The 57,218-nt window shown below is 60.1% G+C and carries 53 protein-coding genes (2 of these 53 running past the window's edge); 42 read left to right on the forward strand and 11 right to left on the reverse strand.

The window, feature by feature from the left end:
* Window positions 1-87, forward strand: partial view of an aspartate aminotransferase family protein gene (locus tag QNH97_RS08640; RefSeq protein ID WP_283556449.1) — the 3' portion only. 1,326 nt of this gene lie to the left of the window's left edge; the window shows 87 of its 1,413 coding nt (coding positions 1,327-1,413); its start codon lies off the left edge, out of view; it ends in the stop codon at window positions 85-87.
* 84 nt (window positions 88-171) lie between these two features.
* On the forward strand, window positions 172-399 hold the full coding sequence (locus QNH97_RS08645; protein WP_283556450.1) for an MbtH family protein: 228 nt from the start codon (window positions 172-174) through the stop codon (window positions 397-399).
* A gap of 172 nt (window positions 400-571) precedes the next feature.
* Here QNH97_RS08645 and ppsR read toward each other — a convergent pair whose 3' ends face one another.
* Window positions 572-1,390, reverse strand: coding sequence for a posphoenolpyruvate synthetase regulatory kinase/phosphorylase PpsR (ppsR, locus tag QNH97_RS08650; protein WP_230149764.1), 819 nt, complete (start codon window positions 1,388-1,390; stop codon window positions 572-574).
* A gap of 183 nt (window positions 1,391-1,573) precedes the next feature.
* On the opposite strand from ppsR, the gene ppsA reads away from it, so the two are divergent.
* The 8 genes from ppsA to QNH97_RS08690 all read left to right on the forward strand — a co-directional run bounded on the left by ppsA (window position 1,574) and on the right by QNH97_RS08690 (window position 9,695).
* A complete protein-coding gene (gene ppsA / locus QNH97_RS08655; RefSeq protein ID WP_283556451.1) occupies window positions 1,574-3,949 on the forward strand; it encodes a phosphoenolpyruvate synthase in 2,376 nt (791 codons plus the stop codon).
* Between the two features lie 157 nt (window positions 3,950-4,106).
* Entirely contained in the window at window positions 4,107-5,096 is a 990-nt protein-coding gene (locus QNH97_RS08660; RefSeq protein WP_283556452.1) for an alpha/beta fold hydrolase, read from the forward strand.
* Between the two features lie 126 nt (window positions 5,097-5,222).
* Window positions 5,223-5,714: a ribonuclease E activity regulator RraA gene (rraA, locus tag QNH97_RS08665; RefSeq protein WP_283556453.1), complete on the forward strand. Its 492-nt coding sequence runs from the start codon at window positions 5,223-5,225 to the stop codon at window positions 5,712-5,714.
* Between the two features lie 25 nt (window positions 5,715-5,739).
* Complete coding sequence (gene cmaX / locus QNH97_RS08670; protein WP_283556454.1) at window positions 5,740-6,735, forward strand: divalent cation transporter CmaX; 996 nt, start codon at window positions 5,740-5,742, stop codon at window positions 6,733-6,735.
* A gap of 63 nt (window positions 6,736-6,798) precedes the next feature.
* A complete protein-coding gene (locus tag QNH97_RS08675) occupies window positions 6,799-7,044 on the forward strand; it encodes a hypothetical protein (RefSeq protein ID WP_014337331.1) in 246 nt (81 codons plus the stop codon).
* A 2-nt stretch (window positions 7,045-7,046) separates the two neighbouring features.
* A complete protein-coding gene (locus tag QNH97_RS08680) occupies window positions 7,047-7,871 on the forward strand; it encodes a mechanosensitive ion channel family protein (RefSeq protein ID WP_025212680.1) in 825 nt (274 codons plus the stop codon).
* Between the two features lie 91 nt (window positions 7,872-7,962).
* A complete protein-coding gene (gene sigX, locus QNH97_RS08685; protein ID WP_283556455.1) occupies window positions 7,963-8,553 on the forward strand; it encodes an RNA polymerase sigma factor SigX in 591 nt (196 codons plus the stop codon).
* 107 nt (window positions 8,554-8,660) lie between these two features.
* Window positions 8,661-9,695, forward strand: coding sequence for an OmpA family protein (locus QNH97_RS08690; protein ID WP_283556456.1), 1,035 nt, complete (start codon window positions 8,661-8,663; stop codon window positions 9,693-9,695).
* Window positions 9,696-9,892: 197 nt separating this feature from the next.
* Here the strand turns inward: QNH97_RS08690 and cobA are convergent, their stop codons facing one another.
* The 8 genes from cobA to QNH97_RS08730 all read right to left on the reverse strand — a co-directional run bounded on the left by cobA (window position 9,893) and on the right by QNH97_RS08730 (window position 21,701).
* On the reverse strand, window positions 9,893-10,648 hold the full coding sequence (gene cobA, locus QNH97_RS08695; RefSeq protein ID WP_283556457.1) for a uroporphyrinogen-III C-methyltransferase: 756 nt from the start codon (window positions 10,646-10,648) through the stop codon (window positions 9,893-9,895).
* 11 nt (window positions 10,649-10,659) lie between these two features.
* Window positions 10,660-13,377, reverse strand: coding sequence for a nitrate reductase (locus QNH97_RS08700; protein WP_283556458.1), 2,718 nt, complete (start codon window positions 13,375-13,377; stop codon window positions 10,660-10,662).
* The gene (nirD, locus tag QNH97_RS08705; protein ID WP_283556459.1) at window positions 13,377-13,694 is read right to left on the reverse strand and encodes a nitrite reductase small subunit NirD; all 318 of its coding nucleotides are present in this window, start codon (window positions 13,692-13,694) and stop codon (window positions 13,377-13,379) included. The genes QNH97_RS08700 and nirD overlap by 1 nt, the downstream gene beginning before the upstream one ends.
* Window positions 13,691-16,144, reverse strand: coding sequence for a nitrite reductase large subunit NirB (gene nirB, locus QNH97_RS08710; protein WP_283556460.1), 2,454 nt, complete (start codon window positions 16,142-16,144; stop codon window positions 13,691-13,693). The genes nirD and nirB overlap by 4 nt, the downstream gene beginning before the upstream one ends.
* A gap of 418 nt (window positions 16,145-16,562) precedes the next feature.
* Window positions 16,563-18,233, reverse strand: a complete 1,671-nt coding sequence (locus QNH97_RS08715) for a bifunctional protein-serine/threonine kinase/phosphatase (protein WP_283556461.1) — start codon at window positions 18,231-18,233, stop codon at window positions 16,563-16,565.
* Between the two features lie 9 nt (window positions 18,234-18,242).
* A complete protein-coding gene (locus QNH97_RS08720) occupies window positions 18,243-19,454 on the reverse strand; it encodes a nitrate/nitrite transporter (protein WP_283556462.1) in 1,212 nt (403 codons plus the stop codon).
* A gap of 445 nt (window positions 19,455-19,899) precedes the next feature.
* Complete coding sequence (locus QNH97_RS08725) at window positions 19,900-20,475, reverse strand: ANTAR domain-containing response regulator (protein ID WP_047737436.1); 576 nt, start codon at window positions 20,473-20,475, stop codon at window positions 19,900-19,902.
* Between the two features lie 14 nt (window positions 20,476-20,489).
* Window positions 20,490-21,701 (reverse strand): CmpA/NrtA family ABC transporter substrate-binding protein, encoded by a 1,212-nt coding sequence (locus QNH97_RS08730; protein WP_283556463.1) that lies wholly within the window; start codon window positions 21,699-21,701, stop codon window positions 20,490-20,492.
* A 239-nt stretch (window positions 21,702-21,940) separates the two neighbouring features.
* Between QNH97_RS08730 and QNH97_RS08735 the strand changes: the two genes are divergently transcribed.
* The 29 genes from QNH97_RS08735 to QNH97_RS08870 all read left to right on the forward strand — a co-directional run bounded on the left by QNH97_RS08735 (window position 21,941) and on the right by QNH97_RS08870 (window position 49,071).
* Complete coding sequence (locus tag QNH97_RS08735; RefSeq protein ID WP_283556464.1) at window positions 21,941-22,672, forward strand: helix-turn-helix domain-containing protein; 732 nt, start codon at window positions 21,941-21,943, stop codon at window positions 22,670-22,672.
* A 4-nt stretch (window positions 22,673-22,676) separates the two neighbouring features.
* Window positions 22,677-24,332: a type III secretion system outer membrane ring subunit SctC gene (sctC, locus tag QNH97_RS08740; RefSeq protein WP_283556465.1), complete on the forward strand. Its 1,656-nt coding sequence runs from the start codon at window positions 22,677-22,679 to the stop codon at window positions 24,330-24,332.
* Window positions 24,329-25,432, forward strand: a complete 1,104-nt coding sequence (sctW, locus tag QNH97_RS08745; RefSeq protein ID WP_283556466.1) for a type III secretion system gatekeeper subunit SctW — start codon at window positions 24,329-24,331, stop codon at window positions 25,430-25,432. Before sctC ends, sctW begins: the two co-directional genes overlap by 4 nt.
* A 2-nt stretch (window positions 25,433-25,434) precedes the next feature.
* Window positions 25,435-27,486, forward strand: a complete 2,052-nt coding sequence (locus QNH97_RS08750; RefSeq protein WP_283557447.1) for an EscV/YscV/HrcV family type III secretion system export apparatus protein — start codon at window positions 25,435-25,437, stop codon at window positions 27,484-27,486.
* Between the two features lie 37 nt (window positions 27,487-27,523).
* Entirely contained in the window at window positions 27,524-28,810 is a 1,287-nt protein-coding gene (sctN, locus tag QNH97_RS08755; protein ID WP_283557448.1) for a type III secretion system ATPase SctN, read from the forward strand.
* Entirely contained in the window at window positions 28,794-29,249 is a 456-nt protein-coding gene (locus tag QNH97_RS08760) for a SpaM family type III secretion system protein (RefSeq protein ID WP_283556467.1), read from the forward strand. Before sctN ends, QNH97_RS08760 begins: the two co-directional genes overlap by 17 nt.
* A complete protein-coding gene (locus tag QNH97_RS08765) occupies window positions 29,246-30,115 on the forward strand; it encodes a SpaN/EivJ family type III secretion system needle length determinant (protein WP_283556468.1) in 870 nt (289 codons plus the stop codon). Before QNH97_RS08760 ends, QNH97_RS08765 begins: the two co-directional genes overlap by 4 nt.
* Window positions 30,112-31,035 (forward strand): FliM/FliN family flagellar motor switch protein, encoded by a 924-nt coding sequence (locus QNH97_RS08770; protein ID WP_283556469.1) that lies wholly within the window; start codon window positions 30,112-30,114, stop codon window positions 31,033-31,035. The genes QNH97_RS08765 and QNH97_RS08770 overlap by 4 nt, the downstream gene beginning before the upstream one ends.
* Complete coding sequence (locus QNH97_RS08775; protein WP_283556470.1) at window positions 31,028-31,687, forward strand: EscR/YscR/HrcR family type III secretion system export apparatus protein; 660 nt, start codon at window positions 31,028-31,030, stop codon at window positions 31,685-31,687. Before QNH97_RS08770 ends, QNH97_RS08775 begins: the two co-directional genes overlap by 8 nt.
* An 8-nt stretch (window positions 31,688-31,695) precedes the next feature.
* Window positions 31,696-31,950 (forward strand): EscS/YscS/HrcS family type III secretion system export apparatus protein, encoded by a 255-nt coding sequence (locus QNH97_RS08780; RefSeq protein WP_003183579.1) that lies wholly within the window; start codon window positions 31,696-31,698, stop codon window positions 31,948-31,950.
* Window positions 31,951-31,954: 4 nt separating this feature from the next.
* A complete protein-coding gene (gene sctT, locus QNH97_RS08785) occupies window positions 31,955-32,761 on the forward strand; it encodes a type III secretion system export apparatus subunit SctT (RefSeq protein WP_283556471.1) in 807 nt (268 codons plus the stop codon).
* Entirely contained in the window at window positions 32,736-33,770 is a 1,035-nt protein-coding gene (locus tag QNH97_RS08790; RefSeq protein WP_283556472.1) for an EscU/YscU/HrcU family type III secretion system export apparatus switch protein, read from the forward strand. The genes sctT and QNH97_RS08790 overlap by 26 nt, the downstream gene beginning before the upstream one ends.
* A 271-nt stretch (window positions 33,771-34,041) precedes the next feature.
* Window positions 34,042-34,524, forward strand: a complete 483-nt coding sequence (sicA, locus tag QNH97_RS08795) for a type III secretion system translocator chaperone SicA (RefSeq protein ID WP_283556473.1) — start codon at window positions 34,042-34,044, stop codon at window positions 34,522-34,524.
* A 2-nt stretch (window positions 34,525-34,526) separates the two neighbouring features.
* Complete coding sequence (sctE, locus tag QNH97_RS08800) at window positions 34,527-36,293, forward strand: type III secretion system translocon subunit SseC family protein (protein WP_283556474.1); 1,767 nt, start codon at window positions 34,527-34,529, stop codon at window positions 36,291-36,293.
* 138 nt (window positions 36,294-36,431) lie between these two features.
* Window positions 36,432-37,667: an IpaC/SipC family type III secretion system effector gene (locus tag QNH97_RS29355; protein WP_350356198.1), complete on the forward strand. Its 1,236-nt coding sequence runs from the start codon at window positions 36,432-36,434 to the stop codon at window positions 37,665-37,667.
* 10 nt (window positions 37,668-37,677) lie between these two features.
* The gene (locus QNH97_RS08810) at window positions 37,678-38,778 is read left to right on the forward strand and encodes an IpaD/SipD/SspD family type III secretion system needle tip protein (RefSeq protein WP_283556475.1); all 1,101 of its coding nucleotides are present in this window, start codon (window positions 37,678-37,680) and stop codon (window positions 38,776-38,778) included.
* A 120-nt stretch (window positions 38,779-38,898) separates the two neighbouring features.
* Window positions 38,899-39,054, forward strand: coding sequence for an acyl carrier protein (locus tag QNH97_RS29360; protein WP_350356200.1), 156 nt, complete (start codon window positions 38,899-38,901; stop codon window positions 39,052-39,054).
* A gap of 371 nt (window positions 39,055-39,425) precedes the next feature.
* Window positions 39,426-39,857, forward strand: coding sequence for an InvB/SpaK family type III secretion system chaperone (locus QNH97_RS08815; RefSeq protein ID WP_283556476.1), 432 nt, complete (start codon window positions 39,426-39,428; stop codon window positions 39,855-39,857).
* A 185-nt stretch (window positions 39,858-40,042) separates the two neighbouring features.
* On the forward strand, window positions 40,043-41,176 hold the full coding sequence (locus QNH97_RS08820) for a hypothetical protein (RefSeq protein ID WP_283556477.1): 1,134 nt from the start codon (window positions 40,043-40,045) through the stop codon (window positions 41,174-41,176).
* A 110-nt stretch (window positions 41,177-41,286) separates the two neighbouring features.
* Window positions 41,287-42,477 carry a m7GpppX diphosphatase gene (locus QNH97_RS08825; RefSeq protein WP_283556478.1) on the forward strand — a complete coding sequence of 397 codons (1,191 nt, stop codon included), beginning with the start codon at window positions 41,287-41,289 and terminating at the stop codon, window positions 42,475-42,477.
* A 641-nt stretch (window positions 42,478-43,118) separates the two neighbouring features.
* Entirely contained in the window at window positions 43,119-44,300 is a 1,182-nt protein-coding gene (locus QNH97_RS08830; protein WP_283556479.1) for a winged helix-turn-helix domain-containing protein, read from the forward strand.
* Window positions 44,297-44,770, forward strand: a complete 474-nt coding sequence (locus QNH97_RS08835; RefSeq protein WP_283556480.1) for a transglycosylase SLT domain-containing protein — start codon at window positions 44,297-44,299, stop codon at window positions 44,768-44,770. Before QNH97_RS08830 ends, QNH97_RS08835 begins: the two co-directional genes overlap by 4 nt.
* 119 nt (window positions 44,771-44,889) lie before the next feature.
* Window positions 44,890-46,068: a PrgH/EprH family type III secretion apparatus protein gene (locus tag QNH97_RS08840; protein WP_283556481.1), complete on the forward strand. Its 1,179-nt coding sequence runs from the start codon at window positions 44,890-44,892 to the stop codon at window positions 46,066-46,068.
* Between the two features lie 3 nt (window positions 46,069-46,071).
* Window positions 46,072-46,335, forward strand: a complete 264-nt coding sequence (gene sctF / locus QNH97_RS08845) for a type III secretion system needle filament subunit SctF (RefSeq protein WP_283556482.1) — start codon at window positions 46,072-46,074, stop codon at window positions 46,333-46,335.
* A gap of 61 nt (window positions 46,336-46,396) precedes the next feature.
* Window positions 46,397-46,705, forward strand: a complete 309-nt coding sequence (sctI, locus tag QNH97_RS08850; RefSeq protein ID WP_283556483.1) for a type III secretion system inner rod subunit SctI — start codon at window positions 46,397-46,399, stop codon at window positions 46,703-46,705.
* Window positions 46,702-47,421 carry an EscJ/YscJ/HrcJ family type III secretion inner membrane ring protein gene (locus QNH97_RS08855; RefSeq protein WP_283556484.1) on the forward strand — a complete coding sequence of 240 codons (720 nt, stop codon included), beginning with the start codon at window positions 46,702-46,704 and terminating at the stop codon, window positions 47,419-47,421. The genes sctI and QNH97_RS08855 overlap by 4 nt, the downstream gene beginning before the upstream one ends.
* Window positions 47,408-47,971, forward strand: a complete 564-nt coding sequence (locus QNH97_RS08860; RefSeq protein WP_283556485.1) for an OrgA/MxiK family T3SS sorting platform protein — start codon at window positions 47,408-47,410, stop codon at window positions 47,969-47,971. The genes QNH97_RS08855 and QNH97_RS08860 overlap by 14 nt, the downstream gene beginning before the upstream one ends.
* Window positions 47,943-48,653: an oxygen-regulated invasion protein OrgB gene (locus tag QNH97_RS08865; RefSeq protein ID WP_283556486.1), complete on the forward strand. Its 711-nt coding sequence runs from the start codon at window positions 47,943-47,945 to the stop codon at window positions 48,651-48,653. Before QNH97_RS08860 ends, QNH97_RS08865 begins: the two co-directional genes overlap by 29 nt.
* Window positions 48,643-49,071 carry a hypothetical protein gene (locus QNH97_RS08870; protein ID WP_283556487.1) on the forward strand — a complete coding sequence of 143 codons (429 nt, stop codon included), beginning with the start codon at window positions 48,643-48,645 and terminating at the stop codon, window positions 49,069-49,071. Before QNH97_RS08865 ends, QNH97_RS08870 begins: the two co-directional genes overlap by 11 nt.
* A 206-nt stretch (window positions 49,072-49,277) precedes the next feature.
* Here QNH97_RS08870 and QNH97_RS08875 read toward each other — a convergent pair whose 3' ends face one another.
* Window positions 49,278-50,759, reverse strand: a complete 1,482-nt coding sequence (locus QNH97_RS08875) for a hypothetical protein (protein ID WP_283556488.1) — start codon at window positions 50,757-50,759, stop codon at window positions 49,278-49,280.
* A gap of 222 nt (window positions 50,760-50,981) precedes the next feature.
* Between QNH97_RS08875 and QNH97_RS08880 the strand changes: the two genes are divergently transcribed.
* Window positions 50,982-52,001 carry a quinone-dependent dihydroorotate dehydrogenase gene (locus QNH97_RS08880; RefSeq protein WP_283556489.1) on the forward strand — a complete coding sequence of 340 codons (1,020 nt, stop codon included), beginning with the start codon at window positions 50,982-50,984 and terminating at the stop codon, window positions 51,999-52,001.
* Window positions 52,002-52,310: 309 nt separating this feature from the next.
* Here the strand turns inward: QNH97_RS08880 and rmf are convergent, their stop codons facing one another.
* Window positions 52,311-52,526, reverse strand: coding sequence for a ribosome modulation factor (rmf, locus tag QNH97_RS08885; protein ID WP_003223300.1), 216 nt, complete (start codon window positions 52,524-52,526; stop codon window positions 52,311-52,313).
* 530 nt (window positions 52,527-53,056) lie between these two features.
* Between rmf and rlmKL the strand changes: the two genes are divergently transcribed.
* Window positions 53,057-55,327, forward strand: coding sequence for a bifunctional 23S rRNA (guanine(2069)-N(7))-methyltransferase RlmK/23S rRNA (guanine(2445)-N(2))-methyltransferase RlmL (gene rlmKL / locus QNH97_RS08890; RefSeq protein ID WP_283556490.1), 2,271 nt, complete (start codon window positions 53,057-53,059; stop codon window positions 55,325-55,327).
* 143 nt (window positions 55,328-55,470) lie between these two features.
* Window positions 55,471-57,218, forward strand: the 5' portion of a protein-coding gene (locus QNH97_RS08895) for a sensor domain-containing diguanylate cyclase (RefSeq protein ID WP_283556491.1). 637 nt of this gene lie beyond the right edge of the window; only the first 1,748 of its 2,385 coding nucleotides appear in the window; its start codon is at window positions 55,471-55,473; the stop codon falls past the right edge of the window.

Raw genomic sequence — 57,218 nt, forward strand, 5'->3', positions numbered from 1 at the left:
CCGCCGCTGATCATCACCGCGGCAGAAATCGACCGGGTCGCCGAGATTTTCGGACGAGCCTTGAAGGCGGCTGTGGCCGATACCTAATTTTCACCTGGCCCCGTACGTTCCTTTCATATCCTGGCTGCGCATGTGCCGCAGCAAACCTCGAGCAAAGATGGAGAGACACCCATGACTTCAGTATTCGACCGCGAGGACATCGTCTTTCAGGTCGTGGTCAACCACGAAGAGCAGTATTCGATCTGGCCAGACTACAAAGCGATTCCCGAAGGCTGGCGCACCGTCGGCAAAAGCGGGTTCAAGAAGGAATGCCTGGCCTACATCGAAGAAGTCTGGACTGACATGCGGCCACTGAGCTTGCGCAAGAAGATGGAGGAACAGGCAGCAGCGGCACTCTAAATGGATAAGACCGGCCCCCGTGGCGAGGGAGCTTGCTCCCGCTGGGCTGCGCAGCAGCCCTAAAGCCAGACGCCGCGGTATATCTGACAGCCTGCATCCAACCTGCCAGGGGCCGCTTCGCGCCCCAGCGGGAGCAAGCTCCCTCGCCACAGGGATTGTGTTACCTCATTACTTACTTGAACCGACGCTCCACCCCTTTCTCCACCAAAATCTTCGCCGAAATCTCTTCCACGGAAAAATGCGTGGAATTGATATGCGGAATGTTCTCCCGCCGGAACAGATTTTCCACCTCGCGCACTTCGAACTCGCACTGGGCATAGCTCGAGTAGCGGCTGTTGGGCTTGCGTTCGTTGCGGATCGCGGTGAGGCGATCCGGGTCGATGGTCAGGCCGAACAACTTATGCTGATGGGCGCGCAGGGCGCTGGGCAACTGCAGGCGTTCCATGTCGTCTTCGGTCAGCGGATAGTTGGCCGCGCGGATGCCGAACTGCATCGCCATGTACAGACACGTCGGCGTCTTACCACAGCGCGACACCCCCACTAGGATCAGATCGGCCTTGTCGTAATAATGCGTACGGGCGCCGTCATCGTTGTCCAGCGCGAAGTTGACCGCCTCGATCCGCTCCATGTAGTTGGAGTTGTGGCCAATGGAATGGGACTTGCCGACCGAGTAGGACGAATGTTCGCTCAGTTCCTGTTCCAGGGGCGCCAGGAAGGTGGAAAAAATGTCGATCATGAAACCATTGGACGTTGCGAGAATCTCACGGATGTCCTGATTGACGATGGTATCGAAGATAATCGGACGGAAACCGTCGGTTTCGGCGGCTTTATTGATTTGCTGTACCATGGCCCGCGCCTTGTCGACGTTGTCGATGTACGGACGTGTCAGCTTGGCGAAGGTAATGTTTTCGAACTGTGCCAACAGGCTTTGGCCTAGCGTTTCGGCCGTGATGCCGGTGCCGTCGGAGATAAAGAAAGCAGATCGTTTCATTTGCGCCTTGGGCCTTAGCTAGTGAGCTAGTGACGATTCTTGGATATGATAGGCGCGATTTGCCGGCCGCCAGTGGCCCGCATTCTCACTTATTTTCCAGGTCCAGGCCATATCGCCGGTATTTGCTCCCCTGGAGCCACCGGTGCCTTGAGCTTTTCCAACACAGTTAGTGGAGAGATCACCTTGGTAGAGTACGTAGTTTCCCTCGATAAGCTCGGCGTCCATGATGTAGAGCATGTGGGGGGCAAGAACGCATCCCTGGGCGAGATGATCAGTAACCTCGCCGGTGCTGGCGTATCAGTGCCAGGTGGCTTCGCCACGACCGCTCAGGCTTATCGTGATTTCCTGGAACTGAGTGGCCTGAACCAGCAGATCCACGATGCGCTCGACGCCCTGGACGTCGATGACGTCAATGCCCTGGCCAAGACCGGGGCCCAGATCCGCCAATGGATCATGGACGCCGAGTTCCCCGAGAAGCTGAACGCCGAAATCCGTACGGCCTTCGCCAAGCTGTCCGAAGGCAATCCCGACGTCGCCGTCGCCGTGCGTTCCTCGGCCACCGCCGAAGACCTGCCGGACGCCTCCTTCGCCGGCCAGCAGGAAACCTTCCTGAACATCCGCGGCGTGGAAAACGTCATCCGCGCGGCCAAGGAAGTCTTCGCCTCCCTCTTCAACGACCGTGCCATTTCCTACCGCGTTCACCAGGGCTTCGACCATAAACTGGTCGCCCTGTCCGCCGGTGTGCAGCGCATGGTCCGCTCCGAAACCGGCACCGCCGGCGTGATGTTCACCCTCGACACCGAGTCGGGTTTCCGTGACGTCGTGTTCATCACCGGCGCCTACGGCCTGGGTGAAACCGTGGTGCAGGGCGCGGTGAACCCGGATGAGTTCTACGTCCACAAGGGCACGCTGGAAGCCGGTCGCCCAGCGATCCTGCGTCGCAACCTGGGCAGCAAGGCCATCAAGATGATCTACGGCGACGAAGCCAAGGCCGGTCGTTCGGTGAAGACCGTCGACGTGGACAAGGCCGAGCGCGCACGTTTCTGCCTGAGCGACGCCGAGGTCAGCGAGCTGGCCAAGCAGGCGATGATCATCGAGAAGCACTACAAGTGCCCGATGGACATCGAATGGGCCAAGGACGGTGACGACGGCAAGCTGTACATCGTGCAGGCCCGTCCGGAAACCGTGAAGAGCCGCACCCAGGCCAACGTCATGGAGCGCTACCTGCTCAAGGAAACCGGCACCGTGCTGGTGGAAGGCCGTGCCATCGGCCAGCGCATCGGCGCCGGCAAGGTACGGATCATCAAGGACGTCTCGGAGATGGACAAGGTCCAGGCCGGTGACGTATTGGTTTCCGACATGACCGACCCGGACTGGGAGCCGGTGATGAAGCGCGCCAGCGCCATCGTCACCAACCGTGGCGGGCGCACTTGCCACGCGGCGATCATCGCCCGTGAACTGGGGATCCCGGCAGTGGTGGGTTGCGGCAACGCCACCCAACTGCTCAAGGACGGCCAGGGCGTGACTGTTTCCTGCGCCGAAGGCGATACCGGCTACATCTTCGAAGGTGAACTGGGCTTCGACATCAAGAAGAACTCCGTGGACGCCATGCCGGACCTGCCGTTCAAGATCATGATGAACGTCGGCAACCCGGACCGCGCCTTTGACTTCGCACAATTGCCGAACGCCGGTGTCGGCCTGGCCCGCCTGGAGTTCATCATCAACCGCATGATCGGCGTGCACCCCAAGGCGCTGCTGAACTACGACGGCCTGCCGCCGGAGATCAAGGACAGCGTCGACAAGCGCATCGCCGGTTATGACGACCCGGTCGGCTTCTACGTCGAGAAACTGGTGGAAGGCATCAGCACCCTGGCGGCGGCGTTCTGGCCGAAAAAGGTCATCGTGCGCCTGTCGGACTTCAAGTCCAACGAATACGCCAACCTGATCGGCGGCAAGCTCTACGAGCCAGAAGAAGAAAACCCGATGCTGGGTTTCCGTGGCGCCTCGCGCTACATCAGCGAAGCGTTCCGTGACTGCTTCGAGCTCGAGTGCCGCGCCCTCAAGCGTGTGCGCAACGAAATGGGCCTGACCAACGTCGAGATCATGGTGCCGTTCGTCCGTACCTTGGGCGAAGCGAGCCAGGTCGTCGACCTGCTGGCGGAAAACGGCCTGGCCCGTGGCGACAATGGCCTGCGCGTGATCATGATGTGCGAGCTGCCGTCCAACGCGATCCTGGCTGAAGAATTCCTCGAATTCTTCGACGGTTTCTCCATCGGTTCCAACGACCTGACCCAGTTGACCCTGGGCCTGGACCGTGACTCCGGGATCATCGCGCACCTGTTCGATGAGCGTAACCCGGCGGTCAAAAAACTGCTGGCCAATGCCATCGCCGCCTGCAACAAGGCAGGCAAGTACATCGGCATCTGCGGCCAGGGCCCTTCGGATCACCCGGACCTGGCCAAGTGGCTGATGGAACAGGGCATCGAAAGCGTTTCGTTGAACCCGGACTCCGTACTGGAAACCTGGTTCTTCCTGGCTGAGGGTCAGGCTGCGGTCTGATCGAGTGAAGCGGCCTCACCGGTAATGTAAGCCGGGTAACCTTTGTGGGAGCGAGCTTGCTCGCGATAGCGGAGTGTCAGCCAAGATTATTTTGCTGATCCACCGCAGTCGCGAGCAAGCTCGCTCCCACAGTCGTCTTTTTTTGTGCAAGAAGATTATGCAAAGCAGCAGCAACCTATTTCCTGTCGCCCTGATCAGCGCCGAGCGGCGCGGCGATCTGAGCGAAGATGTCTATCGCTTGAAACCCGGCAACAGCCCGGACTACAGCGTTGAACTGGCCGTCACCCGGCTGGGCATGGCCGACGCCACCGAAACCCGTGGCGTCCCTGTGATTCTGTTGCACGGCAGCTTTTCCAACCGGCGTTTCTGGTATTCGCCCAAGGGCCTGGGCCTGGGGGCGTACCTGACACGCCTGGGGTTTGATGTCTGGATCCCCGAGATGCGCGGCCACGGGCTGTCCCAGCGCAACCAGGGCTACCGCAACAATCGCGTGGCCGACTACGCCCGTTACGACTTGCCGGCCATCGGTGCCTTCGTGCGGGAGCAGAGCGGACAAGTGCCGCACTGGATCGGCCACTCCCTGGGTGGCATCACCCTGGCGGCAGCTTTGGGCGGCCATTATCTGGGGGCACCGGCCGTGGCTTCGGCGGCGTTCTTTGGCACCCAGGTCAGCCGCACCTACTGGCCGCTGAAGATCCCACCGGTGGAGTGGAGCGGCCGGTTCATCCTCAAGCGTTTCGCCCAATTGTCCGGCGCAAGGCTCAAGCGCGGCCCCGAGGACGAGCCCATCGGCCTGGCCCTGGAGAGCATGCGTTGGTACGGCCTGTTCGGGCGTTTCGGCGATGCCGAGAAGAACTGGTGGGCGGGCCTGGCCGATGTGCAGGTGCCCGTGCTGGCGGTGAGTGCAGTGGGTGATCATCAGGACCCGACCTGGGCCTGCCACAAACTCTTCGAGCAGATCGGTTCCGAGCACAAGCAGTTTGTCTGCCTGGGCCGCAAGCAGGGCTTCAGTGACGATTTCGGCCATGTCGAAATGCTGGTCAGCAAAGCCGCGCACACGGAGGTCTGGCCTCTGGTGGCGCGTTGGCTGCACGATCAGCACGTTCCGTTGTTGGAAAGTTTGCCGGCGCTGGCCGAGGCAGTTTGAGCGAAAGGCTCTGAAAGGGGCATTTCGCTCTGCTCGGCTTGCGGCTAAGATATGACGCGTTGCGCTGTTACGGTCATAAACGGTTGTTCATTCAACCTGACGTTCAAGCCCTACAGGAGTTGCTCGATGAACCATTACCTCACGCCCGACCTGTGCGACGCCTACCCGGAGTTGGTGCAGGTGTTGGAGCCGATGTTCAGCAATTTCGGCGGCCGCGATTCCTTCGGCGGCGAAATCGTGACCATCAAGTGCTTCGAGGACAACTCGCGGGTCAAGGAGCAGGTTGAACTCCAGGGCAACGGCAAGGTGTTGGTGGTCGATGGTGGTGGCTCCCTGCGTCGGGCACTGCTGGGCGACATGCTGGCGGAAAAAGCCGCGAAAAACGGCTGGGAAGGTCTGGTGATCTACGGTTGCATCCGCGATGTCGACGTCATCGCCCAGACGGACCTCGGGGTCCAGGCCCTGGCCAGTCACCCGATGAAGACCGACCGGCGTGGTGTCGGCGAGCTCAATGTGCCGGTGACCTTTGCCGGCGTGACGTTTCGCCCGGGCGAGTATGTCTATGCGGACAACAACGGCGTGATCGTCTCGCCAAGCCCGCTGACAATGCCTGAATGAAGCGCCACAGCCATAAGGGATGAGGATGTTCGAGGAAGAAAACGCGCAATGGGGGCTGGTGCATGCCCTCGTGCTGGACGGTAAAGGTGGCGCGCGTTCCATAGCCCGGACCGAACTCGACGATTTGCAGTTGCAGGCCCATGAAAGCCTGTGGCTGCACTGGGATCGCAGTCATCCGCAAACCCACACGTGGCTGCGCAAGTCCAGTGGACTGAGTGAATTCAACTGCGACCTGCTGCTCGAGGAGAACACCCGGCCGCGGCTGTTGCCGTTGCCCAACGCTGAGCTGCTGCTGTTCCTCAGGGGGATCAACCTCAACCCGGGCGCCGAGCCGGAAGACATGGTTTCGGTGCGGATCTTTGCGTCCGCCCAGCGCGTGATCTCCCTGCGTCTGCGTCCACTGCGTGCTACAGATGAGCTGCTGGCGCAATTGACCGAGGGCAAGGGGCCGAAAAGTGCGTCGGAGCTCATCCTTTATATGGCGCAATACCTCACCAATAAGGTGCAGGACCTGGTCACGGGTCTTTCTGAAATCGTCGATAGCGAGGAAGAGAAACTCGATACTGACGAACGGTATACACCCGAGCACGACGCCATTTTGCATATCCGTCGAAGGGCGGCCGGGCTGAAGCGATTCCTGGCGCCACAGCGGGACATTTTCGGTCAGATGACACGGCTTAAACTGCCGTGGTTCATCGACGACGACGGCGACTACTGGAATGAATTGAACAACAGCCTGACCCGTTACCTCGAGGAGCTGGAATTGACCCGAGAGCGCGTGGGGCTTGTGCTGGAGGCCGAGGACCGGCGTCTTTCGGTGCGCATGAACCGCACCATGTACCGCTTTGGCATCATCACCGGAATTTTCCTGCCGATGAGTTTTCTCACCGGCCTTTTGGGTATTAACGTCGGCGGCATTCCGTTCTCCGATAGCGCTTACGGCTTCCTGGTTGCCTGCCTGCTGATGGTCTGCGTGGCGCTGGGGCAGTGGTGGTTATTCCGCCGTTTGCGCTGGGTGTGACAAGGCTTCATGTGACCCGACGAAATTTGATCGCGTCTCCCACTGACATCACGAGAGGTGCGTATGCACGATCCGTTTGAACAGTCTTTGCGCGACATGCTCAAGGCTTCGCCGTCCAGCCGGGACGACGATGCATGCCTGGGACGTGTGCTGAAAACCGCCAACCGTCAGGTCGGCGCCGGCGATCTGTTCAGCCTGCTGGGCCGCTGGTTGCCCGCGTTGATGATCGCCTTGAATAATGGGTCGGCCCACGTCTCGCCGGTGTCCCGTCGTAAACCTGTTACTCGCACCGCTGATAAGGCTGATTGAATATGGAACTTAATCTCTGGACCCAGAGCCTCGTCACGGCAATGACTGCGTTGTGGACCAAGGTGGCTAACTTCATTCCTAACCTTTTCGGCGCGTTGGTCGTGCTGTTGTTGGGTTTCGTCGTCGCCAAGCTGCTGGACACGCTGCTCTCCAAACTGCTCGCCAAACTGGGGCTCGACCGCTTGATGGGGGGCACCGGCCTGACCAAACTGCTGTCCCGTGGCGGCATCCAGGTACCGATTTCGACCTTGATCGGCAAGATCGTCTATTGGTTCGTGCTGCTGATTTTTCTGGTTTCTGCGGCTGAATCCCTTGGTCTTGAGCGAGTTTCAGCTACGCTCGATATGCTTGCACTGTATTTGCCAAAGGTTTTCGGGGCTGCGCTGGTCTTGCTGGTCGGCGTTCTGCTGGCGCAACTGGCCAACGGGCTGGTGCGCGGCGCGGCCGAGGGTGTAGGGCTCGATTACGCCCAGGGCTTGGGGAGAATTGCCCAGGGCCTGGTGATTATCATCAGTATTTCGGTCGCGATCAGCCAGTTGGAGGTCAAGACTGACCTGCTGAACCACGTGATTGTGATCGTATTGATTACCGTTGGTCTGGCGGTTGCGCTGGCAATGGGGTTGGGAAGCCGGGAAATCGCCGGCCAGATTCTTGCGGGAATCTATGTGCGTGAGCTGTATGAGGTTGGGCAACAAGTGCGTGTTGGCGAGGTCGAAGGCCAGATCGAAGAGATCGGCACGGTGAAGACCACATTGCTGACCGAGGAGGGCGAACTGGTGTCACTCTCCAATCGGATCCTGCTGGAGCAGCATGTGAGTAGCCGCTAACCCGGCAAACCCTGCTAATGTATGCCGCCGCGAAATGCCTGTTATCGCAGGCTGTGGCGCACATTGACCTAGACTGTCGGCCCGACTTGTTTTGAACAAACCCCAAACGCTATCTACGCGCTACGACCCCCGTGATCTCTCAGATGAGGAGTTGGTCGCGCGCGCGCATACGGAGCTGTTTCACGTTACACGCGCCTACGAAGAGTTGATGCGGCGTTACCAGAGAACATTATTTAACGTTTGTGCAAGGTATCTGGGGAACGATCGCGATGCTGACGATGTCTGTCAGGAGGTGATGTTGAAGGTGCTGTATGGCTTGAAGAACTTCGAGGGGAAATCGAAGTTCAAGACCTGGCTCTACAGCATCACGTACAACGAATGCATCACGCAGTATCGCAAGGAGCGACGCAAGCGTCGCTTGATGGACGCGTTGAGCCTGGACCCTCTCGAGGAAGCGTCTGAAGAGAAGGCGCCCAAGCCCGAGGAAAAGGGTGGGCTCGATCGCTGGCTGGTATACGTGAACCCGATTGACCGGGAGATTCTGGTGCTACGATTTGTCGCAGAACTGGAATTCCAAGAGATCGCAGACATAATGCACATGGGTTTGAGCGCGACAAAAATGCGTTACAAGCGCGCTCTTGACAAATTGCGTGAGAAATTTGCGGGCATTGCTGAAACTTAGTTCGACGCAAATATCTCTTACGTGTAGGCAAGTTCTGATAGACTTGCCGCCGAGTTGTCCCCCGGTATGCGGGACTGCTTCACAATCACCAGATGGGGATTTAACGGATGAAACTGAAAAACACCTTGGGCTTTGCCATTGGTTCTTTGATTGCTGCCACTTCGTTCGGCGCTCTGGCACAAGGCCAAGGCGCAGTTGAAATCGAAGGCTTCGCCAAGAAAGAAATGTTCGACAGCGCTCGGGACTTCAAGAACAACGGCAACCTGTTCGGCGGTTCGGTTGGTTACTTCTTGACCGACGACGTAGAACTGCGTCTGGCCTACGACGAAGTGCACAACGCACGTGCCGAAGACGGTCGTAACATCAAGGGCTCCAACACCGCTCTGGATGCTCTGTACCACTTCAACAACCCGGGCGACATGCTGCGTCCGTACGTTTCGGCTGGTTTCTCCGATCAGAGCATCGGCCAGAACGGCAAAAGCGGTCGTAACGGTTCCACCTTCGCCAACGTTGGCGGCGGTGCCAAGCTGTACTTCACCGAGAACTTCTACGCCCGTGCTGGCGTTGAAGCTCAGTACAACATCGACCAGGGCGACACCGAGTGGGCTCCAAGCGTCGGTATCGGTGTGAACTTCGGTGGCGGCTCCAAGCCTGCTGCTGCTCCAGTTCCAGCTCCGGCTGAAGTCTGCTCCGACAGCGACAACGATGGCGTGTGCGACAACGTCGACAAGTGCCCTGACACCCCAGCCAACGTAACCGTTGACGCTGATGGCTGCCCAGCAGTTGCCGAAGTTGTACGTGTTGAGTTGGACGTCAAGTTCGACTTCGACAAGTCGACCGTTAAAGAAAACAGCTATGGCGACATCAAGAACCTGGCTGATTTCATGAAGCAGTACCCATCCACCAGCACCACTGTTGAAGGTCACACTGACTCCGTCGGTCCTGACGCTTACAACCAGAAACTGTCTGAGCGTCGTGCAAAAGCCGTTCAGCAGGTTCTGACCAACCAGTACGGTGTTGAATCGTCCCGCGTTCAGGCTGTTGGCTACGGCGAATCCCGCCCAGTTGCTGACAACGCCACTGAAGCTGGTCGTGCAGTTAACCGTCGCGTAGAAGCGCAGGTTGAAGCTCAAGGCAAGTAATTAGCCCGAAGCTGTAGAAAAGCCCGGCTTAGGCCGGGCTTTTCTTTGCCTGCGATTTGTGGGGCGCAGCCTGTGTTAGACAAAGCAAAACCTGTGGGAGCGAGCTTGCTCGCGATAGCGGCGGGTCTGCATCATTGATGTTGACTGATACGCCGCCATCGCGAGCAAGCTCGCTCCCACAGGTTCGGTGTGGTTTGTTATAGCGCCGAAGCCTGGGCCCAGGCGGGTTGTGATCCTGTCAGTTCGGCGGTGCCCGCCACCGCACCAATCACCAGGATTGCCGGGCTCTTGAGCTGGAACGCACTGGCATCGACCTCCATCGAGGCCAAGTCACTGCGGCAGTCACGCTGGTAGGGCAGGGAAGCGTTTTCAATCATCGCCACCGGGGTGTCCGCCGCCAGGCCACCGGCCAGCAGTTGCTCGCGGATTTCGCTCAGTTTCGCCACGCCCATGTACACCACCAGCGTCGTGCCGCTTTGGGCCAAGGCTTGCCAGTTGAGGCTGCTGCCGTCCTGGGTGTGGGCCGTCACCAGGGTCACGCCACGGGCAATCCCGCGCAGGGTCAGCGGAATATCGCACTGGGTGGCGCCTGCAAGCCCGGCGGTGATGCCATTGACCAGTTCGACCTCGACACCGTGTTCGCGCAACCACTGCGCCTCTTCACCGCCCCGGCCGAAGATGCACGGATCACCGCCTTTCAGGCGCACCACACATTTGCCCTGGCGGGCGTAGCGCAGCATCAGGCGATGGATAAAGGCTTGTGGCGTGGACCGGCATCCGCCGCGTTTACCCACGGCAATGATGCGTGCGGCGGGGCAATGCTCAAGCACGGCGCTATTGACCAGATCATCGATCAGCACCACGTCAGCTTCGCCCAAGGCGCGCACGGCTTTGAGGGTCAATAATTCTGGGTCACCGGGACCCGCTCCCACCAGCCAGACTTTTGCGTTCATAGTGTTTTTCCTCACGAGATAATGGCCACCGGTTGCGCAGTGGCAACCAGCAGGCGCTTGATTTCCGGTACACAGGAGCCGCACTGCGTGCCGCACCCCAGTTCCTTTTTCAACCCCTGCAGATCCAGGCCACGTTCAATGCCCGCGCAAACCGCTCGCTGGCTGACGTTCATGCAGTTGCACAGCGTTTTGCTGCCTTTGAGCGAACTGCCGACGTTGCCCGGCGGCGCGCTCAACGGTGCCAGCAGCCAGCGCCGCAGCTGCTCGTCGGCACGACCTTCCTGCCACAGGTTCTGCAACCAGTGCCGGGCCAGGGTTTCGCCGGCCAGGCGAATGGCGGTGATGCGACCGTTTTCGATGCGCACCCGTTTACCGATGGAGCGCCGTGGATCGTCATAGGCCAATACGGGGCCTTCAATCAGCCCCAATTGCTCGTCGATCGCCCTTAGCAGTTGCGGTTCGGGGGCGACGGCGCTGGCCGCGCGAATCAGCAACGCGGGACGTTCACGGCCGGTCAGGCTCAGGCTGGCGTAGGAAAACGCCTCACACAGCGGTCGTAGCGTCTCCAGATGCTGTTGAACATCGCCTTCGATCAAGGCGAAAAGCTGCCAGGGCAGGTTCACGGGATCCAGGCGGACGCCGCTGTGTTTGAGTTCCGGTTGTTTCGATATGGGGTCGAAGGCTGGTTGAGTCAGGGTATTGACCCCGCCCTTGAGAAACCGGTCGCCCCAGTGCATGGGTAGAAATGCTTGGCCGGGGCGCACGCTTTCGTCGCTTTCCACCGCCACGATCACGGCGCCGCGACGGCTTTTGAGGCTGACCAGGTCACCGGCTTGCAGGCGATGGCGTTGCATTTCGTCGGGATGCAGGCTGAGTACGGCTTCGTTCACATGGCCGAACAATTGCGCCGCAGTGCCGGTACGGCTCATGCCGTGCCACTGATCGCGTAGTCGACCGGTGTTCAGTGTCAGCGGGTAGCGGGCGTCACGCAGCTCCTTGGCAGCGCGATACGGGTCGGCCACGAACCGGGCGCGGCCGCTGTCGGTGGGAAAAATCCCGTCCACGTACAGACGCGCCGTTCCAACGGTCGCACCTTCCGGGAAAGGCCATTGCTGTGGGCCGAGTTGATCGATCAGTTCATGGCTGATGCCGGACAAGTCCAGGTCCCGACCCCGGGTCAACTGCTTGTATTCATCGAACAGCTGGGCCGGCGTTTCAAAGGCGAACAGGCTGGGCTGGCCCGGCCGCAGGCGTTTCTCCAGGCGTTGTGCGAAATCCACGGTAATTGCCCAGTCCGCCCGCGCTTCACCCGGTGCCCCGATTGCCTGGCGGACGTGGGAAATGCGCCGTTCGGAGTTGGTCACCGAGCCTTCCTTTTCGCCCCAACTGGCCGCTGGTAGCAGCAGGTCGGCAAACGCGGCGGTTTCGGTGGTTCGGAAAGCCTCCTGCAACACCACGAATGGGCAGGCTTGCAGCGCTTCACGTACCGCGGTCTGGTCTGGCATCGATTGGGCCGGGTTGGTGCAAGCGATCCACAAGGCCTTGATCTTGCCGCTGCGCACCTGCTCGAACAGTTCTATGGCGCTCAAGCCAGTGGTGGCGGGCAATTGCTCGACGCCCCAGTAATGGGCGACTTCGGCGCGATGCTCCGGGTTGGCTGCTTCGCGATGGCCTGGCAGCAGGTTCGACAGGCTGCCGGTTTCCCGTCCGCCCATGGCATTGGGTTGGCCGGTCAATGAGAAAGGCCCCGCACCTGGCCGGCCGATTTGGCCAGTGGCCAGGTGCAAGTTGATCAATGCGCTGTTCTTGGCGCTGCCAGCGGTGGACTGGTTCAAGCCCATGCACCACAGCGACAGGAAACTCGGCGACGTGCCGACCCATTCGGCGCACTGCTGCAGTTGTTCGACGCGGATACCGCACAGTTGGGCGACCATGCTCGGCGTGTAGTCGCGCACCAGGTTTTTCAGGTCCGCCAGGCCTTCGGTGTGGGCCTTGATGAAGTCGCGGTCGACCCAGTCTTCCCACAGCAACAGGTGCAAAATTCCATGGAACAAGGCGACATCGGTGCCGGGCAGAATCGCCAGGTGCAGGTCCGCCAGGTCACAGGTGTCGGTGCGCCGGGGGTCGATGACGATGACTTTCATCTGCGGCCGGCGGGATTTGGCTTCTTCGAGGCGACGAAACAGGACGGGGTGCGCGTAGGCCATGTTACTGCCGACGATCATCACGCAGTCGCTCAGCTCCAGGTCTTCATAGCTGCAGGGCGGGGCATCGGCACCGAGGCTGCGCTTGTAGCCCACCACGGCGGAGGACATGCACAGTCGGGAATTGCTGTCGATGTTGTTGGTGCCCACCAGCGCCCGGGCGAGTTTGTTGAAGGCGTAGTAATCCTCGGTCAGCAGTTGGCCGGAGATGTAGAACGCCACGCTGTCGGGGCCGTGCTCGGCGAGGGTCTCGGCGAAGACACTGGCGGCATGATCCAGGGCGCTGTCCCAGTCGCTACGGGCCCGCGCCAGGCCTTTGCCCAGGCGCAGTTCGGGATACAGGGCGCGTGCGGCGAGGTCGCCGGTCAAGTGCAGTGTCGAGCCTTTGCTGCACAGTTTGCCGAAGTTGGCCGGATGGGCGGGATCGCCACTGACGCCGAGAATACGCTCGTCATCATGCTCGATCAGCACGCCGCAACCGACCCCGCAATAACAGCAGGTCGAGGCAGTGGTCTGGCGGCTCATCAGCTTGCGTCCCGCAGGGCCAGCATCACCCGGCCATTCTCGACCCGCGCCGAATGATGATGGGCACAGCCCACATCCGGAGCCTGGGCCTGGCCGCTTTCCAGGTCGATCTGCCAGTTGTGCAGCGGGCAGGCTACGCGCTTGCCGTACACCAAGCCTTGTGAGAGCGGTCCGCCCTTGTGAGGGCAACGGTCATCCAGTGCGAACACCTCATCATCGCTGGTACGAAAAATCGCGATATCGCCTTTCGGGCCATTGATGATGCGCGAGCCGAGGATATTGATCTCATCCAGTGCGCAGATATCCAGCCAGTTCATGCCAGCACCTCCAGCGTCTTCACAGGAATGACCTCGAACTCTTTTTTCAGCTGGGGTTGTTCCAGGCGTTGTTTCCACGGGTCCTGTTCCAGCGACAGGGAAAACTTCAGGCGTTCGTGAAGGGCTTTGCGCCGCTCCGGGTCTTCGAGCACGGCTTTCTTGATGTGCTCCATGCCGACCCGCTGCATGTAGTGCACGGTGCGTTCAAGGTAGAAGGCTTCTTCGCGGTACAGCTGCAGGAAGGCGCCGTTGTATTCGCGCACTTCTTCGGCAGTCTTGAGTTTGACGAAGAACTCGGCGACCTCGGTCTTGATCCCGCCGTTGCCACCGATGTACATCTCCCAGCCGGAGTCGACACCGATGATGCCGACGTCCTTGATGCCGGCTTCCGAGCAGTTGCGCGGGCAACCGGAGACGGCCAGCTTGACCTTGTGGGGCGACCACATGTTGAACAGGTCGTGCTCCAGTTCGATGCCCAGTTGGGTCGAGTTTTGCGTGCCGAAGCGGCAGAACTCACTGCCCACGCAGGTTTTTACGGTGCGGATGGACTTCCCGTAGGCGTGGCCGGACGGCATGTCGAGGTCTTTCCAGACCCCCGGCAGGTCTTGCTTTTTGATCCCCAGCAAATCGATGCGCTGACCGCCAGTGACCTTGACCATGGGCACGTTGTATTTGTCGGCCACGTCGGCAATGCGCCGCAGTTCCGCAGGATTGGTCACGCCACCCCACATCCGCGGGACGACCGAGTAGGTGCCGTCTTTCTGGATGTTGGCGTGGGCGCGTTCGTTGATCAGGCGCGACTGCGGGTCGTCCTGGGCTTCGCCGGGCCAGGTGGAGATCAGGTAGTAGTTCAGCGCCGGGCGGCAGGTGGCGCAGCCGTTCGGGGTGCGCCAGTTCAGGTAGCTCATGGTCCCAGCGATGGTCAGCAGGTGTTGGTCGCGGATCGCCTGGCGGATCTGGCCGTGGTTGAGGTCGCTGCAACCGCAGATGGCTTTTTCGCTTTTCGGCTTGACGTCCGCCGCGCCGCCCACGGTGTTGATCAGGATCTGTTCCACCAGGCCGGCGCAGGAACCGCAGGAGCTGGCGGCCTTGGTGTGTTTTTTCACGTCATCGACGCTGAACAGCCCGTGCTCCTGGATCGCCTTGACGATGGTGCCCTTGCACACACCGTTGCAGCCGCAGACTTCGGCGCTGTCGGCCATGCTCATGGCTTTGTCCTGGCCCTGGTGGCCGACGTCGCCCAAGGCATTCTCGCCAAACATCAGGTGATCACGGATCTCGCTGATGCCGTGGTTCTCACGGATCTGGCGGAAATACCAGCCGCCATCCGCCGTATCGCCGTAGAGACAGGCGCCGACCAGCACGTCGTCCTTGATCACCAGCTTTTTGTAGACGCCGCCGATCGGGTCGGAAAGGGTGATGGTCTCGGTGCCTTCGCCACCCATGAAGTCGCCGGCGGAGAACAGGTCGATGCCGGTGACTTTTAGTTTGGTCGAGGTCACTGAGCCCTTGTAGGTGGCGAAGCCCAGTTGCGCGAGGTGGTTGGCGCAGACCTTGGCCTGTTCGAATAGCGGCGCGACCAAGCCATAGGCGGTGCCGCGATGGCTGGCGCATTCGCCGATGGCGTAGATGCGCGGGTCGTAGGTTTGCAGGGTGTCGTTGACCAGGATCCCGCGGTTGCACGGGATGCCGGATTTTTCGGCCAGTTCGGTGTTGGGGCGGATGCCGGCAGCCATCACCACCAGGTCGGCGGGGATGATGTCGCCGTTCTTGAACTGCACCGAACCGACCCGGCCGTTGCCTGCATCGTGCAGGGCCTGGGTCTGCTCGCTGAGACGGAATTTCAGGCCGCGGTTTTCCAGGGCAGTTTGCAGCAGCTGGCCGCTGGTCTTGTCCAGTTGCCGTTCCAGCAGCCATTCGCCCAGGTGCACCACGGTCACGTCCATGCCCCGCAGCTTCAAGCCATTGGCGGCTTCCAGGCCCAGCAGGCCACCGCCGATCACCACGGCGTGTTTGTGGGTCTTTGCGGTGTCGATCATCGCCTGGGTGTCGGCGATGTCGCGGTAGCCGATCACGCCGTCCAGGGTGTTGCCGGGAATCGGCAGGATGAACGGGGTAGAGCCGGTGGCGATCAGCAAGCGGTCGTATTCGGCTTCGCTGCCGTCTGCGGCGATGACCCGGCGCTTGACTCGGTCGATCTCCACCACCTTGCGGTTGAGCAGCAGCTTGATGTCGTTGTCCAGGTACCAGCTCAGGTCGTTGAGCACGATCTCTTCGAACGTCTGCTCTCCGGCCAGCACCGGCGAGAGCAGGATGCGGTTGTAGTTGGTGTGGGGCTCGGCGCCGAACACCGTGATGTCGTAAAGCTCATTGCTCAACTTGAGCAGTTCTTCGAGGGTTCGAACCCCGGCCATGCCGTTGCCGATCATTACCAGTTTGAGTTTTTTCATCAGGGTTCTCCGCAAGTTCAGGCCCGTTTCATCACGGTGATCGGGCTGGCTCGGCAATTTTTTCGAAAACAAAAAAAGGCGTCCCGCTAGTTGCCTAGCGAGGACGCCTTTGTCCTGGTCCCGTTCTCTCGGGAAGCACCGCCTTCATCGTTGGAGGCGTGGCTTTATGTATGGTGAGAGAGGTTATGCAGTGGTTGTGCCAAGTGGCTTGAGGGCTTGGATTTATTGGGGGACAGGCTGGGTGGGCGATGGAGAAGGGGATTTATTGCACCGAATCAAAGCGTGTTGCCCGGTAATGGAGCGCCGTTGAGGGCGCTCTTGTGGCGAGGGAGCTTGCTCCCGCTCGAGCGCGAAGCGGTCGCAAGTTCTTGGGTCTGCTTCGCAGCCCAGCGGGAGCAAGCTCCCTCGCCACGGGTCATTACGAATGGAACACCAGAAACAGCAGCACAATATTCACCACCAAAGACACCAGCGCCAAGGTCCGCCAAACCTTCAGCGGCTCCCTTTCCAATAATGGCCGGGGCCTTACGCTCAAGCTGCGCCGTTCGCCTTGCTCCAGCAGCAACAACCACTCCTCAGCCGTTTCAAAGCGTTGCTCCGGATCCGCGGCGACGGCACGTTCCAGACTTTGCCCGAGCCATTCGGCCAGGTCCGGTCGATAGCGACTGGCATTGACCGGCACGCCAAAGCGCGGGCGCTGGAACGCCTCGATTTCGCCGTAGGGATAATGCCCGGTCAGCAGGAAGTACAAAGTCACACCGACCGAGTACAGGTCCTGTTGCGCGGTTGGCGCGGTGCCGGCGAAGGCTTCCGGGGCGATGTAGCTGGGCGTGCCGGGCAACACGTTGGCCTGGTCCTCGGACAAGCCCGGGCAGTAGGCCAGGCCGAAGTCCAGCAAACGCAATTCCCCGTCATCCCCCAGGTGCAGGTTTTCTGGCTTGATGTCGCGGTGGTAGATCTGCCTTCGATGCAACAGGCCCACCGCCCGCACCAACCGTTGCGCCAAGTCCAGCCACTGGGCCAGAGGCAGTGGCCCGCCCTGGCTAAATAGTTCGGCCAGGGTCATGCCCGAATATTCGCGCATCACGTAGTACAAATGCTGACGCTGGGGAACGCCATGGACCTCGGGAAACTGCCGTCCGGCGACCCGCTTGAGAAACCATTCTTCCGACAGCAACGCCTGTCCGGCACGGCTGTCGTCCCGTAGATGTCCCGGCAAGGTTTTCAGCAACCAGGGTTGGCCCTGACCGTCGAGTACACGGTAGAGCAACGATTGCTGGCTCTGGCCGAGCAGGTTTTCGATCTGCCAGCCTTCGAACACTTGGCTGGATTTCAATGCCGGAGGAAGGGGCCATTGCTGCAACTGGATCAACGCATCGCCGATGCTTGCTTCGCCCAATGCGTCGACCCGCACCAACAAGGCGCTGGCGTTATCCTGGCTGCCGGCCAGGTGCGCGGCGTTGACCAGGGTTTGGGCGGCGAGGTCCAGGTCCGGTTGGTCCCGCAGAATGCCAGCGATGGCCGTATCGCCCAGGACCGCCCAGACGCCGTCGCTGAGCAGCACGAAGGTTTCGTCGGTGCGCAGTTCGCCGTCAAGGAAATCCAGGATCAGGTGTTGATCCAGCCCCAGGGCACGCTTGAGCACATGCTGCATGCCCTGTTGTTCCCAGACGTGGTCTTCGCTGACCCGTTGCAGGTGCTCGGCGTGCCAGCGGTAGACCCGGCAATCGCCGACGTGGGCCAGGGTGAAGCGCCGGCCCCGCAGGACCAGGGCACTGACGGTGGTGAGCAGCGGTTGCCCGCCACCGTTGGCCTGCAGCCAGCGATTCTGCGCCAGCAACAGTCGGTCCAGTGCTTGGGCCACGCCCCAGGTTTGCGGCGTGGAGTAATAGTCCAGGGCCAGGGCCTGCAAGGTCGAACGGGCGGCCAGCCCGCCATCGGCGCATTGGCTCACGCCGTCGGCGATGGCGAACAGGTAGCCCTTGCTGGCAGCCAGGGCCGGGGCCGGGGTGACCAGGCGCAGGGCGTCCTGGTTTTCCTCCCGCGGGCCGATGGCACTGGCTTCGGCGAAACTCAGTTGCAGGCTCATGGGGGCTGGTTATACCCGCGCCGCAGTGACGGCGGCCGAGCCCCAGGTGGTCCTCCAGCGACGCTTGACGCCGTACAGGCCGAACCAGGCCAGCACGCCGAGGCTGGCGAACAACCACAGCGCCAGTTGATAGCTGCCGGTGCTTTGCTTGATCGCACCCATGCCCGCGGCGAGGGCAAAGCCACCGATGCCGCCGGCCATGCCGATCAGCCCGGTCATCACGCCGATTTCGCGACGGAAGCGTTGGGGCACCAGTTGGAACACCGCGCCGTTGCCCGCACCCAAACCAAGCATGGTGCAAACGAACAGGGCCAGGGCCGCATAGGAGCTTGGCAGGTTGAAACCCACCGCCGCGATGCAGACCGCTGCGACGGTGTACATGCCCAGCAACGTGCGGATGCCGCCGAAACGATCCGCCAGGGCGCCGCCCAATGGCCGCATCAGGCTGCCACCGAAGACGCAGGCGGCGGTGTAGTAGCCGGCGGTCACCGGGCTCAGGCCATATTGGTCGTTGAAGTAGCCGGGCAGGGCGCTGGCCAGGCCGATGAAGCCGCCGAAGGTCACGCTGTAGAAGAACATGAACCACCAGCTGTCACGGTCGCCCAGGGCCTTGAGGTAGTCGGCCATGGATTTGGCTTTCGGCCGCTCGGGAGCGTTCTTGGCCAGCCAGGCGAAGAGCACCAGGGTCAGCACCAGCGGGATCAGGGCGAAGCCGAACACGTTGGTCCAGCCGAACGCCACCGCCATGACCGGTGCGATCAACGCGGCGAGCACGGTGCCCGAGTTACCGGCACCGGCAATGCCCATGGCCTTGCCTTGGTGCTGTGGCGGATACCACTGGGACGCCAGCGGAAGGGCCACGGCGAACGACGCGCCGGCCACGCCCAGGAACAGGCCCAGCAACAGGGCTTGCTCGTAGCTGTGGATGCCGAGTTTCCAGGCGCAGAACAGCGCACCGATCACAATTACCTGGCCCGCCATGCCGGCGGTTTTTGGCGAAATCCGATCGGCCAGCAGGCCCATGAACAAACGCAGCACGGCACCGGCCAGGATCGGCGTCGCCACCATCAGGCCGCGTTGCTGGGTGGTCAGGTGCAGGTCGGCGGAGATCTGTACCGCCAGTGGACCGAGCAGGTACCAGACCATGAAACTCAGGTCGAAGTAGAGGAAGGCCGCGAACAGAGTCGGGGTGTGGCCGGATTTCCAGAAGCTTGAATTCATCGCGCACCTCAGCTGTAAAAGTCTCGAGAAATGAGTCAGTGCTTTGAGCAGTGCGCCGCCTGTGGTCGCACCACCGGCCCCGAAGAGCCAAAACAAAAAAACGCCGCAACCCGGATTGCCAGAGAGGCAAGGAGGGTATGCGACGTCTTTGTCGTAGGTGGGGCAACCGCCGTTGGTTACCTGTGGGATTACTTAAGCGAGATCTGTGCCAACAGCGGGGATCGGTGTGAGGGCTATCGCGAGCAGGCTCGCTCCCACAATGGATCTTCAGGGGCCGCAGAACCTGTGGGAGCGAGCTTGCTCGCGATGACGGTGGGTCAGTCGATATTGATGTTGGACGTTAGATGGCTATCGCGAGCAGGCTCGCTCCCACAATGATCCGCAGTGGCCGCAGAGCCTGTGGGAGCCTGCTCGCGATGGAACCAGGCCAGGCGCTACAAGGCCTTCAGCCGAGCAACTCATTCATTGCGATGATCTGTTCCGCCACCTGGATCAGCTTCTGTTGGCGGCTCATGGCCTGGCGGCGCATCAGGGTGTAGGCCTGTTCTTCATTGCAGTCCTTCATCTTCATCAGCATGCCCTTGGCCAGTTCGATGCGCTTGCGCTCGGCCAGTTGCTGGTCACGGGCCAGGAGCTGGGCGCGCAGGGCCTGGTCGCTTTCGAAGCGGGCCATGGCCACGTCGAGGATCGGTTGCAGGCGTGCGGCGTGGATGCCTTCGACGATGTAGGCGCTGACGCCCGACTTGATCGCCTGGCGCATGACATCCGGGTCGTGCTCGTCGGTAAACATGACGATCGGTCGGGGCTGGTCGCGACTGACCAGCACCACTTGCTCCATGACATCGCGTCCGGGTGACTCGGTATCGATCAGGATCACGTCCGGACGCACCGTTTCGACGCGCGCCGGCAGGTCGATGGTCAATCCGGATTCATCGATGACTTCGAATCCGGCTTCAATCAGGGCGGCTTTGAGGCGACCGACTTTTTTCGCGGTGTCGTTGATCAGCAGGATACGCAGCATGGTCGAGGCTCCTGTCAGCGGCTGGCGAAAAGGGGAGCCGCATCGCTCAATGCGTGCAGTTTGAAGCTACGGGCATATTTGGCCGGGTCCGAACCGTCCCAGGTGGTGCCGTCGATCAACTGGCTGCTGCGCATGTCCTCGGGTGGTGACGCGATGTCCAGTGCTCCAGAGGCTTCACGGTACAGTTTGAGCTGCTGGACGTCCCGAGCCACGACCAGGTAATCCGGGTCTTCGCGCAACAGGCCCCAGCGGCGGAACTGGGTCATGAACCACATGCCGTCGGACAAATACGGCAGGTTTACCTCGCCATTGCCGTGGAAGCGCATGGCGTGGGGATCCTGCCAACTGTTGCCCAAGCCATCGGCGTAGATCCCCAGCAACCGGGGCTCAATGCAGTCCAGTGGTGCGTCGAGGTATTCAGGTGCGCTCAACAGTTGCGCGGTGCTGCGACGGTTTTCGCTGCTTTGTTCGATGAAGCGGCTGGCTTCGAGGATCGCCATCACCAGGGCCCGGGCGGTATTGGGGTACTGCTCGACGAATGCGCGGGTGCAGCCCAGGACTTTTTCCGGGTGATCGGGCCAGATGGTCTGGGTGGTCGCCAGGGTGAACCCCAGGTTCTGCTTCACTGCGCTGGCGCACCAAGGCTCGCCGACGCAAAAGCCGTCGATACGCCCGGCTTGCAGGTGCGCGATCATTTGTGGCGGTGGCACCACCACGCTGTCGACATCCGACAACGGATGGATGCCCTGGGCGGCGAGCCAGTAATAGAGCCACATGGCGTGGGTGCCGGTGGGGAAGGTCTGGGCGAAGGTCAGTTTCGGGCGAGTTTGGTGCACATGCTGTTCCAGTGCCTCAGGACTGGTCACGCCTTGGGCCTGCAAACCATGGGACAGGTTGATGCTCTGGCCATTCTGGTTCAGGCCCATCAGCACGGCCATGTCGGTCGGTGCGACACCGCCGATGCCCAAGTGCACGGCGTAGATCAAGCCGTACAGGCTGTGGGCGGCATCGATTTCACCGCTGACCAGCTTGTCCCGCAGGTTGGCCCAGGACGTCTGGCGCTTGAGGTTCAGGGTCAGGCCGTAGGGTTGGGCGAAGCCCTGGGTGGCGGCCACCACGACTGGGGCGCAGTCACTCAAGGCCATGAAGCCCAGGTTGATCGCGCTCTTTTCCGGGGCATCGCTGCCATTGACCCAAGCCAGGGGGTTGGCTGGAACTTCATTCATCGCGCATCACCTTCCACGTAAAAAAAGCGCCGTACCCAGCGCTGCCAGGGCAGGGCCGGATGACGACGCCGTTGTCCTTTAAATCAGTGTGGCACTCATCCGCCATTGGCATGGGCACCGATGAACGAAAAGGGTGCAAGGCATATGCCAGCGTGCTCCATCAGCTTCCCATCAAGATTCCCATCGCGGTGTCTTTCATCCTGTCGACCTTCCAACGCCACGTAGCAAAGGGGAACGGTGTGCAGGACCAATCATTTCGCTCCACGGCATTTCCTGAGCTGCGCGAGCGCGTGCTGCACCTGCGTGTTGGTCAAAGTCCAGTGCATCTGGAGGCCGCACGGTCGGGTCTCAGCTATTGCCTGCCGGCCGGTTGGGAAGGGCTGGTGGTACTGAGCGATTCACTGCGCTTCAGCGGTGGCGAGCGACACGTATTGCCGGTGTGTGAAGCGTCGCTGGTGAAGTTGCAAGCGTTTCTCGATATGAGCGATGCCTTCGCCGAGCAACAGGTCGACGTTGCACCGTGGGCGCTGTTGCCGGTGGCGGAGCAAGTCGTTCGATCCCAGGAACGGCTTGAGCGCTGGTACATCGGCCAGGCGATGAGCGGTGCCGGGATCTATCACGCTGTCGCCAACCTGCTGCGTCACCAGGAGAGTTACGGGCTCGTGCGGTTTCTGCTGGAACAAGGCACCCACAGCGAAAAACTCAACACGCTGGCCCAGCGCTACGGCGTGTCGGTTTCGCATTTTCGGCGGCTGTGCCAACAGGCCCTGGGTAGCGCGGCCAAACCGGTGCTGCGCGGCTGGCGCACGGCCCAGGCGCTGTTGAACATGAGCCTTCAGGACGGCTCGCTGACCGACGTGGCGCTGGAGTTCGGCTTTGCCTCTTCTTCGCATTTCTCCAAGGAAGTCCGCGAGCTGGTGGGCTTCGCGCCCAGCAGCCTGGCTGATATCACCTACCTGCCAGGCAAGTGAGCCGATGAGCCGCCGACTGTTATCCCTATCCCTGTTATCCGTCTGCTTAAGCAGCGTGTTGCTGCTCTGGCCCCTTGTCACGCGAGCCGATGTCTATACCTTCGAGGCCCGTGAACAGAGTGCCCGGACTTTTTTCAGTGAGTTGTCCGGATCACTGGGCAAACCCGTCATCGTCAGCAAGGCCGCAGCGGCCAAACGAATCGGCGGTACCTTCGATCTGCGCACGCCGCAACGGACTTTCGAGCGTGTCAGCGCGCAGATGGGCTTGATCTGGTACAGCGATGGCCAGGCGATTTACCTGTACGACGCCTCGGAAATCAAAAGCTCGATGATGTCGTTGCAGACCCTGACCGTGGCCAAGCTCCAGGCCTTCCTTGGGCGCTCGGGGCTGCACGATGCCCGCTATCCGCTACGTCACGACGGCCTGCGGACTTTCCATGTGTCGGGCCCGCCGATCTATGTCGATCTGGTGGTGCAAGCCGCCGGGTTGATGGACAACCAGCGCTCGGAGCTGCTGTTGGGCAAGCAGCAGATCGGTGTGATCCAGGTGCGAAACACCTTTGTCAGCGACCGCCACTATGAGCTGCGCGATGACAAAGTGACCATTCCAGGGCTGGCCACCGTGATCGAGGCCCTGTTACGTGGCGAAAAGCATGAGGTCGAGCCGTCGGTGGCGCAAGGCTCCGAGTCGCGAGTGCGAGGCGCGATGCCGCTGTTTCCGTTGGAGGGCCTGGCGGATACGCCCTCGAACCAAGACCCGACGGCACCGCGAATCATTGCGCGGGAGGTGGCCGCCGGCAACATTCGGGTGGTGGCCTACCCGGACACCAACAGCCTGTTGGTCAAGGGGCTGCCGGAGCAGGTGCGTTTCATCGAGAATCTGGTGAACGCCTTGGACACGCCGAAACGACACGTCGAGTTGTCGTTGTGGATCATCGATCTGCACAAGGATGAACTCAACCAGCTGGGCATCAACTGGCAAGGGGCGGTGAAGTCGGGGCCCACCTTCAGTGCATCCCTCAATGCCGGCTCGGCGACCACCCTCGATGGGGCCTCGTTCGTCACCCAGGTCATGGCCCTGGAGCGGACCCAGCGGGCCAATGTCGTCTCGCGCCCGGTGATCCTGACCCAAGAGAACGTGCCGGCGATCTTCGACAACAACCGCACCTTCTATGCCCCCTTGGTTGGGGAGCGCAGCGTCGATTTGCAGCACGTGACCTACGGCACCCTCGTGAACGTACTGCCGCGTTTCGCCCACGCGGACGAGATCGAGATGTCGCTCAATATCGAGGACGGCAACGAAGTCGAGAATCCGGGCCAGGGCGAGCGCCAGGGCGCGTTGCCGACGGTCGGTCGCACGCGCATCAGTACCGTGGCCCGAGTGCCCCAAGGCAAGAGTCTGTTGGTGGGCGGCTTCACCCGCGATGACCACGGCGAGCAGATCGGACGCGTCCCAGTGCTGGGTTCGATTCCATGGATCGGCCGGTTGTTCAGCTATCGCCAGGGTCGCACGGCCAACACGGTGCGCGTGTTCCTGATCCAGCCCAAGGAGATTCTCGAGGCCTTTGAACCGACCACGAGCGAGCCGGGCGGACAGTTGTTGCCCCCCCGGCAGCACGAGCGGGTGCGTCGAATGTACTTCCGGATGTCGGAGAAATGATGTTGCCCCCGGTCTCCATCGGTGGCCGGGCCGCCCAGGCGCGGCTGAATGCCGAGAAAGCCGCCGAACACCCGCAACCCCCCGTCGATGCCGAAGCGCCGGAGGACAGCGCAACGGTGGTGGTGGCGCAGCGCCTCGTGCAGATCAGCGACGAGCTCTCGGCGGCACTGACCCAGTTCCGTGGTCGACGGTTGTTCGAGCTCAAGTCCGATGCCATGACCGACACCTTCGAACGTGTGCTGGAAGACGATACCGTGCCCAAGGCACGGCAGGTGCTGAGCCTGGCGCGGTTGGCGGACAAGCCCGTCGCCTGGTTGCTGCAAATGGCGCGGAGCCTGTTCCCCGATGACAGCGACCTGGCGCTGGTGCTGCGAGCGTTATTGCGCCGCAGGAATCTGGAAACGCTCACCCGGCAGCGGCTCGAAACGCTCTTGCAGACGGTGGTTGCCCAAGGCGCCCCCAAGCGCATGAACGCCGGGATCAACGCGGCGCTCAAGGCTCGGATGTTCGGCAAGAGCCTGGCGGTGCGGGCCGGCCTGTTGCGCGAGACTTACCGGGATTTCCTCGAGTCCGAAGAAGGCCCGCTCAGTTGTTACCAGGACTGGATCGCCCTGTATGGCGCGGCGCAACGCAGCGGGGTGCTGGCCTTCATCGAAGCGGCGTTGCTCATCGACATCAGCGCCCAGGACCCCAGCTGTTCGCGCGCCGAGTTCGGCCAACTGCTTTGCAAAGTGACCGACCTCAAGCGCCTGCGCTCGGCCGACGCGCTGTTTATCGGCGCACTGCTCGGCGATGCCGTCATCTGCCGGCACAACCCTGATGAGTCCGACTGGCTGGTGTTCCTCTTCGGCGTGTTGACCTACCCCGATGACCTCGACCAGTTATTGCTCGGTGCGTTGGGCGAGCAGGTGCTGCTCAGTGCCCACCGGGAACGTTCGATGCTGTTGCAGACCCTGCGTCGGCTCAGCCTGCGATTGCCCTTGCCCCTGTTTGCCGATGAGGAGGCGCCACAGCGCCTGGCGATACAGTTCACGCGTTTGGCTGACGTCGCCTATGCCCACGAATGCATCGATCAGCGACGCTCGGGCGGTTGCCCATGACCTTGCTCAATGTATTTTTGCGCAACGTCGGCGCTCGCCCGGAGCTGCTGATCCTGACCTTGATGGTGATGATCATCGCCATGCTGATCATCCCCTTGCCCACGGTGCTGGTGGATTTTCTCATTGGCTTGAACATCGTCATCTCGCTGTTGGTGTTCATGGGCTCGTTCTACATCGAACGCATCCTCAGCTATTCGACGTTCCCGGCGTTGCTGCTGTTGACGACGTTGTTTCGCCTGGCGCTGTCGATCAGCACCAGCCGGCTGATTCTCAGCCAGGCCGATGCCGGCGAGATCATCGCTTCGTTTGGTGACTTTGTGATTGGCGAAAGCCTGGTGGTGGGCTTCGTGATTTTTTCCATCGTCACCATCGTCCAGTTCATCGTGATCACCAAAGGCTCGGAACGGGTCGCCGAAGTCGCGGCACGTTTCTCCCTTGATGGTATGCCGGGCAAGCAGATGAGCATCGACGGTGACCTCAAGGCCGGCGCAATCGATGCGGCCCAGGCCCGGGAAAAACGCAGCGTGCTGGAGCGTGAAAGCCAGTTGTACGGTTCTTTCGACGGGGCGATGAAATTCATCAAGGGCGATGCGATCGCCGGCATCATCATCATCTTCGTCAACTTCATCGGCGGCATGGCCATCGGCGTCGGGCAACTGGGCATGGACCTGTCCACGGCCCTGTCGACCTACACCCTGTTGACCATCGGCGATGGCCTGGTCGCCCAGATACCCGCGCTGCTGATCGCCATCGGCGCTGGCTTCATCGTCACCCGCGTCAACGGCGACGACGCCAACCTGGGGCGCAATATGCTCGCCCAGATGCTGGGCAACCCATTCGTGCTCGGTGTCACCGCGTTGCTGGCGGTGGGTGTGGGCCTGCTGCCGGGTTTTCCGCTGCTGACTTTCCTGTCGATTGCCAGCGTGCTGGGGCTGGTTGTGTTTGTGCGCCACCGGCGATCTTTGCGTCAGGCTGGCCCGGGCGAAAGCCGCGCCGAACCCACCGAGCAAGGCGCACTGCCGAGCGAATCGGGATTGCTTGATGACGTCGACAACGTTGCGACAGAAACCATTGCCCTGATGCTGTTGGTACCCAAGACGCAACTCGAAGCGCTGGAAAAAAATCGTTGGGCAGCGCGCTTTCGCAGCCAGTTTTTCGTCGATTACGGGTTACGCATTCCCGAACCACAGCTGCGAGCCAGCGAGGCGCTGCCGGCGCATCAAGTGGCGGTGCTGATCAACGAAGTGCGCGCCGAGCAGTTCGACATTCATTTCGACCACTGGCGTCTGCTGGACTATTCGCCCGAGCTGGAACCGTTGGGTTTTGCCTTGGTGCGCGGCACCGACAGCAATCGCCTGGGCGGCGTCTGGGTCACTGCCGCCGACCGCGAGCGGGTGCAGCAGTTGGGCTATCACCTGCGGCCCGCCGATGAAGAATGCTATCGCTGCCTGGTCACGCTGCTGGCGCGCAACATCCAGGAGTTTTTCGGCGTGCAGGAAACCAAGCAGTTGCTCGACGAAATGGAAACCCGCTACCCCGACCTGCTCAAGGAAGTCTATCGCCACGTGACGGTGCAGAAGATCGCCGAAGTGCTGCAGCGCCTGATTGGCGAGCGCATCTCCGTGCGTAACATGAAGCTGATCCTCGAATCCCTCGCCCATTGGGCCTCCCGGGAAAAGGACGTGCTGGCGTTGGTCGAGCACGTGCGCGGCGCCATGGCCCGCTACATCAGCAACAAGTTTGCCCAGGGCAACGACCTGCGCGTGCTGCTGTTGTCACCGGAGTTCGAAGACGTGGTGCGCCGAGGCATCCGGCAAACCTCCGGCGGCAGTTTCCTCAACCTGGAACCGGCCGAATCGGAAGAACTGATGGACCGCCTCAGTGTCGGCCTGGACGGCGTGCACATCGCCCACAAGGACATGGTGTTGCTGTGTTCGGTGGATGTGCGGCGCTACATCAAGAAACTGATCGAGGGACGCTTCCGGGAGCTGGACGTCATGTCGTTCGGCGAAATCTCCGAGAGCGTGTCCGTCAATGTCATCAAAACGCTGTGAGGAACCCCTGCCGATGGCTGTTGGAGATCCTGTGTCGATGAAATTCCGGCTGGAAAGGCAGGCCGCTCACCCCTTGCGTTTGAGCGGCCCATTGATCGAAGCCGCGCTGAGCGACGTGGTGGTCGGCGAAGTCTGTGAAGTGCGTCGGCACTGGCGCTCGCCCGAGGTGGTTGCTCGGGCGCAGGTGATCGGCTTCAAGCCCGGTGCTGTGTTGCTCAGCCTGCTGGGCGATGGCAAAGGCTTGTCCCGGGAGTCGATGATCGTGCCCACTGGCTCGACCTTGCAACTGACCTGCAGTGACGCCTTGCTCGGCAGTGTGGTCGATCCCCAGGGCACGATCGTCGAGCGCCTGGCGCCATCGACTGCGGTGGCGCAACGGGATTGTCCAGTGGATGCCGACCCGCCGTCCTACCAGCAGCGGCGCCCGGTGGCGGAACCGTTGCGCACCGGCATTCGTGTCATCGATGGCTTGCTGACCTGCGGCGTCGGCCAGCGCATCGGCATTTTCGCCGCCGCCGGATCCGGCAAGACCACCTTGATCAACATGCTGATCGAGCACACCGATGCGGAGGTCTTCGTGATCGGCCTGATTGGCGAGCGTGGGCGGGAAGTGACCGAGTTCATCGAGCATCTGCGCCAGTCGCCCAAGTGCGCCCGGTGCGTGGTGGTGTATGCCACTTCGGATTTTTCCTCGGTGGATCGCTGCAACTCGGCGCTGCAAGCCACCACCATCGCCGAGTACTTTCGCGACCAGGGGCGGCGCGTGGTGTTGTTGCTGGATTCGTTGACGCGCTACGCCCGTGCCCGTCGTGACCTGGCGTTGGCGGCCGGTGAAACTCCGGCGCGGCGCGGCTATCCGGCCTCGGTGTTCGATGCGTTGCCGCGCTTGCTGGAACGACCTGGGGTGACCGCGACCGGCAGCATCACCGCCTGGTACACGGTGCTGTTGGAAAGCGACGACGAGCCGGATCCGATCGCCGAGGAGATTCGTTCCATCCTCGATGGCCACGTCTACCTCAGCCGTGCCCTGGCGGCCAAGGGGCACTACCCGGCCATCGATGTCTTGCGCAGCGTCAGTCGGGTGGCGACGCAAGTCACCACGCCGCAGGTGCAGCAACTGGCCGCGTCGACCCGGGAAACCCTGGCCCGTCTTGAACAGTTGCAGGTCTTTCTCGACATGGGCGAGTACAGCCCGGGCGCGGACGCGGCCAACGACCACGCGATGCAACGTCGCGAAGCCCTCGACCGATGGCTGCGCCAGCCGACAGGCGAGTGTTGCGAGCCGGACGAAACCTTGCGGAGCCTGCATGAAATCCTTGCCTGACCAGCGACGCTTATTGGCCTTCAGCGAGTTCCGGCGGCAACGCGGCGAGCAGGCGCTGCGCCGCGTCCAGCGCCAATTGCAGCCGTTGCAGACAGAGCGCGACGGCTTCGAGGCGCAGGAAGCCGCGCTGCAAGGCCTGCTGGACAGCCATCGCGCCAATGACTGCGTGCTGGATCACGGGCAGCTGTTGGCGTTGTTGCGTACCCAGGCGGTGATCCGTCGGCGGATCGATCTGCTGCGTGTCGAGCGTGGGCGAGTGGATCAGCAGTGCCGGCAGGTCGAACAGCAGTTGCAGGAGCATCGCGAACAACTGCGTGGGCTGCTGCGCCAACACGACAAGTACGAGCGTTCCTTCCGGCAGCTGTTGCTAGAGCAACGGCTCGAGGCGGTCCGCCGGGAAGAACGGGAGTTGGAAGACATGATCCGGGTGCGTCGATGAAAGAGGTTTCTAGGGTTCCCTCTTTGCCGGTCCTGGTCCTGGACCCCGTCGACGAAGGCCCGCTGGATGAGCTGCTGGACCCGCTCGTCGCAGTGCAAGAGGATGAGCTGCCGCAAGGCGTGCTGGACCTGATGGCTTTGTTGGTTCGGCCTCATCGCGAGCCGATGGACAACGGCCGTGCGCTGGCCTGGCGCTCGATGAGCGTTGTTCAGGGAGGTGCGGAGGTTGAACACGATGGGGAGCGGTCGGGAGCCCAGGGAGCGGTGGAGGTTGAAGCCGTTCGCGCGCCACCCCGTGCCCGGGTCGCAATGACTTTTCCACACGCCGGCCCATTGCCCAGCCAGATGGCACGACATCCGTTGTCTCAACGCTTGGGGCCAGCGGGGGATCAATCAACGCTGCCGACCTATTCGGCATCGATTGAGCCGCCACGGCGTGAGCCGTTCCCCAGTGAGCAGTCGTCGGCATTGGGCAATGAACCGCTGCCCCAGGCGCCGTTGAGTCTCCAGGACACGAGCCATCCGCCGTCGGTTGTCACTGCATCCATCCTTTCATCGACGTTGCCACCCGCGCTCGATGTCATGGTTGAGACGTTGCCGGGTCCGAATCGAGGGTTCCTGCAAGTCCCCTTCAACCGAGGGGCGGCCAGCGGACAAGTGACGATCAGCCGAGTGTCCGAGGAGCCCACTCGACACCTGACGATCAGCCCCAGCAATGCCCTGGTGTTCGAGCAGCTCAAGGAACCTTTCGCGCTGGCCCGGGAGCCTGCCTGGCGGCTGGCCGACAGTGGTGGCGAGCAGCCGCGCCAGGGTTCGCAGCAGGGGCCGGACGAGGATGCGGACGAACAGGCTGAGCACCCGGCATGAGCGCATTGCAGCTACGTCGGGTCGACCCTTGGGGGCATGCCCACGCCCAGGCGGTTCAACGCTGGCGGCGCGCCGGTTGGGAGGCGGGTCTGGCCAAGGTGCCCGAGCGTGCCGACTATTTGAGCTTCTGCGCACAGGGTGATGGTGCTCCCTGGCGCGCGCTGATCCTGGCCCGTGACTGGTTGCATCACTCGCTCCCGGCCTTGCAATCGCTGCTGATGCAGCCGTGCCCGTTGCCCCGCATCGTCGAGCTGTTCCGGGCGGTGCCACGGCCTTTGTCACTGGAGGTGGACGAGTTGCGTTACAGCCATCTGTCGGACATCGAATCCATGGCCCCGGTGTGCCTGCCGACGGGCGAAGTGCCGTGGCTCGACACGCCCCGGGGACGCCTGTGGTTGACCCAACTGCCGCCCAGGACTGCCCTGCGCGGCCCCATGGCAAACGACTCATGGCTGAAGACGTTGCCATTGCGCCTGGAGCTGATCCTCGGCGTCAGTCACCTGAGCCTTGCCAGTCGAATACGGCTGGGGGAGGGCGACGTGCTGCGCATTACCAAGGCCATGCAACGCTGCGTTGTGGCGGACCAATGCCTCGGCGTTTTCACCTTTACCGAAGAGGGTTTACACATGCAACCGACCGTGACCGAGGCCAGTCCAGAGAGCCCGCCAGAACCTGCCGTGGAGATCGATCTGGGGGCGCTCCCGGTGCGCCTGGAGTTCCTGCTCGCCACCCATGACCTCGACCTGGCCGCGCTGTCGCGGATCATCGCCGGACAACTGATCCCGCTGACAGACGACGCCGCCCGGCACATCGAAGTGCGCGCCAACGGCAAGCCCGTGGCCCTGGGCGAACTGGTGCAGTTGGACGGACAACTGGGTGTCGAATTGCTGAAGGTCTATCGGGACGGCGACGATGAATGACGTCTCGCTGATCGCGCTGCTGGCGTTCGCTTCGCTGCTGCCGTTCCTGATGGCGGCGGGTACCTGCTACCTCAAGTTCTCCATCGTCTTCGTCATCGTGCGCAACGCCTTGGGCCTGCAACAAGTACCGTCGAACATGGCGCTCAACGCGATTGCCCTGATGCTCGCGGTGTTCGTCATGACGCCGGTCATGAAGCAGGGTCATGACTACTACAAGACCGAGGCGGTGGCCTTTACCGATATCGAATCGGTGGTGAATTTCGCCGAGAACGGCCTGGGCAGCTACAAGGATTACCTGCGCAAATACACCGACCCGGAGTTGGCGTTGTTCTTCGAGCGGGCCCAGGCGGTCCAGGATGAAACCGACGCCGATTGGCCGGCCGATGAAGCGCTGGCGCCTTCGCTGTTTTCGCTGCTGCCGGCCTACGCCTTGAGTGAAATCAAAAGCGCCTTCAAGATCGGTTTCTACCTGTACTTGCCCTTCGTCATTGTCGACCTGGTGATCTCCAGCATCTTGCTGGCGCTGGGCATGATGATGATGAGTCCGGTGATCATTTCCGTGCCGATCAAGCTGGTGCTGTTTGTCGCCCTGGATGGCTGGGCGCTGCTGTCCACCGGGCTGGTCAAGCAATACCTGACCTTGCTGGCGTAGGCGCACCCATGAACGATCTGGTCTACGCCGGCAACAAGACTCTGTACCTGATCTTGCTGATGGTGGCCTGGCCAATCATCGTCGCCACGGTGGTCGGCCTGGTGGTCGGCTTGATCCAGACCGTGACCCAGTTGCAAGAACAGACCCTGCCGTTTGGTTTCAAGCTGATGGCGGTCGCCGCGTGCCTGTTTTTGCTCTCGGGTTGGTACGGCGAAACCCTGCTGGATTTTAGCCGCGAAGTCATCCGCCTGGCGCTGAGTTAGGTCGATGGCGGTGACGCTGTTCTTCGAGTTGTACGCCGGGTTCGCTGCCGCGCTGTTGGGCGTGGCGCGCCTGGCGCCGATTTTCTTCATGTTGCCGTTTCTCAACAGCGGCGTGCTGACCGGCGTGGCGCGCCAAGCGGTGATTGTCCTGGTGGCGCTGGGGTTCTGGGCCTACGTCGGCGTGCCAACGCCCGCCCTCGACAGCCTGGCGTTCCTCGGTTTGATGCTGCGGGAGGCGAGTATCGGCGTGCTGCTGGGGGTGCTGCTGTGCTGGCCGTTCTGGCTGTTGCATGCCATGGGCAACCTGATCGACAACCAACGCGGGGCCATGCTCAGCAGTACGGTGGATCCGGCGAACGGCGTCGACACGTCGGAGTTGGCGAATTTTCTCCAGTTGTTTGCGGCGGCGGTGTACCTCGAAGGTGGCGGCATGCTGTTGATGCTGGAAACCGTCGCGCAGAGCTATCGCATTTGTGCGCCGGCTAACGGCTGCGAGATGCACCTGTCGACTATCTATGAATTACTCGATGCGCTGGTGAGCAAGACATTGGTGATCAGCGCGCCAGTGGTGGCGACCTTGTTGGTCAGCGAGGCGCTGCTCGGTTTGCTCTCGCGGTATGCGCCACAGATGAATGCTTTCTCTGTGTCACTGACGGTCAAGAGTCTGGTGGCGTTGGTGGTGCTGATGCTGTATTTCGGCGCGCACCTGCCGGACGAAGTCCTGCGCATGGGCGGGATGTCCGATGGGCTGGCGCAGTATCTGGGTGGCGACGGGGAGGACGGCCATGTCATCCAGCGCCTCGAAGACTGAAAAGCCTACCGCCAAGCGCCTCCGGGATGCCGCCCGCAAAGGCCAGACGTTCAAGGCCAAGGACCTGGTCATCACCTGCCTGACCCTGTGCGGCATCAGCTACATGGTGTTCAACAGCTCGCTGGGGGAGATCATGGAGGTCTACCGGCGGATCATCGCCAGCGATTTTGATGCGGATCTACAAAGCTATTCAGCGACGCTGGTGCTGATCGGTCTCAAAGCATTGCTGCCGTTGTTGCTGGTGTGCGTGCTGACCAGTGCGTTGCCGGCATTGCTGCAAAGCGGCTTCGCACTGGCCAGCGAAGCGTTGAAGCTGAATCTCGGCGCGTTGAACCCGATCAATGGTTTCAAGAAGTTGTTCAGCCTGCGCACGGTCAAGGACACCTTCAAGGCGCTGTTGTACCTGGGCAGTTTTGCCATGGCGCTGTGGATCGTCTGGGTCACGCAGCGGCAATTGCTGTTTGCCCAACTCTTCGCCCAGGCACCCGATCTGTTCGCGATCTGGGGGCACTTGCTGCTGGTACTGGTGCTGGCGTTCCTGGCCTCCATCCTGCTGATCGTCGTGCTCGATGCCCTCAGCGAATACTGGTTGTTCATGAAAGACCAGATGATGGACAAGGACGCGGTCAAGCGTGAACACAAGGAGCAGGACGGCAACCCGCAGATCAAGGGCCGCCGCCGAGACTTGCACATGGAGCTGTTGTCGGAGCAGGTCAAATCCGACGTGCGCAGCTCGCGCATGATCGTCGCCAACCCGACGCACATTGCCATTGGTGTGTATTTCCGCCCGGAAATCACGCTGCTGCCGTTCATCTCCCTGATGGAAACCAACCAACGCGCCCTGGCCGTGCGGGCGTATGCCAAGGAGGTCGGCGTGCCGGTGATCAACGACAAAGCATTGGCCCGACGGATCTTCAAGACCCACCAGCGCTACAGCTTCCTCCAGGTGCAGGAAGTCGAGGAAGTGCTGCGCCTGCTGATCTGGCTGGAACAGGTCGAACAGGCGTGAGGCCAACTCACCCTCGACGGCGCCGTACACCCCGTGGCGAGGGAGCTTGCTCCCGCTGGGTCGCGCAGCGGCCCCAAAACCCGACGACGCGGTGTATCAGGTTGATTGGAGTGGTCTTCGGGGGGCTGCTGCGCAGCCCAGCGGGAGCAAGCTCCCTCGCCACAAAGGCATCCAAGGCCGAGGGGATGAGCGCAATTTGGCAGCGTGCCCGACGGCGTTTTGGCTCAATGCCCCCGTCAGCGACGCTGACGTTTTTTCAGGAGTGTGGCCGATGAGTCGCGACAACAAACAAGACGAGCAGGTGGCCCTGGAGGTCGTGGACGCGGTACTCGGTGGCGCGGCGTTGAAAGACGTGCAAGGCCTCAGTGACGAGCACATGGACGGTCTTTATGCCTTCGCTTTCCAGTTCTACGAACAAGGACGGCTGGACGATGCCGAGAAGTTCTTCCACTTCCTGTGCATCTACGACTTCTACAACAGCCATTACTGGATGGGACTGGCGGCGGTGCACCAGCTCAAGCAAAACCACCAGAAGGCAATCGACCTGTATGCCATCGCGTTTGCCCAAGGCAAGAACGACTACCGGCCAATGCTGTACACCGGCCAGTGTCATCTGGCCCTGGGCAAGGTCGGCAAGGCCAGGTTGTGTTTCGAATACGTCATCGAGCAAGCCACGCAAGACGATCTGCGCGAGCAGGCCAAGGTGTATCTCGACACCCTGGCCCACATGGAACTGCACTGTTCGGAGGACTGAACATGACTGACATTGGAAGCACCCGTAGCGCTCCCTTCCCGGGGGCAATGAGCCGCACCGAAGCCTTTGAAAAATACGGCGCGGCTGCCAGCAAGGCCGCCAGGACCAAGGATTATCAGGAGGCCGGTCGCAAAGCCCTGGCGGACCTCATGTCAGTGCAATACGACGGTCACGCTGGCCCGACCACCGCCAGCACTGGCCGGCCCGTGCTGCACGCGCCGCCGCCGCGGGCCGATGGCAACAAACAGGAAACCAACGGTGACCTGTTCACCCTGTTGATGGCGATGATTGCCGAGCTGATCGGTGAGGTCGACGTCAACAAGCTGAAGAACCGCCTGGCGATGTTGCAGAGCATGGCCGGTGCCCGGCAGCAGGGGCTTGAAAACCTTTCGGCCGAATACGCCGCCGCCGTCCAGGCCATGGCGGACGCCGAGGGGGATGTCGGTAGCAGCCAGGAGCACCTCGATCAGTTGCACGAACGGCTCCTGCATTTCCAAGGGCTACTGGCAGACAGCGAGGCGCGCCTGGCGCAGCTGGACCCTGAATCACCCGAATACGCCGAGGAGCTGACCCATCGCGACCAGCTCAAGGGCGAACTGGCGAGCCACACCCAAACGTTCAACGCAGCGACCGCTGCGCACCTGAAGCTGATCGAGATCGCCAATACCTTTGCCAAAACCCTGAGCGGGGTGGTCATGAAAGTGGTGGGGGCCGGCGCCGGCCCCGACCACAAGGAAACCGACGAAAAAGCCCTCAGCAGCAGTGCACTGGCCTTGCTCAACCGCTTGAAGATCATCGAACTGCTCGGCGAGGCGGCGCAGAACAAGGAGGAGCTAAGCCAGGAGCTGTTCCAGGAGCTGCAGGCCAAGCTTCAGGAGCTCATGAAGCGTGAGTCGGATAAATACCTGGAGGAAGTGCGCAAGGCCGAGGCTCTGCAGAAAACCATGGGATGCATCGGCAAGATCGTCGGGGCGATATTGTCCGTTGCCGCCATCGTTGCCGGGGTCATGACCGGCAGCCTGCCGCTGATCGTGGTAGGGGTGGTTGGCCTGGGGGTCATGTTGGCCGATGTGATAGTCGAGGAAAAAACCGGCAAGTCGTTCATGGCCGAGGCCATGAAACCGCTGACCGTCGTCATGCAGGAAGCCATCCAGCGGTTCACCGAGATCTACACCCAAATGCTGATCGACCTGGGTGTCGATGAGGACACGGCGAAGGAGATCGGGAAAATCGCCGGCATGATCCAGGGCGTCGTTTCGACGCTGGCAGCCGTGGCCCTGGTGGCCATCGTTGGAGTGCAGGTGGTCGGGCCAATGGTCAGCGCCGTCGCCTCGAAACTTGGATCGGTGGTCGCCCAGGCAGCACCCGCCGCAATGCAAGCCATGAAGCAGATGGCAACCTCAGTGGGCAACTCGCTGACCCAGATGCTCACGCAGTTGCGCAGCCTGGTGACCAACGGCGCCGATGCGGTATCGCTGGCCCGCTACGCCGCCAACCTGGAGATCGCCCAGGCCGTCACCGAGTTCGGCCATGTCGCGGCGCAGGGCGTGATGCAAATCGAAGCCGGTCGGCATCAGGCCCAGGCGGCCGTGCATTTGGCCGATGTGCGAGTGCGCATGGCAATCAGCGAGGAAATCAGCAAATACCTGACCCAGGTGGTCGACGATTACGGCCAGGCGATGCGGGAGCGAACCCATCAGATCGAACAGGTGTTTGCCGATCTGCAGCGCAGTCACAACGTCAGCCTGAACATGGTTCGGAACGTTTGAAATCACGGATAACAGGTACCTACGATGAACGCTATTGACACTACGAACAGGCATTACCTCGTCCCTGATGCAGGGGGGAGCGTTGTCCAAGAGCAGTCTTCAAAAGATCGCAAAGATAAGTCTCTCTCGGCTTCGCCGATGTTCGACAAGATCACCGCAAGACAAGTCCTCCAGACCCCCAGCATCACGGCACCATCAGCTGCGGAACTGGAGAGTGCGATCAACGCCTACCAGCCCTCCGAGTCGGACTGGCAGGACTTCACGGCCGCCGCGACGATGCTCAGCGATGAAGTACGCAACGACCTGATCTTCGACCCAGGCGCCTGGGAGAAACACGCGAACGTACTGGTGGCGGCAATCATCGCGCTGAACATCGCGCGGGTCGCCAACGCTCAACTGCGTGGACATTTCAGCGTCATGGCCTCCGAGGCGGCCAAGGCCCAAGGCGCGGCCATTATCGAGTCAGGCGAGGCGGCACTGTACAGCGCTATCACCGGGGCAATCGTCTCCGGCGCGATCTCTGGGTTCGCCTTGCTCAAGACCTTCCAGGGTCAAACGTTGAAGCATGCTGATATCGACCTGCACAAACGCAACGCCATGGATGCTCGCAATATCGAACGCGACCTCAAGCTTGAACGCAGTCGCAGCGAGTGGAATCCGCAGAGCACCTACAAGATCAAGACCCTTGATGAATTCGGTCGCGCGAAGACGGTCGATTTCAAACCCAGCGGTTCACCCCGGCCAGCCGAGGACCAGGCCTGGTTCGACAAGGAAATCCTCAAGGCACAGGAGGTCGGTCGCAACGCCAAGTGGCTGAGCGAGACAGACCCCCAGAACCGGTTGAACCTGCACAAGCCCAACGCCCTGAACGCCAGGAACATCGAGAGCGACCTCAAGCTTGAGCGCGACCGCACGGACTGGAATTCGGACACCACCTACAAGATCAGGACATTCGACGCGTTCGGCCGTCCGACGCTGGTCGATTTCAAGCCCAAGGGTTCGCCCCTGTCGCCCAAGGACCAGGCCTGGTTCGAAAAACAAATATTCAACGCGCAGAAAGTCAGCGAGACCTCCGACTGGCTAAGCCAGATGGGCAGCCGGGGTATTGAAAGGAAACTGGAAATCGGCCGCGCCCTCAGCGCCATGTCGACGAACCTGAGCCAGGTGGTGTCGAGCATGGTGCGCCTCCTGACCGAGTACGCCGCGCGGGAGAAAGAGATGCTGCAGCAAAGTGCGCAAAACAGCCAGAAGGGCCTGGGGGATGAAGTCGCTCAAAAAGACGCGGCCGATGCCGCATTGCTGCAAAAACTGATGGACATGGTCATGCAGCTTTTTCAATCACGCAGTGACGTTATTCGCGCCGTGACGGCTTGAGGAGAGGAATATGGAAATCACGAGATTCATCCAGACGCCCGTGGTATTGCTGCCAAACATCGACGCCACGGTCGATGCGCCGCTGCCTGTGGACATTCCCGTTGAGGCACAAACGGTCAGCTCTCTGACACAGTTGCTCGACCGCTCCGTGAACGCACTCAATCGCAGCCTCGCCACTCTGCTCAGGGGCCCGTTCAACGCCAAGTCGCTGGAAGGCATGACCACCGAGTCCGTGGCGCAACTTATTCCGGAGCTTCTCGAACAGATCCACGCCAAGCGCGATCGCTCACACCTGTGGGCCCAGCGCGTCCGTCAGTGTTGTGCGGTGATGAGCCACTGCATGAAGTCCACGCTTCTGGACGAAAGTCGCCTGCGCCAGCTCAATGACGAACAAGGCGAAATCCTGCGCAGCCTCAAGCAAACCGTGGACCAGGACACACCCTTCGAAATCGCGGAGGCCCTGGCTGCCGGGATCAATTCCTCCAATGACTTCTTCGAAAAACTGCTCGAGCTGATCGACCTGATCAAGAACGGCTACCTCGCCGGTTACGAACACATCATCAAGGCCTATACCGACTTCTTTGCCGATTTCAACGCTGCAATCACCGCGAAGATGAAGGACTGGATCGAGGGGGCGAACGACGGTAAGGACGTCAAGGTGAATGTCGACGCGTTGCGCGACGCATTGACTACGTTGCTCGAAAAGTACACCCATCCCAACTCCGAATCTGTGCTTTTTCCGGACCCTGACAGTGGCGGAACCAGTAAGGAAGAAGCAGAGAAATGGCTCAAGGCACTGGGCCTGCCTGTCAGTTGCCTTAAAAAGAATCCCCCTCCAGGCAGCGGCTGGTGCGTGGTCATCGACACCAGCCCGTTGACGACGATGATAAGCGGCCTGGCGTCGTATAGCGGCACGGTGACGTGGGATACCGCCAAGTACAACCAATGGCAAACCGGCTTCAACGCCCAGGAAGAACGCCTGAAAAACATGCTGCAGTCCCTTACTCAGAAATATTCGAATGCCAATTCGTATCATGACAATTTCAACAAGACACTGTCGGCGCATTTGAATCAGTTTGCGGATATGTTGAGGGCGATGTTGAATTTTTAATTAAGTTTATGGAGAGTGAACGTGACTGTTGCTGAGGTGGCTATTGAGTCTCAGGTAATAAGGCTGTTGACTGGGTGTTTTTCGAAAGTACATCGGAAAATAAGTAGAAATTCGCGGCTGGTGGAAGATCTGAATGTTGATTCTGTCGATATAGTAGAGATTGTCATGACTGTGGAGGAGGCCTTTAATGTAGAGTTATCGTCGAGCCAGGTAGCGGAATGGCGGTCTGTGAACGATATTGTTAATTCAATTGCAGGTAGCGAGAGTGTATTGTAATTGAAGGCTTGGGGCGAACCGCGGCTGAGATTTGTCTGAAATTAAATATCGTGAATGTGCTTGGTGGCTCTGTTGGCATTGATTGCCTCGGAAAGTCTGCGCATGCGCCGTTGTCGATAACTTTAATTGCGGTACAGTAAATCAGTAAAGTGTTATTTTTAGCGGTCGCTGCTGATAATTTCAGAGGCGATTTCTTGTTCGGCATTCAGTCGAATAAAGGATGTTGGCTTAAAAGGTCGCTTGTTGATCCAGCTCTATGTCCCGAAGAAGATTCGGTGACAGCTGAGTTGGTACGCGCTTTTAAAATTAGCGGAGGCTGAAGTCAGCCAAAATGCATGGTTACTTCGGAAGTTGAAAACGGGTCATTATAGATGGTTATGTCCTACTGCTCTTTATCATTCTCTCAAAATGTTCATCAGGAACTTAGTTCTCTAGTTCGTGATGCACTGGCTGTGCTGGGGGTTTCAGATTGCTTGTTGCACGATTTTGACTCGCACTCAACCATAGCTATTGATATATATGAAGAACAATCCATTAATATTTCGCTGGTCGAAGATCGCCTTTTTATCTGGTCGTTCATCGCGATTAGCGAGGAGTTATTGATAGAGAATTCTAGGTATATAATGCCCGTCATCACAAGCGCAATGGAGTACGTTGAAACGGGTCATTTGACATTGGGTAAGTGCAATGATGGTTTCGAATTGAAAGCGTTGGTTGATCCGCTTGCAGTAGTTGGAAATAAACTCAGTCAAGTCATCTATGATTTTTATGCTGCATTGAAAATAATATCTGACCGCCGATAAAGGCAAGTATTTAATGCTGGAAAACAGCGTCAATCACATCGCTCGGATCGGCGGATATCGAGCGGAGCAGCAGGGTGATCCGCCATCACTACATTATCGAATACGACACCTCTACCGGGCTAGGCCGGGATGAGGGCAGAAATTACAAGCTTGATCAATTTTTTAAGTTGTCAAGGATACACACGATGACCCTAATCCAAACATCGCAACGTTCTATCGCTATTATACCGGCTGAGCAAGGTCATCAGCGTAATCAGGCCATAACGGTGAGGGCGGTGCACAACACTCAAGATTCACCGATGCGCAGAACGCTGGACGCCTATGGCATAGACGATACTCGTGGAGTATTAAGCCAGCTAAATCGGGAAAAATACCATGTGTTGGTAAAAAAAAATCGCTCAGGCAGTCCCGATTTAACCCATGGCGCTTATGTATCTAAACAGGACGAAGACGGCTATGGTAACTTCAGCTGGTTAAATCCAAAGGGTCTTATCAAGTATCAAACCAAAGATGTCGCTGTTATCACCTTTGCGAACAAAGATCAATTGGCGCAGCTCAGTGATACATATTTGGAGACTCCCTTGCCGGATTTTCTCATCAAAATACTCAATGTAGAAGCCTGTCCAGATACTGATCTTTATCGTCAAAATGCTAGCCTGGCTGAATTTATTTCGCCGATCGATCTCACGCAACATGGCTATCTCATTAGGCCGAATTCACCGTACAGTGATGAAAAGTTGTTAGATACCTATGTCAATGCTCCTCAGACACTCAAAAATAGTAGACATGGCATCATCTTGTGTACCTATGCGATTCACCCGGCTATATATTCCGCGTTTCTAGCGGCGCGACATTATCAATCTGGCCTCGGAAGACTTGAAGCAAGCCAGCAAACGTCACAAAGAACGATCGGTGATAAAACAAAGCTTGAGTCCTTGACCAGTATTTTAAGTTTAAAGCAGGAGCATCTTCCTCAGCTCGAAAAGTTGCGGCTTGGGACATTGCAGCATCTTCGGGATGTTTACGCTGTAGATGAACATGATAGTACCAGAATGTTCTTTCATTTCCCCGTTGCAGAAAAAACCGCCACGCTTCACTTGCACACCTGGGTTAACAAAGGCGATCACCCGCTGAATGAACCAAGGTCTTTCGATCTTGACACGATCATTGCGCATCTTAAGACTGGAGAAGACATCGGAGATCTTGTTCTGAGTCGCAACGAGGGTTCCTATTTTTTACCTGTCTCGGACTCTATCAAGGATATTAGTGGCATTCCATTCAAAGGTCTGAGCGACAACGCTTTAAATCTGCCTTTGTGATTTATGTGCGGCCGTTGTCTTGCCAGTGCAGTACGTTCAGCTAGGCCTTAGTCCCTAGGCGCAGCCAACGCACTTGTCATTTGCCGTATGACAAGAATAGGAGGTTACTAATGATTTCAATTCGGTCATTGCGGTGTTCTGCTACGGCTACGCACGCTGACTCGAGTCAGTCCCGCCATCAGACCCTGAGTATACAGGCAGTACGTAACTCTCAGGTTAACCTGAAAACACATAAAAGCTCTGCGCTCCGCAGAACATTGGATGCTTATGGTATAGATGATAACCGGAAAGCCCTAAGCAAGTTAAATCGGGATAAATACCATGTTTTGATTAAGCCAGGAAAGTCAGGTGTCCCCGATTTTAATCATGGTGCCTACATATCCAAAAAACTTGAAGACGATTACGGTAGTTTTAGATGGATAAACCCAAGAGGTTTGCAGAAATATCAAACTACCGATTTGGCTCAGGTAACCCTGACAACCACTAACCTGGCACAGCTCCAGCAAACATACAAAAACACACATGTCACCCAATTTCTGGTTGAACTGCTGTACGGTAGCAGCCGGGAGCCAAGCGATAAGGTATACAAAGATGTGTACAAGGAAAATCCCGATGTCTTTCATTACTCTGCCCCGTTGGGGGTGGGCAATGGATTCCTGATTTACCCGAATATTCCCTACATGTCGCAAACTTATACCGCTGGAAAAGTCACGGATCTGGCCACTAGACCTGAAGGGATCCAACTGACGGCTTGGGCTGTTCATCCAACGGCGCCACAGGATTTGATCCGGGAAATCAACGGTGATCTTTCAATAGGGCAAACACAAGCTAGCCAGAGGACAGAATTAAATCAGCATCGCGCTGAATTAATGTCGGGCGTGAAGTCATTAACTTCTATATTGGATTTAGATTGGGGTGATGTCGGGATGTTGGAAAAGTTAAAGTTGGACGCTCTACAGTATCTAGTTGATATTTACGGGGTGTCTGCTGAAAAAGATAAAATCAGTTTATTTTTCCATTTTCCGGTAGCGCCATCAACCGCTACCTTGCACCTGCATATTTGGGTAAACAAAGGGGATCATCCCTTGAATGAATCGCGCGCATTTGGTATTGATGAGATCATTCATCATTTGGAACAGGGTGAGAATATCGATGCGTTGATATTGTCCAGAAGCGATGGGCAATTCATACTGCCAACTAAAGATATGTTACACAAAATCAAAGGCATGCCTGAAAGTAAAACTCCAAGGCCTGCCGATTATCGCGAACTTAAACTCCCTATCGGTGTTGAGAATGGATAAGATTAATTCGCAGGCGCCATTGCTCACTTAGAGTTAGGTGGATGCTATCGCCTTTAAGGACCCTATGAAGTAGCCATGCATTTCCAGCTGATTTTCCCCTAATTCTGAGGGCGGTAAGTCGACCAAGATCGATAAAATCACCTGCTCATTTGTATATTTTTAACCGCCGCTAGCATCTCGCGGCGGCTATTGCTCACATTGCGGGCGCACCTCTCTTGCACTTGTCAGTAAACTTCGGCGTGTCATCCACTGATTGGACGGCGCAAAGAGTCATCAACTCACACATCTCGTTTACTGTGGCATTTCCGGTGAGTAGTTTCACGGCAGCAATGCTTCGTAGTTGGCCACTGACGCCGCATGTGGCAAGCGCTCTAATGCGTGGCTGCGCCTCGCATTTAGGCTTTTCCTACAGTTACAGGCGTGATTTCTTCAGCTAATAGGCGTGCCATCCTACGGAATCCCCCCACACAACTTCCTATAGTCACGCAGCTCGCCATCCCGAGCCTGCCCACCCGGCAGGCTCAATCGCGCTTCAGTAACTTTCTATAGAGAAGTCCCAGAGTATGGACAGTGCAACTGATCAAACGCCGGTGAAGTCATTCGTTTTTGACCACTGGCTATTGCAAAGCGATGGAACGCTGATGCGAGATGGACAAGGAGTTCATGTTCCACCCAAAGAGCTGCACGTACTGCGCCTGTTGTTGATGTCGGCGGGTACGGTCGTCAGTAAGGATTATTTGCTGGACCATGTCTGGCCCAGGATGGATGCGGCGGAGGAGTCGCTGACACGCTGTATCTACGCTTTGCGCAAATTGCTCAAGGAAAACAAGGATTACATTGCAACGGTCTACGGTCAGGGCTATCGATTCACCGGTTCGGTGGTTGAGCTCGACGTGCCGAGGCAGACGGGGGCGGTGGCGCCTTCGTTGGCGGTCTTGCCTTTTCGTCACCTGGACGAGACGGCGGCGCTGGATCTGCAGGATGTGATGATCCGTCAGTTGACCACCGCGTTTGGCGAGGCGTTGCACGTCATTCCCTCCGGATTGATCCCGGTCGACGGGCCCTCGCACGATGTGCGGTCGTGGGTCGGGCGGTTGTCGGCGGATTACTGCTTGAGCGGGCGGTTCATTGGTTCGGGCGGGCAGCGACATTGGTCGGTGGAGTTGATTCGTGGCAGCGACCAGGCGCTGGTCCACGGGCAGACGTTGGACGCCCATGATCCTGGCGAGGCCCTGGGTGCATTGACGTGTCTGGTGGCCCAGCGTGTAGCCGGGTTGCGCCCGGTCGGTGACCGTTGTGGGTCGTACCCGGTGGCGGTGGCATATCTCAATGGGCTGTGCAGCTTGCAACGGCACACCGCGCAAAGCCTGGGCGATGCCGCTGTGCTGTTCCGCCAGTGTTTGAAACTCGATGCCGGCTACGCGCCGCCCTGGTGCGGTTTGGCGGATGTGTGGCTGGGGCAGGCGCTGATGGGCCTGGGTGACCAGAAACGTGCCATCGAAGAGGCGCATTCAGCGGTTTCCAGTGCCCTGGCGCTGGACCCCGGCAGTCTCCCGGCCTTGACGCGCCTGGCGTTGCTCACCAGTTTGCGTGGCTGCGAGGAGGCGGCCCAGGTGTTGTTCCGACGCTGCCTGTTGTCGGCCGATCAGGCTGACGTGTTGTATTTTCATGCCTGGCATCACTGGTTCTGGCGGCGCAATGAGCAGGCGGCGCAGTTTATCGACCAGTGTCTGCGGCATGACCCCGGTTGTGTCCGGGCGCAGATCTTGCGGGGGCGTATTCACGAACAGCTGAGGTGGATCAGCGAGCGGCGCCTGGCATGAGGCGGCGCAAGAGCAAGTGGTTATGCGTGCCGATGTGTCTGGGCCTGGGACTTGGCATGAGCCAGGCGCATGCCTGGTGCTGGAGCAGGGCGGGGCAGTTGCATGCCATCGAACCCGAGCTGCTGCAAGCGATTGCCGATGTCGAGTCCGGGCAGCAGCCCGACGCAATCAACCACAACCGCAACGGCACCCGCGATATCGGGCTGATGCAGATCAACAGCATCCATTTGCCTCGATTGAATGCCCAAGGCATTACCGAGCAGCGTCTGCTGGATGAGCCGTGCCTGTCGGTGGAAGTCGGTGCGCAGGTGCTGGCCGAATTCATCGCCCGCTACGGCTACAACTGGACGGCGGTCGGCGCCTACAACGCCGGCCATTCGCCTCACCGTCAGGCGGCGCGGCTTCGCTATGCACGCAAAGTCTGGAAACGCTATCAGGCGTTCACCCAGGCGCGAATGACGGCGCCGTGAACCGGGCTGGTTACGGGATTCTGATCCTTTGCGGGAGGCGATCGGCAGAATTCGATCAGGAACCCCGTGGTCGGCGTTTCTAACCTGTCCGCTCATTTGATGGCCCTGGAGCCTGGACGGTGACAGTCCCGATCGCCACCCCTCTACCGCCCTGTATTTTGCGGATACTCAATGGTCCGTTGCAGGGTTGTGAGTTTCCCCTTGGTGAAGGCACGACCCTGTTCTTGGTCGGGGCTGTGGAGGTGCTCGGGGATGGCGCACGTGCTGCCAGCGTTCCGACGGAGTCCATCTTCGTTCCCTTGGAGGAAGGTGGCCGCAATTTCGAAGTGCTGGCCGACCAAGCTACGGCGAACGGTTTGCCATTGCGGCTGCTCGGCGATTCGGTGGAGGTACGCCATTGTGCCTTCCAGGCCAGGCTGCAGATCGGCAGCCTGCAAATCGCCCTGCGTCCTGAACACCAACCCTGGGCGCCCGAATGCCTTGGTCTAGCCCCCGAGACGCCGTCCAATGCCACCGCCTCCGTGAGTTCGCGGGCCCCTTGGATGCGATGGGGCGCGGCCGGTCTGGCTCTGATTGTTCTGGTGACCGTGATGGGGCTTTGGGCGGTGCCAGGGCCGGCGCCGGAAACCGATATTCGCGCGCTGATCACCGGCGCCAGTGCCGAGGTTCAGGTGCTGCCGGGGCGCGATCATTCGGTCTACGTCTTTGTGGCTTCCGAGCGCGATGCCGGTTGGAGCCAACAGGTGCTGACGCGCCACAACACCCTGAGTGGCAAGGTGCTGATGGTGGACCAGGAGCGTCGTCGACTGGAACAGGTGCTGATCGATCACGATCCGCAACTGGCCTGGCATTTTCTCGACCTCAAGGACCCATCGACGCCGCGCCTGCTGCTCAGCGCGCAACGCAATCTGCTCACCCCGGACAAGCAGGAAAAGCTGTTCGATACGTTGCTCGCGGCAGCACCTTATGCCCGCGACGTCGTGGTGCAGATGCAGGATGACAAGTTGCTTGCCGACCTTGCGCAGGGTGGTTTGCAACGACTTGCACTGGGCTTCAGCCGGGTCGAGCACGCGGACAGTGTCACGTTCGCCGTCGAGGGCAACCTGCAGGATTCCGAATTGGCCGCCGCTCGCCAGTATGTCGACAGTTTTTACCGGCAGTGGGGTGATCGCTACGTGCATTTCACTGTCGAGCTCAAGGACGACGGGCTCAAGGGCCTGTCGTTTCAAACCGGCCCACAGGGCTACGTCAAGACGAGTGCTTCGTCGTGGCATTTTTCCAACAAGCAAAGTAGGTGACGTATGCCTGGTATCCCGATCATGTTTCCCGAATTTCCCGATGACTTCCTCGGACAGCAAGCTGCAGCGTTCGAGCTCGGCGCCCAAGGCCTCAAGGAAGCCTTGGACCAGGCATTGGATGACCTCAAGACCGACGCCTCTGATCCTGGAAAGCTAGCGGCCTATCAGACCGCATTTTCCTCCTACACGGTCTTCCGCAACGCCCAGACCAACACCATCAAGGGCTTCAAGGATATCGACATGGCGATCATCCAGGCGGCTCGCTGAACGCTGACTTTTTTCGACTGGCCATCGCCCGAGACGATGGCCATTTTCATGAGTGCATCGTATGTCCATCCTCAGTGTTTCCCCTTCGCTTGTTCATGGCGCGACCTTCGTTGAGCTGCGTGGTCCGCAGGAAGGCTCGGTCGTTTCACTTGAATCGCGCTTGATCGAGGCGTTTGCCGGTTCCGCCGTGGACAGCGGCCAGGAAGTCGCCGCGATCAATCAATTGCTGCTGCGTCCGGATATCAGCGACCCTGAAGTATTGGCCCAGTTGCAGGAGATGACCGGGCAATACAACGTCGACATCAACTTGCTCAACGTGCTGGTGCGCAAGGCCGTAGGCACGGCAGAAACCTTGTTGCGTGCGTCATGAAACCGGGCGCGGTGTTGCTGGTGATATGCCTGGTGCTGGCGGGGTGTCGCCAGCCGAGCCTGCTTGAAGGGCTGGATCAGCAGCAGGCCAATGAGGTGCTTTCGGTCCTGCAACGCAACAACATCGCGGCGGTGAAAGTCGACGCCGGCAAAGCCGGTTATGCGGTGAAAATCGATCAGTTGGATTTTTCCGCCGCCGTCGATTTGCTCAACCTTTATTCGTTGCCGTCCCGGCCACGTCTGCAAGTCGCCGAGATGTTTCCCTCCGACTCCCTGGTGGCTTCGCCCCGGGCGGAAAAAGCCCGGTTGTATTCAGCGTTGGAGCAGCGCATCGAACAGTCGTTGGGCGTTCTCGAAGGCGTGGTTTCAGCCCGGGTGCATGTCAGTTATGACCTGGATGCCGGCGAAGGCGGGCGCAAGTCGCCGCCTATCCACCTCTCGGCGATGGTGCTGCATGAGCGCGATGTGGAACCGCAATTGCTGATCACCGACATCAAGCGTTTCCTCAAGAACAGTTTTGCGGCAGTGGAGTACGAAAACATTTCGGTGGTGCTGTCCAGGCGTTCTCCGACCCAGCATGTCGCGCCGACAGTTGCTGCAACCCAGGGACATTCGAGTTGGCCGTGGTTGTTGGTCGTGGTGGGTGGATTGCTGATGGCCGGCGGCGGCTGGGTCTATCACCAGTCAAGTGCAAGGCGGCGTGATGTCGGACGTTGACGGCTTGCAGAAAATTCTCGCTGAGCCTTTGGAGTATCTGCATCCTCAGCGCCTGGTGGTGCCAGCGGGATTCGATGGGGCCCAGGCGCGAAGCCTGCTCAACCGGATAGTGCTCGAAGGGCTGGCGTTGCAAGGGCCGTGGCCGTCGCCGCTGACCGGCGTGGCGAAACAATGGGTTCGTCATTGGCGACGATTGCCTTATATCGCCTTGCTGATGGGCGCTTATCGCTTGATGCCCGATCTGGCGCGAGGCGCCGCGCTGGGATGCCTGCCGATACCGGTTCGTCGTTTCGCGAGTTACAGCTTGGGGGCTCGAGGCGGTCTGCCGATCAACCGCTCACCTGTTTCGGTGGAGCAGGTCGAAGCGGCTGGCCTCAATGCACTGTGGAGCTGGCACGAACAGGTTCCTGCCGCGCTGCTCGATCGCCTGGCGTTGCAATTTTCCGAGACGGTCGTGGGCTTGCATCGACAATGCCCGCTCACGAAACCCGATCCAAGCTTGTTCTTTCTGGCGGTGCAGCATGCTCGACTCTATCCGCTCCCTGACTGATCTGCCTGTGGGCGAGGACGTGCGCCTGACCCGCGAGGACATCGCCGCCGTCCGGCGCCGTCAGCGCTTGCAGATGGAGGCCCAGCGTCGGGCCCGCGAGTGTGTCGAGCAGGCCCAGCGCGATGCCGAAGCGCTGCAGGCCCAGGCGTTTCAACAGGGTTATGCCGAGGGCCTCCTGCGCGTCACCGGGCAGTTGGCGGACGGTTTGCTGAAGTCTCAAACCCTGGGCCTGCAATTGCGCAACGAGCTGGCTCGGGCCGCGCGAGGTCTGCTCGCCCACGTCATGAATCAGCCGCAATGGCTGGATGAAGTGCTGGAGCGCTGGCTGGCCGGGCAGCCGGGCGACTCCACTGCAGTACTGCAGGTGCTGTTGCCGCTGCATTGCCGCCCGCGCGGTCATGAACTGCGGGACAGCCTGCGTAAACAATGGGCCGGCGAGCTGATCCTGGAATATCACCCGCAGGACCGCTACGTGCTGCGGCTGGCGGATCAACTGCTGGAATTCGACGTTGAAGCGATCCAGGAACGGTTGGCGCCCAGGTTGCTGGCGAGCATCGCCGCCCTGCCGGAGTCGGTTCGCTCCCTGGACCAGGCATCGTTACAGACCCTGGCGGACCTGTGCTCAAGCTTCGTCGAGCGTCCTACCGATTCCACGCCAACCGAGGTTCACCATGAAGATTGAAACCATGAGCGGTTCCAGCGTGCTGGATCGCAGCGCAAGTCTGGCAGTCGAGACGCTGGAGTCGCGCCTGCTGGCTGCCGGTGAGCAAAACAAACGTCCGGACCCTGAGTTCGAGCACTTGTATCAATTGCTGTTGGCCATGGAAGGGCAGGGCGAGAAGGCGATTCATGAGTTTCTTCGCACATTGCGCGGGGCGGACGGAGAAACCGCTGCCTACCCCACCGCCACGGCATTGAAGACGATCACGCAACAGGTGCTGGTTCGGTTGAAGGAAGAGGGCCTGGAAAAGTCGCAGCTCTATAAGGAAGTCCGTGGGGCCAATGGCCTGGCGTTCGCCATGGAAGTCTATGTCCTGGGCGTTATGCGTGATGTGTTTCAGCCGATGGGGGATGAGGCTTGGGAGAAGAGTGAGTGGTGATTGACGCCGCGCATCCCTAGCAGGTCTGCGAACACGTTGAAACCAGCGATAACCCCGTGGCGAGGGAGCTTGCTCCCGCTGGGCTGCGCAGCAGACCCAAGATGGGGGCCGCTTCGCGCCCCAGCGGGAGCAAGCTCCCTCGCCACGGTTCGCCTCGCCTGACCGACCGGTGTCAGGCAAGGAACACGCCCTTTGCAAAGAAAAACCTATGCGGGCGTGCTGCGCGCGTTGACATAGGCCGTACCGGGACGCGCAGCGAACACCACGGCAGCGACCAACAAGTTGGCGATATGGTCCACCACTTCTTTGGGAATCGGCAGGGTCGAAAAGTAGCGGGAGGCCGAGATGACGACGCCCATGATGATTTGGCCTACGGAGGTGCGTATCGCATTAGTGGACAGGAGTTGGTTGGCCGCTTGCTCGGCGGTGGGTATTCGGAAAGAGATGGGGTTGATTCGAAACCCCTTTTCCGAAGGATTTTCTTGTAAGGCGTGCCCCGCTTCGCCCATGAGCACTTGGCCAAGAATGTCGGCCGAGGCATTGAGCCCACCCCGTGTTATGTCGTGACCCAGTTCCAGAGTCAGGGAGTTTAGAATCTGTTCGGCCTGGGCCTCAGGCGGCAGGTTTGGGTCGGTTTTTTGTTTTTCGCACCAATTCGCAAGTTGAAAGGCCAAGCCTTCTGACTCTGGCGGTAATGGCTGATTACCCTGCGCCATGACATACCCGGGACCGGAGTGTGGCGCGGTATAGTTCATTCCCGTGAACGACAGGAACTGGAGCATGCCGTTGAGCAGGCCGGCGATGGCCGTACCGCCAGGGCTGGCTTTCGCATTGTCGCCGGTCGGGCAGAACAGGCTCACCAAATCCTGGGCAAACGTATAAAACGCCATTTGCGAGACGAAGGGGGCCAATGCAGGTAGTGCGGTGGGCACGGTGGCAGCGGCTGCGAAAGCCAGGACCGATAATACGAGTGTGACGAGACGTGCCGCGCGCGTTTCCCAGCTTGCCGTGTTATTGCACTCGTCCCTGATTGCGCCGAGGACATTCAGCAGTGGGCCAAGGCTCTGGACGACTGTGCTGATAACGCTGCGTGTCAGGGGTGAGGGGGCATTGGATTGGAGGGTTTTTTCCAGGGCGAACCCGACCAGTTGCCTGAGCACCGTGAGGGTAGCAGTGACCAGGCCAGTGCGTACGCTGGAAATGGTCAGGTTGCTGGCCCAGCGTCCGAGATCGCCTTCGAATTCGTTGTTGACCAGTTTGCCCAGTTGCTCGCCGAGGTATTCCAGGATGATTTGGCCGCGTCGCATGAACGTGTCGGGATCTGACGAATGACTTGAGCTTTCGAACTGTGCCAAGTTGGGAATATTCAGACCGATATCGTCGGTGAGCACTGGGTCGTCAGGACCATCGTCTAATTGCACTGTGATGGCGTCGATGAATTTCTGAGTGGCGTTGTCGGCGCTTCCCTTTTGCTCTGTTTCGATTTCGTGAAGGGCTTCCTCGACGCCCATCAGCGCGAACCTTAAGTTTTCTGAGGAAAGCGGGGCGATCTCGTCGGCGGGGATATGTGCATTGAACATCTCTATGGTGGTATGGGGTGAACGGTCGTCTATCGTGATGGCAATGTCCGGACCGGCTTCATTGGGAATGGATCGAGCGACAGGTGAACCTGGGGAAGAAATAAGCATTTCCTGATCCTGCGTGGCGGAGGGATACTGGGGCTGCAATGGCAGCTGCAGGGATCTTTTGAATGCTTTTTGCGATGCCAACTATCAAATAACGCTCCGAGGTGATGGCTGCGGTGCCTTGACGCAAAGATGGAGACTCCAATAGCCAGGGTTCTCGCCGGTCGCCCTCCTGCCCGGTATAATCCCGTCACTTTTTTATCGCCCAGAGAGTCAAACCCACCCATGTACACCCTGGCCCGTGAGCTGCTGTTCAAACTTTCCCCGGAAACCTCCCACGATCTGTCCCTGGACCTGATCGGCGCGGGCGGACGTTTGGGCCTCAACGGTTTGCTGTGCAAGGCCCCGGCGAAAGTGCCGGGGACGGTCATGGGCCTGGAGTTCCCCAACCCGGTGGGGTTGGCGGCAGGCCTGGACAAGAACGGTGCGGCCATCGACGGCTTCGCCCAGTTGGGGTTCGGTTTCGTGGAAATCGGCACCGTCACCCCGCGCCCGCAGCCGGGTAACCCCAAGCCACGGCTTTTCCGCCTGCCCGAGGCCGAGGCGATCATCAACCGCATGGGCTTCAACAACCTGGGCGTCGATCACTTGCTGGCCCGGGTGGCCGCGTCCAAGTACAAGGGCGTGCTGGGCATCAACATCGGCAAGAATTTCGACACGCCGGTGGAGCGCGCCGTCGACGATTACCTGATCTGCCTGGACAAGGTCTACGCCCACGCCAGCTACGTGACCGTCAACGTCAGTTCGCCGAACACCCCGGGGCTGCGCAGCCTGCAATTCGGCGACTCCCTCAAGCAACTGCTGGCCGACCTGGCCCGGCGCCGCGCCGAGCTTGCAGTGATGCATGGCCGGCATGTGCCGCTGGCGATCAAGATCGCCCCGGACATGACCGACGAAGAAACTACCCAGGTCGCCCAGGCCCTGATCGAGACAGGGATGGACGCGGTAATCGCCACCAACACGACGCTGGGTCGCGAAGGGGTCGAGGGGCTGGAACATGGTGACGAGGCGGGTGGGTTGTCTGGCGCGCCGGTGCGTGACAAGAGCACCCACACCGTGAAGGTGCTGGCCGCCGAACTGGCGGGGCGCTTGCCGATCATCGCGGCGGGCGGCATCACTGAGGGTCGGCATGCCGCCGAGAAAATCACCGCCGGGGCGAGCCTGGTGCAGATTTATTCGGGCTTTATCTATAAAGGGCCGGCGTTGATTCGTGAGTCGGTGGATGCTATCGCGGCATTGCGTTGATTCAAGGTTGAGCACAACCCTTGTGGCGAGGGAGCTTGCTCCCGCTGGACTGCGCAGCAGTCCTGAAACCGGCGGATGCCATTTGCCTGGTTCACCGTGTAAGGCTCTTGGGGCTGCTGCGCAGCCCAGCGGGAGCAAGCTCCCTCGCCACAACGGTGTTCGCAGCTCAAGCAATGACATAAAGCCCAGGCATTAAAAAGGGCTCCTCGAAGGAGCCCCCTGGGCCGTAGCCCGCCGTCCGGGTGGGACGCGCGTGGTTAAATCGATTGGGATATCAAATTGTCGAGTTCTTGAGTGTTAAGCCCTGTGTCAGCCGACGGCGTGAAGTTCGTTGAGTCTGTGGATACCCGCAGTGCCGGTCATACCGTCCCAATTGTCGCCGCGTCCTTCTCGCCAGCCATTGATCCAGGCTTGACGTACCGACGGTAGAGTAAAGGGGCAAAGCTCACGGGATTTACCACCAACGCCATATTGGTAACCGCGTAAAAATGCTCTTTCCAACGGATCACGCTTAAGTCTTCTCATAGGGTGTTGCCCTCACTTGTTGACTGTTGCTTAGCGTCGACCTCTATCGAGGCCGGGGCAGAATCATTCTGCCGTTGGTGGCTCGTTGCCGGCGTGACGAGCCTAGGTGTTGACGCCGTTGCGACGTCAACCTGTGTTGAGTTCTAACCAAAGCGTCACATGGATGGAATGATCGTTTTGTCATAAGCACGTAACAATAAAGACGTTAGGGAGATAAGTAACATGATGTTCGATGCCCGCTAATGAGCAAGACCCCTGTATGATCGGCCCTGCGCCGAAGTGCCTGGTTTGGCGCGGATGAGAATGTCCCCCCGTTGCACTCAGGTACTATTCGACGAAAGGGTCGAGTTTTCACAATTTGTTGCGCAGAATTTTTTATCTGCCCTCGCATCTAAGCTCTTTTAACCTGAGCAGCGAGGGCGGGGCGGCACACTCTCGTGCCACACGGGTGCTCTTGAGAAAAGCACCTGATTGAACCCGGCCCGGCAATGCGTTGCCCGGGCCACTTAGCCAAAGGCGCTGGAAATCCCATGTCCGATCGTTTCGAACTCTTCCTCACTTGCCCCAAGGGCCTCGAAGGCCTGCTCATCGAGGAAGCCGTCGGGCTTGGCCTTGAAGAGGCGCGCGAGCACACCTCGGCGGTGCGCGGCATGGCCGACATGGAAACGGCTTATCGCCTGTGCCTCTGGTCGCGTCTGGCCAACCGCGTGTTGCTGGTACTCAAGCGTTTCCCGATGAAGGACGCCGAAGACCTGTACCACGGCGTGCTGGACGTCGACTGGCAAGACCACATGCTGGCCGATGGCACCTTGGCGGTGGAGTTCAGCGGGCACGGCTCGGGCATCGACAACACCCATTTTGGCGCCTTGAAGGTCAAGGACGCCATCGTCGACAAGCTGCGCACCCCAACGGGCGAGCGGCCCTCCATCGACAAGCTCAACCCGGACCTGCGCATTCACCTGCGCCTGGACCGTGGCGAGGCCATCCTCTCCCTGGACCTCTCCGGCCATAGCCTGCATCAACGCGGCTATCGCCTGCAGCAAGGCGCCGCGCCGCTGAAGGAAAACCTCGCCGCCGCGATCCTGATCCGCGCCGGTTGGCCGCGCATTGCCGCTGAAGGCGGGGCGCTGGCCGACCCGATGTGCGGTGTGGGCACGTTCCTGGTGGAAGCCGGGATGATCGCCGCCGACATGGCGCCGAACCTGCGTCGCGAGCAGTGGGGCTTCACCGCCTGGCTCGGCCACGTGCCGGCGCTGTGGAAGAAGCTCCATGATGAAGCCACCGCCCGCGCCGCCGCCGGGCTGGCCAAGCCCCCGTCGTGGATTCGCGGCTACGAAGCCGACCCACGGCTGATCCAGCCGGGCCGCAATAACGTCGAACGTGCGGGCCTGAGCGAGTGGATCAAGATCTATCAAGGTGAAGTCGCCACCTTCGAACCGCGTCCAGACCAGAACCAGAAAGGCCTGGTGATCTGCAACCCGCCGTACGGCGAGCGTCTGGGTGACGAAGCCAGCCTGCTTTACCTCTATCAGAACCTCGGCGAGCGTCTGCGCCAGGCGTGCTTGAACTGGGAAGCGGCGGTGTTTACCGGTGCCCCGGACCTGGGCAAGCGCATGGGCATTCGCAGCCACAAGCAGTATTCATTCTGGAACGGTGCCTTGCCGTGCAAGTTGCTGCTGATCAAGGTGTTGCCGGATCAGTTCGTCACCGGCGAGCGGCGCACTCCGGAACAGCGCCAGGCCGAGCGTGAACAGGCCGCCTACGATCAAACCCCTGAAGTGGCGCAAGAGCGCCAGTACAACAAGAACGGCAACCCGATCAAACCGGCCCCGGCGCCAGCCCCCGTCGTGGAGCAGGCACGGTTGAGTGAAGGTGGGCAGATGTTCGCCAATCGCCTGCAAAAAAACCTCAAGTTGCTGAGTAAGTGGGCCAAGCGTGAAGGGGTGGATTGCTACCGGGTCTACGATGCCGACATGCCGGAATATTCCATGGCCATCGACCTGTACCACGATTGGGTGCACGTCCAGGAATACGTCGCGCCAAAATCCATCGACCCGGAAAAGGCCTCGGCCCGGCTGTTCGACGCCCTGGCGGCGATTCCCCAGGCCCTGAACATTGACAAGAACCACGTGGTGATCAAGCGTCGCGAGCGTCAGAGCGGCACCAAGCAGTACGAGCGCCAGAGCGCCCAGGGCAAGTTCACCGAGGTCAACGAAGGCGGCGTGAAGCTGTTGGTCAACCTCACTGACTACCTGGACACCGGGCTATTTCTCGATCATCGGCCGATGCGCCTGCGGATCCAGAAAGAGGCGGCCGGCAAGCGCTTCCTCAACTTGTTCTGCTACACCGCGACCGCCAGCGTCCACGCGGCCAAGGGCGGGGCGCGCAGCACCACCAGCGTCGACCTGTCGAAAACCTACCTGGATTGGGCCCGGCGCAACCTGTCGCTCAACGGTTTTTCCGACAAGAACCGCCTGGAACAGGGCGATGTGATGGCCTGGCTTGAAGCCAGCCGTGACGAGTACGACCTGATCTTCATCGACCCGCCGACCTTCTCCAACTCCAAGCGTATGGAAGGGGTGTTCGACGTGCAGCGCGACCACGTTCAGTTGCTGGACCTGGCCATGGCTCGCCTGGCGCCGGGCGGCGTGCTGTATTTCTCCAACAACTTCCGCAAGTTCCAGCTCGAGGAGAACCTCGGCGAGCGCTACGCGGTGGAAGAGATCACCGCCAAGACCATTGATCCGGATTTTGCCCGCAACGGCAAGATCCATCGCGCCTGGAAGATCATGGCCCGTTGAGCTGTAGCTGATTGGATCCACGAAGCCTTGTAGCTCAAGGCTTCTGGGCTGTTTGGGGGCTGGCAAAAGTAATGGCGAATAGCTATAACTTAGGCTGTGTCCAGGGCTGTGCCTATGCCTGGCTCCTTTCCTGAGTTGTATTTATGGCATTGCATCAGGTGCGCCCCAGAATCCTGGGCTTTATCAACGAAGACGTGTCGGCTTGGCTGGTGGCTTCGTTGGTCTTGCTGGCCGGTACGTTCCTGACCGGTTTGCTGGCCTGGGCAATGCTGAACCTGTTCCAACAGCAGTTAAGCCAGCGCTTCGAGTTGCAAGCCAAAGAGCGCTTCAGTCGCCTTGAGGAGCGCTTCGAGGGCCAGGAGCAACTCCTCGACAGCCTCAGGCGTTTCTTTGCTAATTCGCAAGGGGTTTCCAACGATGAGTTCCGCGGCTACGCCGATGCGTTGTTGCGGCGCACTCGCGCCTTCGCCTGGGCGCCGAGGGTGCTTAGGGGCGAACGGCAATCATTCGAACAGCAGGCACGAGCCGAAGGCGCAGACAGCTTTACTATCCGTGAGGTCGATGACACCGGTGGCCTGCGGCAAGCCACTGAACGGGACGAATACGCGCCAGTGCTCTATATCCAGAGCCAAGTGTCCTCCGGATCATTGTTGGGGCTGGATCTGTTGGCTGACCCATTGCGCCGTACCACGCTCGAGCGAGCTCGCCAGCATGGCACGCTGGTGGTCTCGCAGCCATTGGACCTGATGGGCGTCGACCCGGGCTTTACCCGTGGGGTTTTGCTGGTTGCGCCGGTCACCAGGGCGTCGGCCAAGGAGCCGTTCGGCTACGTGGTGGCTGAAATCAGCATGCCCCAGCTGGTGGGCGATGGCCTGCCGGAGTTCGGTCATGACAACCTCTCGATGCGCGTCCTGGATTTGTCCACGGATGATCGGGAGGAGGTGCTGTTCGAGTCCCCCGACCCAGCGGCCGACAGCAATTTCTCGGCGACCCGCCTGTTACGCCTGGCCGATCATGACTTTCAGGTGGAGTTGCGGCCCAGCAGCACCTTTCTGGCGACCAACCATTCCACCGCAATGGGCCTGGTGGTGCTGGGCAGTTTGCTCAGCCTGTTGCTCAGCGCCTTGCTCTACGTGTTGGTCAGCCAGCGGCAACGGGCCCTGAAACTGGTGGAGCAACGGACCCAGGAACTGCGCGCACGTGAGCAAGAGTTGCGCGGCACCCATGGACAGTTGCGTGGTGTGCTGGATGCCGCGACCCAGGTCGCGATCATCGCCACTGACCTGCGGGGTGTCATCACTACGTTCAATGCTGGCGCCGAACAGATGCTTGGCTATGACAGCAGCGCAGTCTTGCAGAGCATGACCCTGGAGAGTCTTCACGTTCCGCGCGAACTCCAGGCCCGGGCCGCACAGCTCGGCGCGCGCTATGGCAAACCCATCCCTACATGCCACGCAATGTTGGTCGAAGGGGGTGAGCAGGGTGGTCAGCAGGCCCGGGAATGGACGTTGGTGCGTCGCGATGGCAGCCATCTGACGGTAAATATGTTGGCTACACCGATGCTCGATGACCAGGGGCTATGGGTCGGGCATCTGGCGATCTGTATCGATATCACCGAACGCAAGCGCGTCCACGAGGCCCTGGCTGCCCGTGACTTGTTGCTGAAAAAACTCAGCGCCCACGTTCCCGGCGGAATCTACCAGTTCAGAATGGACTTCAATGGCCACTTCAGCGTGATCTACGCCAGTGACGGCATCCGCGAGATCTATGAGCTGGAGCCCGATGTACTGCTGGCGAATGCCGAAGCGATGTTCTTGCGTATTCACCCGCTGGACAACGCCCGGGTCCGTGCCTCGATTCGCGCGTCGGCCGATACCTTGAGCCCATGGCG

The sequence above is a fragment of the Pseudomonas sp. G2-4 genome (assembly GCF_030064125.1).
Taxonomy (GTDB): Bacteria; Pseudomonadota; Gammaproteobacteria; order Pseudomonadales; family Pseudomonadaceae; genus Aquipseudomonas.

Excerpts from the sequence above, each read along its gene's own strand:
- QNH97_RS08645 (WP_283556450.1), top strand. The coding sequence starts at position 172 with ATGACTTCAGTATTCGACCGCGAGGACATCGTCTTTCAGGTCGTGGTC.
- ppsR (WP_230149764.1), bottom strand. The coding sequence starts at position 1,390 with ATGAAACGATCTGCTTTCTTTATCTCCGACGGCACCGGCATCACGGCC.
- QNH97_RS08660 (WP_283556452.1), top strand. The coding sequence starts at position 4,107 with ATGCAAAGCAGCAGCAACCTATTTCCTGTCGCCCTGATCAGCGCCGAG.
- rraA (WP_283556453.1), top strand. The coding sequence starts at position 5,223 with ATGAACCATTACCTCACGCCCGACCTGTGCGACGCCTACCCGGAGTTG.
- cmaX (WP_283556454.1), top strand. The coding sequence starts at position 5,740 with ATGTTCGAGGAAGAAAACGCGCAATGGGGGCTGGTGCATGCCCTCGTG.
- QNH97_RS08675 (WP_014337331.1), top strand. The coding sequence starts at position 6,799 with ATGCACGATCCGTTTGAACAGTCTTTGCGCGACATGCTCAAGGCTTCG.
- QNH97_RS08680 (WP_025212680.1), top strand. The coding sequence starts at position 7,047 with ATGGAACTTAATCTCTGGACCCAGAGCCTCGTCACGGCAATGACTGCG.
- QNH97_RS08690 (WP_283556456.1), top strand. The coding sequence starts at position 8,661 with ATGAAACTGAAAAACACCTTGGGCTTTGCCATTGGTTCTTTGATTGCT.
- cobA (WP_283556457.1), bottom strand. The coding sequence starts at position 10,648 with ATGAACGCAAAAGTCTGGCTGGTGGGAGCGGGTCCCGGTGACCCAGAA.
- QNH97_RS08700 (WP_283556458.1), bottom strand. The coding sequence starts at position 13,377 with ATGAGCCGCCAGACCACTGCCTCGACCTGCTGTTATTGCGGGGTCGGT.
- nirD (WP_283556459.1), bottom strand. The coding sequence starts at position 13,694 with ATGAACTGGCTGGATATCTGCGCACTGGATGAGATCAATATCCTCGGC.
- nirB (WP_283556460.1), bottom strand. The coding sequence starts at position 16,144 with ATGAAAAAACTCAAACTGGTAATGATCGGCAACGGCATGGCCGGGGTT.
- QNH97_RS08715 (WP_283556461.1), bottom strand. The coding sequence starts at position 18,233 with ATGAGCCTGCAACTGAGTTTCGCCGAAGCCAGTGCCATCGGCCCGCGG.
- QNH97_RS08720 (WP_283556462.1), bottom strand. The coding sequence starts at position 19,454 with ATGAATTCAAGCTTCTGGAAATCCGGCCACACCCCGACTCTGTTCGCG.
- QNH97_RS08725 (WP_047737436.1), bottom strand. The coding sequence starts at position 20,475 with ATGCTGCGTATCCTGCTGATCAACGACACCGCGAAAAAAGTCGGTCGC.
- QNH97_RS08730 (WP_283556463.1), bottom strand. The coding sequence starts at position 21,701 with ATGAATGAAGTTCCAGCCAACCCCCTGGCTTGGGTCAATGGCAGCGAT.
- sctC (WP_283556465.1), top strand. The coding sequence starts at position 22,677 with ATGAGCCGCCGACTGTTATCCCTATCCCTGTTATCCGTCTGCTTAAGC.
- sctW (WP_283556466.1), top strand. The coding sequence starts at position 24,329 with ATGATGTTGCCCCCGGTCTCCATCGGTGGCCGGGCCGCCCAGGCGCGG.
- sctN (WP_283557448.1), top strand. The coding sequence starts at position 27,524 with ATGAAATTCCGGCTGGAAAGGCAGGCCGCTCACCCCTTGCGTTTGAGC.
- QNH97_RS08760 (WP_283556467.1), top strand. The coding sequence starts at position 28,794 with ATGAAATCCTTGCCTGACCAGCGACGCTTATTGGCCTTCAGCGAGTTC.
- QNH97_RS08765 (WP_283556468.1), top strand. The coding sequence starts at position 29,246 with ATGAAAGAGGTTTCTAGGGTTCCCTCTTTGCCGGTCCTGGTCCTGGAC.
- QNH97_RS08770 (WP_283556469.1), top strand. The coding sequence starts at position 30,112 with ATGAGCGCATTGCAGCTACGTCGGGTCGACCCTTGGGGGCATGCCCAC.
- QNH97_RS08775 (WP_283556470.1), top strand. The coding sequence starts at position 31,028 with ATGAATGACGTCTCGCTGATCGCGCTGCTGGCGTTCGCTTCGCTGCTG.
- QNH97_RS08780 (WP_003183579.1), top strand. The coding sequence starts at position 31,696 with ATGAACGATCTGGTCTACGCCGGCAACAAGACTCTGTACCTGATCTTG.
- sctT (WP_283556471.1), top strand. The coding sequence starts at position 31,955 with ATGGCGGTGACGCTGTTCTTCGAGTTGTACGCCGGGTTCGCTGCCGCG.
- QNH97_RS08790 (WP_283556472.1), top strand. The coding sequence starts at position 32,736 with ATGTCATCCAGCGCCTCGAAGACTGAAAAGCCTACCGCCAAGCGCCTC.
- sicA (WP_283556473.1), top strand. The coding sequence starts at position 34,042 with ATGAGTCGCGACAACAAACAAGACGAGCAGGTGGCCCTGGAGGTCGTG.
- sctE (WP_283556474.1), top strand. The coding sequence starts at position 34,527 with ATGACTGACATTGGAAGCACCCGTAGCGCTCCCTTCCCGGGGGCAATG.
- QNH97_RS29355 (WP_350356198.1), top strand. The coding sequence starts at position 36,432 with ATGTTCGACAAGATCACCGCAAGACAAGTCCTCCAGACCCCCAGCATC.
- QNH97_RS08810 (WP_283556475.1), top strand. The coding sequence starts at position 37,678 with ATGGAAATCACGAGATTCATCCAGACGCCCGTGGTATTGCTGCCAAAC.
- QNH97_RS08815 (WP_283556476.1), top strand. The coding sequence starts at position 39,426 with ATGGTTATGTCCTACTGCTCTTTATCATTCTCTCAAAATGTTCATCAG.
- QNH97_RS08820 (WP_283556477.1), top strand. The coding sequence starts at position 40,043 with ATGACCCTAATCCAAACATCGCAACGTTCTATCGCTATTATACCGGCT.
- QNH97_RS08825 (WP_283556478.1), top strand. The coding sequence starts at position 41,287 with ATGATTTCAATTCGGTCATTGCGGTGTTCTGCTACGGCTACGCACGCT.
- QNH97_RS08830 (WP_283556479.1), top strand. The coding sequence starts at position 43,119 with ATGCGAGATGGACAAGGAGTTCATGTTCCACCCAAAGAGCTGCACGTA.
- QNH97_RS08835 (WP_283556480.1), top strand. The coding sequence starts at position 44,297 with ATGAGGCGGCGCAAGAGCAAGTGGTTATGCGTGCCGATGTGTCTGGGC.
- sctF (WP_283556482.1), top strand. The coding sequence starts at position 46,072 with ATGCCTGGTATCCCGATCATGTTTCCCGAATTTCCCGATGACTTCCTC.
- sctI (WP_283556483.1), top strand. The coding sequence starts at position 46,397 with ATGTCCATCCTCAGTGTTTCCCCTTCGCTTGTTCATGGCGCGACCTTC.
- QNH97_RS08855 (WP_283556484.1), top strand. The coding sequence starts at position 46,702 with ATGAAACCGGGCGCGGTGTTGCTGGTGATATGCCTGGTGCTGGCGGGG.
- QNH97_RS08860 (WP_283556485.1), top strand. The coding sequence starts at position 47,408 with ATGTCGGACGTTGACGGCTTGCAGAAAATTCTCGCTGAGCCTTTGGAG.
- QNH97_RS08865 (WP_283556486.1), top strand. The coding sequence starts at position 47,943 with ATGCTCGACTCTATCCGCTCCCTGACTGATCTGCCTGTGGGCGAGGAC.
- QNH97_RS08870 (WP_283556487.1), top strand. The coding sequence starts at position 48,643 with ATGAAGATTGAAACCATGAGCGGTTCCAGCGTGCTGGATCGCAGCGCA.
- QNH97_RS08875 (WP_283556488.1), bottom strand. The coding sequence starts at position 50,759 with ATGCTTATTTCTTCCCCAGGTTCACCTGTCGCTCGATCCATTCCCAAT.
- QNH97_RS08880 (WP_283556489.1), top strand. The coding sequence starts at position 50,982 with ATGTACACCCTGGCCCGTGAGCTGCTGTTCAAACTTTCCCCGGAAACC.
- rmf (WP_003223300.1), bottom strand. The coding sequence starts at position 52,526 with ATGAGAAGACTTAAGCGTGATCCGTTGGAAAGAGCATTTTTACGCGGT.
- rlmKL (WP_283556490.1), top strand. The coding sequence starts at position 53,057 with ATGTCCGATCGTTTCGAACTCTTCCTCACTTGCCCCAAGGGCCTCGAA.